At 66.4% G+C, this 56,365-nt stretch carries 50 protein-coding genes and 5 tRNA genes (2 of these 55 cut by a window edge); 40 read left to right on the plus strand and 15 right to left on the minus strand.

Annotation, left to right across the window (positions count from 1 at the left end; all coding sequences use genetic code 11):
• The 3 genes in view from BC358_RS09320 to BC358_RS09330 are tightly spaced (at most 32 nt apart) and all read left to right on the plus strand, a layout consistent with a single transcriptional unit that may run on beyond the window.
• Window positions 1-844, plus strand: the final stretch of a protein-coding gene (locus BC358_RS09320; RefSeq protein ID WP_079365619.1) for an iron ABC transporter permease. The gene continues 1,349 nt to the left of window position 1, outside the view; only the last 844 of its 2,193 coding nucleotides appear in the window; the start codon falls outside the window, past its left edge; its stop codon occupies window positions 842-844.
• 16 nt (window positions 845-860) lie between these two features.
• Entirely contained in the window at window positions 861-1,907 is a 1,047-nt protein-coding gene (locus BC358_RS09325; RefSeq protein WP_079365886.1) for an ABC transporter ATP-binding protein, read from the plus strand.
• 32 nt (window positions 1,908-1,939) lie between these two features.
• On the plus strand, window positions 1,940-2,572 hold the full coding sequence (locus tag BC358_RS09330; RefSeq protein ID WP_179130045.1) for an HAD family phosphatase: 633 nt from the start codon (window positions 1,940-1,942) through the stop codon (window positions 2,570-2,572).
• Between the two features lie 34 nt (window positions 2,573-2,606).
• Here the strand turns inward: BC358_RS09330 and BC358_RS09335 are convergent, their stop codons facing one another.
• On the minus strand, window positions 2,607-3,566 hold the full coding sequence (locus BC358_RS09335) for a LysR family transcriptional regulator (RefSeq protein ID WP_079365621.1): 960 nt from the start codon (window positions 3,564-3,566) through the stop codon (window positions 2,607-2,609).
• A gap of 93 nt (window positions 3,567-3,659) precedes the next feature.
• Between BC358_RS09335 and BC358_RS09340 the strand changes: the two genes are divergently transcribed.
• From BC358_RS09340 to BC358_RS09375, 8 genes are all read left to right on the plus strand, one after another.
• Entirely contained in the window at window positions 3,660-4,913 is a 1,254-nt protein-coding gene (locus BC358_RS09340; protein ID WP_079365622.1) for an MFS transporter, read from the plus strand.
• Complete coding sequence (locus tag BC358_RS09345; RefSeq protein ID WP_079365623.1) at window positions 4,910-6,385, plus strand: sigma-54-dependent Fis family transcriptional regulator; 1,476 nt, start codon at window positions 4,910-4,912, stop codon at window positions 6,383-6,385. The genes BC358_RS09340 and BC358_RS09345 overlap by 4 nt, the downstream gene beginning before the upstream one ends.
• Before the next feature lie 163 nt (window positions 6,386-6,548).
• On the plus strand, window positions 6,549-7,736 hold the full coding sequence (locus tag BC358_RS09350) for a substrate-binding domain-containing protein (protein ID WP_079365624.1): 1,188 nt from the start codon (window positions 6,549-6,551) through the stop codon (window positions 7,734-7,736).
• A gap of 136 nt (window positions 7,737-7,872) precedes the next feature.
• Window positions 7,873-8,640 (plus strand): ABC transporter ATP-binding protein, encoded by a 768-nt coding sequence (locus BC358_RS09355; RefSeq protein WP_079365625.1) that lies wholly within the window; start codon window positions 7,873-7,875, stop codon window positions 8,638-8,640.
• The gene (locus BC358_RS09360; RefSeq protein WP_079365626.1) at window positions 8,637-9,455 is read left to right on the plus strand and encodes an ABC transporter ATP-binding protein; all 819 of its coding nucleotides are present in this window, start codon (window positions 8,637-8,639) and stop codon (window positions 9,453-9,455) included. The genes BC358_RS09355 and BC358_RS09360 overlap by 4 nt, the downstream gene beginning before the upstream one ends.
• Window positions 9,452-10,438, plus strand: a complete 987-nt coding sequence (locus BC358_RS09365) for a branched-chain amino acid ABC transporter permease (RefSeq protein WP_066258914.1) — start codon at window positions 9,452-9,454, stop codon at window positions 10,436-10,438. The genes BC358_RS09360 and BC358_RS09365 overlap by 4 nt, the downstream gene beginning before the upstream one ends.
• Before the next feature lie 10 nt (window positions 10,439-10,448).
• A complete protein-coding gene (locus tag BC358_RS09370; RefSeq protein ID WP_079365627.1) occupies window positions 10,449-11,549 on the plus strand; it encodes a branched-chain amino acid ABC transporter permease in 1,101 nt (366 codons plus the stop codon).
• Window positions 11,546-12,415, plus strand: coding sequence for an alpha/beta fold hydrolase (locus BC358_RS09375; protein ID WP_079365628.1), 870 nt, complete (start codon window positions 11,546-11,548; stop codon window positions 12,413-12,415). Before BC358_RS09370 ends, BC358_RS09375 begins: the two co-directional genes overlap by 4 nt.
• Window positions 12,416-12,600: 185 nt before the next feature.
• Here BC358_RS09375 and BC358_RS09380 read toward each other — a convergent pair whose 3' ends face one another.
• From BC358_RS09380 to hemH, 4 genes are all read right to left on the minus strand, one after another.
• On the minus strand, window positions 12,601-13,077 hold the full coding sequence (locus BC358_RS09380) for a hypothetical protein (RefSeq protein WP_066151576.1): 477 nt from the start codon (window positions 13,075-13,077) through the stop codon (window positions 12,601-12,603).
• Window positions 13,078-13,094: 17 nt separating this feature from the next.
• The gene (locus tag BC358_RS09385; protein ID WP_079365629.1) at window positions 13,095-13,547 is read right to left on the minus strand and encodes a hypothetical protein; all 453 of its coding nucleotides are present in this window, start codon (window positions 13,545-13,547) and stop codon (window positions 13,095-13,097) included.
• Window positions 13,548-13,633: 86 nt separating this feature from the next.
• Window positions 13,634-14,065, minus strand: a complete 432-nt coding sequence (locus tag BC358_RS09390) for a hypothetical protein (RefSeq protein WP_079365630.1) — start codon at window positions 14,063-14,065, stop codon at window positions 13,634-13,636.
• 188 nt (window positions 14,066-14,253) lie between these two features.
• On the minus strand, window positions 14,254-15,345 hold the full coding sequence (gene hemH / locus BC358_RS09395) for a ferrochelatase (protein ID WP_079365631.1): 1,092 nt from the start codon (window positions 15,343-15,345) through the stop codon (window positions 14,254-14,256).
• Between the two features lie 19 nt (window positions 15,346-15,364).
• Between hemH and BC358_RS09400 the strand changes: the two genes are divergently transcribed.
• Complete coding sequence (locus tag BC358_RS09400) at window positions 15,365-16,105, plus strand: HAD family hydrolase (protein WP_179130058.1); 741 nt, start codon at window positions 15,365-15,367, stop codon at window positions 16,103-16,105.
• Between the two features lie 3 nt (window positions 16,106-16,108).
• Entirely contained in the window at window positions 16,109-16,759 is a 651-nt protein-coding gene (locus BC358_RS09405; RefSeq protein WP_079365633.1) for a glutathione S-transferase family protein, read from the plus strand.
• A gap of 49 nt (window positions 16,760-16,808) precedes the next feature.
• Here BC358_RS09405 and BC358_RS09410 read toward each other — a convergent pair whose 3' ends face one another.
• The 3 genes from BC358_RS09410 to hpnD form a co-directional block, all read right to left on the minus strand.
• On the minus strand, window positions 16,809-19,238 hold the full coding sequence (locus BC358_RS09410; RefSeq protein ID WP_079365634.1) for a Lon protease family protein: 2,430 nt from the start codon (window positions 19,236-19,238) through the stop codon (window positions 16,809-16,811).
• A gap of 78 nt (window positions 19,239-19,316) precedes the next feature.
• Window positions 19,317-20,639, minus strand: coding sequence for a hydroxysqualene dehydroxylase HpnE (hpnE, locus tag BC358_RS09415; RefSeq protein ID WP_079365635.1), 1,323 nt, complete (start codon window positions 20,637-20,639; stop codon window positions 19,317-19,319).
• On the minus strand, window positions 20,636-21,502 hold the full coding sequence (hpnD, locus tag BC358_RS09420; protein ID WP_079365887.1) for a presqualene diphosphate synthase HpnD: 867 nt from the start codon (window positions 21,500-21,502) through the stop codon (window positions 20,636-20,638). The genes hpnE and hpnD overlap by 4 nt, the downstream gene beginning before the upstream one ends.
• Window positions 21,503-21,617: 115 nt before the next feature.
• Between hpnD and BC358_RS09425 the strand changes: the two genes are divergently transcribed.
• The gene (locus BC358_RS09425; protein ID WP_079365636.1) at window positions 21,618-21,932 is read left to right on the plus strand and encodes a high-potential iron-sulfur protein; all 315 of its coding nucleotides are present in this window, start codon (window positions 21,618-21,620) and stop codon (window positions 21,930-21,932) included.
• Between the two features lie 10 nt (window positions 21,933-21,942).
• Here the strand turns inward: BC358_RS09425 and BC358_RS09430 are convergent, their stop codons facing one another.
• Window positions 21,943-22,644: a Crp/Fnr family transcriptional regulator gene (locus BC358_RS09430; protein ID WP_079365637.1), complete on the minus strand. Its 702-nt coding sequence runs from the start codon at window positions 22,642-22,644 to the stop codon at window positions 21,943-21,945.
• 304 nt (window positions 22,645-22,948) lie between these two features.
• Between BC358_RS09430 and BC358_RS09435 the strand changes: the two genes are divergently transcribed.
• Entirely contained in the window at window positions 22,949-23,740 is a 792-nt protein-coding gene (locus tag BC358_RS09435) for an ATP-binding protein (protein ID WP_079365638.1), read from the plus strand.
• On the opposite strand, the gene hpnC is transcribed toward BC358_RS09435, so the two are convergent.
• Window positions 23,715-24,620 carry a squalene synthase HpnC gene (gene hpnC / locus BC358_RS09440; protein ID WP_143434251.1) on the minus strand — a complete coding sequence of 302 codons (906 nt, stop codon included), beginning with the start codon at window positions 24,618-24,620 and terminating at the stop codon, window positions 23,715-23,717. The genes BC358_RS09435 and hpnC overlap by 26 nt on opposite strands.
• Window positions 24,621-24,800: 180 nt before the next feature.
• On the opposite strand from hpnC, the gene BC358_RS09445 reads away from it, so the two are divergent.
• The 13 genes from BC358_RS09445 (at window position 24,801) to BC358_RS09505 (ending at window position 37,960) form a co-directional block, all read left to right on the plus strand.
• The gene (locus tag BC358_RS09445) at window positions 24,801-25,913 is read left to right on the plus strand and encodes an efflux RND transporter periplasmic adaptor subunit (protein ID WP_079365640.1); all 1,113 of its coding nucleotides are present in this window, start codon (window positions 24,801-24,803) and stop codon (window positions 25,911-25,913) included.
• An 8-nt stretch (window positions 25,914-25,921) separates the two neighbouring features.
• Window positions 25,922-29,077, plus strand: a complete 3,156-nt coding sequence (locus BC358_RS09450) for an efflux RND transporter permease subunit (protein ID WP_079365641.1) — start codon at window positions 25,922-25,924, stop codon at window positions 29,075-29,077.
• 86 nt (window positions 29,078-29,163) lie between these two features.
• Window positions 29,164-29,250: transfer RNA gene (locus tag BC358_RS09455), tRNA-Leu, on the plus strand.
• Between the two features lie 68 nt (window positions 29,251-29,318).
• On the plus strand, window positions 29,319-30,629 hold the full coding sequence (tig, locus tag BC358_RS09460) for a trigger factor (protein ID WP_066151554.1): 1,311 nt from the start codon (window positions 29,319-29,321) through the stop codon (window positions 30,627-30,629).
• Between the two features lie 196 nt (window positions 30,630-30,825).
• Window positions 30,826-31,443: an ATP-dependent Clp endopeptidase proteolytic subunit ClpP gene (gene clpP, locus BC358_RS09465; protein WP_066151552.1), complete on the plus strand. Its 618-nt coding sequence runs from the start codon at window positions 30,826-30,828 to the stop codon at window positions 31,441-31,443.
• Between the two features lie 148 nt (window positions 31,444-31,591).
• Complete coding sequence (gene clpX / locus BC358_RS09470) at window positions 31,592-32,857, plus strand: ATP-dependent Clp protease ATP-binding subunit ClpX (protein ID WP_066151550.1); 1,266 nt, start codon at window positions 31,592-31,594, stop codon at window positions 32,855-32,857.
• 75 nt (window positions 32,858-32,932) lie between these two features.
• Window positions 32,933-35,365 (plus strand): endopeptidase La, encoded by a 2,433-nt coding sequence (gene lon / locus BC358_RS09475; protein WP_066151547.1) that lies wholly within the window; start codon window positions 32,933-32,935, stop codon window positions 35,363-35,365.
• A gap of 86 nt (window positions 35,366-35,451) precedes the next feature.
• A tRNA-Gly gene (locus BC358_RS09480) sits at window positions 35,452-35,527 on the plus strand.
• Between the two features lie 71 nt (window positions 35,528-35,598).
• Window positions 35,599-35,672 (plus strand) — tRNA-Cys (locus tag BC358_RS09485).
• Between the two features lie 17 nt (window positions 35,673-35,689).
• Window positions 35,690-35,765: transfer RNA gene (locus tag BC358_RS09490), tRNA-Gly, on the plus strand.
• A gap of 134 nt (window positions 35,766-35,899) precedes the next feature.
• Window positions 35,900-35,988: transfer RNA gene (locus BC358_RS09495), tRNA-Leu, on the plus strand.
• 52 nt (window positions 35,989-36,040) lie between these two features.
• Entirely contained in the window at window positions 36,041-36,664 is a 624-nt protein-coding gene (locus tag BC358_RS09500) for a DUF6806 family protein (protein ID WP_066151545.1), read from the plus strand.
• A 3-nt stretch (window positions 36,665-36,667) separates the two neighbouring features.
• Window positions 36,668-37,960, plus strand: a complete 1,293-nt coding sequence (locus BC358_RS09505; RefSeq protein ID WP_079365642.1) for an MFS transporter — start codon at window positions 36,668-36,670, stop codon at window positions 37,958-37,960.
• Window positions 37,961-37,973: 13 nt separating this feature from the next.
• Here BC358_RS09505 and murI read toward each other — a convergent pair whose 3' ends face one another.
• The 3 genes from murI to BC358_RS09520 are packed head-to-tail and all read right to left on the minus strand — an operon-like array spanning window position 37,974 to window position 40,964.
• Complete coding sequence (gene murI / locus BC358_RS09510; protein ID WP_066151540.1) at window positions 37,974-38,789, minus strand: glutamate racemase; 816 nt, start codon at window positions 38,787-38,789, stop codon at window positions 37,974-37,976.
• Complete coding sequence (locus BC358_RS09515) at window positions 38,786-40,324, minus strand: fumarate hydratase (protein WP_079365643.1); 1,539 nt, start codon at window positions 40,322-40,324, stop codon at window positions 38,786-38,788. The genes murI and BC358_RS09515 overlap by 4 nt, the downstream gene beginning before the upstream one ends.
• A 37-nt stretch (window positions 40,325-40,361) precedes the next feature.
• Window positions 40,362-40,964 (minus strand): TIGR00645 family protein, encoded by a 603-nt coding sequence (locus tag BC358_RS09520; RefSeq protein ID WP_066151536.1) that lies wholly within the window; start codon window positions 40,962-40,964, stop codon window positions 40,362-40,364.
• A 184-nt stretch (window positions 40,965-41,148) separates the two neighbouring features.
• On the opposite strand from BC358_RS09520, the gene acs reads away from it, so the two are divergent.
• Window positions 41,149-43,143, plus strand: a complete 1,995-nt coding sequence (acs, locus tag BC358_RS09525; RefSeq protein ID WP_079365644.1) for an acetate--CoA ligase — start codon at window positions 41,149-41,151, stop codon at window positions 43,141-43,143.
• 102 nt (window positions 43,144-43,245) lie between these two features.
• Here acs and BC358_RS09530 read toward each other — a convergent pair whose 3' ends face one another.
• A complete protein-coding gene (locus BC358_RS09530) occupies window positions 43,246-43,551 on the minus strand; it encodes a c-type cytochrome (RefSeq protein ID WP_066151532.1) in 306 nt (101 codons plus the stop codon).
• A gap of 125 nt (window positions 43,552-43,676) precedes the next feature.
• Between BC358_RS09530 and BC358_RS09535 the strand changes: the two genes are divergently transcribed.
• The 8 genes from BC358_RS09535 to BC358_RS09570 all read left to right on the plus strand — a co-directional run bounded on the left by BC358_RS09535 (window position 43,677) and on the right by BC358_RS09570 (window position 52,223).
• The gene (locus BC358_RS09535; RefSeq protein WP_066151530.1) at window positions 43,677-43,916 is read left to right on the plus strand and encodes a TIGR04438 family Trp-rich protein; all 240 of its coding nucleotides are present in this window, start codon (window positions 43,677-43,679) and stop codon (window positions 43,914-43,916) included.
• Between the two features lie 116 nt (window positions 43,917-44,032).
• Window positions 44,033-45,889: a dihydroxy-acid dehydratase gene (gene ilvD, locus BC358_RS09540; RefSeq protein WP_066151803.1), complete on the plus strand. Its 1,857-nt coding sequence runs from the start codon at window positions 44,033-44,035 to the stop codon at window positions 45,887-45,889.
• Window positions 45,890-45,927: 38 nt separating this feature from the next.
• Window positions 45,928-46,731: a prolipoprotein diacylglyceryl transferase gene (gene lgt, locus BC358_RS09545; RefSeq protein WP_066151529.1), complete on the plus strand. Its 804-nt coding sequence runs from the start codon at window positions 45,928-45,930 to the stop codon at window positions 46,729-46,731.
• Between the two features lie 108 nt (window positions 46,732-46,839).
• Window positions 46,840-47,508: a GntR family transcriptional regulator gene (locus BC358_RS09550; protein WP_066151527.1), complete on the plus strand. Its 669-nt coding sequence runs from the start codon at window positions 46,840-46,842 to the stop codon at window positions 47,506-47,508.
• A complete protein-coding gene (locus BC358_RS09555; RefSeq protein WP_079365645.1) occupies window positions 47,505-48,845 on the plus strand; it encodes a malonyl-CoA decarboxylase domain-containing protein in 1,341 nt (446 codons plus the stop codon). The genes BC358_RS09550 and BC358_RS09555 overlap by 4 nt, the downstream gene beginning before the upstream one ends.
• A 40-nt stretch (window positions 48,846-48,885) precedes the next feature.
• A complete protein-coding gene (locus BC358_RS09560; protein WP_079365646.1) occupies window positions 48,886-49,875 on the plus strand; it encodes a tripartite tricarboxylate transporter substrate binding protein in 990 nt (329 codons plus the stop codon).
• A 21-nt stretch (window positions 49,876-49,896) separates the two neighbouring features.
• Window positions 49,897-50,664: an enoyl-CoA hydratase/isomerase family protein gene (locus tag BC358_RS09565; RefSeq protein ID WP_079365647.1), complete on the plus strand. Its 768-nt coding sequence runs from the start codon at window positions 49,897-49,899 to the stop codon at window positions 50,662-50,664.
• Between the two features lie 17 nt (window positions 50,665-50,681).
• The gene (locus tag BC358_RS09570; protein WP_079365648.1) at window positions 50,682-52,223 is read left to right on the plus strand and encodes a malonyl-CoA synthase; all 1,542 of its coding nucleotides are present in this window, start codon (window positions 50,682-50,684) and stop codon (window positions 52,221-52,223) included.
• 58 nt (window positions 52,224-52,281) lie between these two features.
• Here the strand turns inward: BC358_RS09570 and BC358_RS09575 are convergent, their stop codons facing one another.
• Entirely contained in the window at window positions 52,282-52,725 is a 444-nt protein-coding gene (locus tag BC358_RS09575; protein WP_079365649.1) for a universal stress protein, read from the minus strand.
• 84 nt (window positions 52,726-52,809) lie between these two features.
• Here BC358_RS09575 and BC358_RS09580 point away from each other — a divergent pair, with 84 nt between their 5' ends.
• The 3 genes from BC358_RS09580 to ccoN form a co-directional block, all read left to right on the plus strand.
• Window positions 52,810-55,206 carry a cation-translocating P-type ATPase gene (locus BC358_RS09580; RefSeq protein ID WP_256861459.1) on the plus strand — a complete coding sequence of 799 codons (2,397 nt, stop codon included), beginning with the start codon at window positions 52,810-52,812 and terminating at the stop codon, window positions 55,204-55,206.
• Window positions 55,207-55,251: 45 nt separating this feature from the next.
• Complete coding sequence (gene ccoS, locus BC358_RS09585) at window positions 55,252-55,389, plus strand: cbb3-type cytochrome oxidase assembly protein CcoS (protein WP_079365651.1); 138 nt, start codon at window positions 55,252-55,254, stop codon at window positions 55,387-55,389.
• A gap of 67 nt (window positions 55,390-55,456) precedes the next feature.
• On the plus strand, window positions 55,457-56,365 hold the 5' portion of the coding sequence (gene ccoN / locus BC358_RS09590) for a cytochrome-c oxidase, cbb3-type subunit I (RefSeq protein WP_079365652.1). It continues 537 nt past the right edge of the window; the window shows 909 of its 1,446 coding nt (coding positions 1-909); the start codon lies at window positions 55,457-55,459; its stop codon lies off the right edge, out of view.

A 56,365-nucleotide genomic window follows, 5' to 3' on the forward strand; every position in this document is an offset into this window, starting at 1 on the left:
CCTGCCGATGCCGCTGCCCGATGCGGTGCGGCGCCTCTGCTTCGGCGTGGCCGGGCCCTGGCTGCTGTTCACCGTGGTGGTCTACCTGTTCGCGTTCGCGGGCGGCTTCGTGAAGACCTGGGGCCGCGACTACACGCTCACGCTGGACCACTTCCGAGGCGCCTTCGACCTGCAGTGGGGTGAGCACGGCCTGGTGTGGGCCGGCACGGCCTGGAACTCGCTGTTCACCACCGCCTCGCTGGCGGCGATGGCGGCGCCGGTCTGCGCCTTCCTGGGCCTGCTGATCGCCTGGCTGCTGGCGCGCACCGAGTTCCGCGGCAAGTCGGCCTTCGAGTTCGCGGCGCTGCTGACCTTCGCCATTCCCGGCACCGTGCTGGGCGTGAGCTACATCCTGGCCTTCAACGTGCCGCCGGTGGAGCTGACCGGCACCGGGCTGATCATCGTGCTGTGCTACGTGTTCCGCAATCTTCCCGTGGGCGTGCGCGCGGGCACGGCGGCGTTCAAGCAGCTCGACCGCTCGCTCGACGAGGCCTCGTTCATGCTGCGCGCCGGCACGCTGACCACGCTGCGGCGCGTGGTGCTGCCGCTGCTCAAGCCGGCGCTGACGGCGGCGCTGATCTACAGCTTCGTTCGCTCGATGACCACGGTCTCGGCCGTGATCTTCCTGGTCTCGGCCAAGTACGAGCTGTCCACCACCTACATCATCGGCCGTGTGGGCAACGGCGAGTACGGGCTCGCGCTCGCCTACTGCACGGTGCTCATCGTCTTCATGTCCGTCATCACCGCGCTGGTGCAGCGCCTGGTCGGTGAACGGCAACTCGGCCGCCGCGCGGGCGGCCACTGATTCCAGGGAAACCGACATGACCACACACGGCATCCAGTTCCGCCAGGTGACCAAGCGCTACGGCGGCGCGAACGCGCCCCTGATCGTCAAGGGCATCGACTTCACGGTGCCCAAGGGCACGCTGACCACCATCCTCGGCCCCTCGGGCTGCGGCAAGACCACCACGCTGCGCATGATCGCGGGGCTGGAGTCGCCCTCCGGCGGCCAGATCCTGATCGACGGCCGCGACGTGACGGCGCTCGGCCCCAGCGAGCGCAACGTCAGCATGGTGTTCCAGAGCTATGCGCTGTTTCCGCACATGAGCGTGCTCGACAACGTGGGCTACGGCCTGAGCGTGAGCGGCCTGCCCAAGGCGGAAATCGCCGAGCGGGCGAGGGCGGCGATGGCGACCGTGGGCCTGGTCGGCATGGACGCGCGCCTGCCCAGCGAACTCTCGGGCGGCCAGCAGCAGCGCGTGGCGCTGGCGCGCGCGCTGGTGATCGAGCCGGCGGTGCTGCTGTTCGACGAGCCGCTGTCCAACCTCGACGCGCGCCTGCGCCGCAGCATGCGAGAGGAGATCCGCAGCCTGCAGCAGCGCCTGGGCCTCACGGTGGCCTACGTGACGCACGACCAGAGCGAGGCGCTGGCCGTGAGCGACCAGATCATCGTGATGGACGCGGGCCAGATCGCCCAGGCCGGCGCGCCGCAGGACCTGTACGAGCGCCCGGCCAGCGCCTTCGTGGCCGGCTTCATGGGCGAGGCCATGTTGTTCGATGGCGTGAGCGAGGCCGACGGTTCGGTGCGCTTCGGTCCCATCCGGCTGCAGCCGCGCCACCGCCTGCCGCCCGGCCCGGTGAAGGCCGCGATCCGGCCCGAGGCCTGGTCCATCGGCCCGCGCGAGGCGGGCGGCCTGGGCGGCGAGCTGCTCAAGCAGGCCTACCTGGGCTCGTTCCAGGAACTCACGGTGCAGACCGAACTGGGCCCGATCTTCGTGGTCAGCCCGCAGGTGGACCGCGAATGGCGGCTGGGCGAAGAACTCGGGCTGTCCCTCAAGGACCACGGCGTGACGGTGGTCGCTGCATGAGTGTTCACACGACAGAGAAACGGAAATCAGGCATGACGACAGAGACGGTGGTGTTCGATCTCGGCGGGGTGGTGTTCAACTGGCAGCCGACCGTGCTGCTGCGCCAGGTGCTGCCCGGGCGGGCGCGCGACGAGGCCGAGGCGGCGCACTGGGTGCGCGAGATCTTCCAGACCTTCGACCCCGACGGCGACTGGGCGCAGTTCGACCTCGGCAACGTGGAGCCCGAGGGGCTGGCGCAGCGCATCGCCCGGCGCACCGGGCTGGCGGTGGAGGAGGTGATGGCGGTGATCGACGGACTGGCGCCGCACATGCGCGTGAAGGACGACACCGTCGCGCTGATCCACGACCTCAAGGCGCGCGGCCACCGGCTGGTCTACCTCTCGAACATGCCACACGGGCTGGCGCGCTGGATCGAGGACGACCACCCGTTCGCCGACTGGTTCGAGGACGGCATCTTCTCGGCCCGCGTGGCGCTGATGAAACCCGACCCCGCGATCTTCCATGCGGTGACCGAGCAGCTGGCGGTGAGCGACCCCTCGCCGGTGTTCATCGACGACGCGCCGCGCAACATCGACGCAGCCCATGCCATCGGCTGGCGCGGCGTGCGCTTCGAGACTGCGGCACAGGTGCGGGCGGATCTCGGGGCGCTCGGGCTGCTGGGCTGAGCGACCCGGGCCCTCAACCCGCCACAGCCGCCGCTCAGGGGGCCACGCCGCCGGCCACCGGCATGGCCGCGCGCATGGCGTCGATGAAGCGCCGCAGGCGCAGCGGATAGAACCGGGCGTGCGGATAGACCAGGTAGACCGGCAGGGCCGGCGCCTGCCACTGGGGTACCAGATGCACCAGCCGCCCCGCGGCCAGATCGTCAGCCGCCATCCAGGCCGACACGATGCCCGCACCCAGCCCCAGCACGGCGGCATTGCGCAGCACATAGAGGTTGTCGGTGCTCAGGCGGGGGCGGATAGCAAAGCGCCGGGTCTGCTGCGTCTGCTGGTGGGTGAGGCTCACCTCGTCTCGGTAGTAGGTGCGCAGGGCCAGCCAGGGCAGGTTGGCGAGTGCGTCCACCGTCGCGGGCGGCTCGCCGCTTTCCAGCAGTGCTGGCGCCGCGATCACGATGCGCGGCACGTCCATCAGCCGGATCGCCACCACCGAGGGGTCGCGCACCTCGCCGACCTGAATCGCGCAGTCGATGCCGGCGCCGATGAAGTTGTGCACATCGTCGCGCAGCAGCCACTCGACCTGGATGTCCGGATGCGCCTGCAGGAACCGGGTCAGGGGCCGCACCAGCTGTTCCTGTCCGAACGCATGCGGCACCACCACGCGCAGCTGGCCGCGGGGCGCCTGCTGCTCGCCGTGCGCGTCCGCGGTGAGCGCCTCCCAGTCCTCCATCAGCAGCTTGGCGCGCTCATAGCAGCGCTCGCCGTCCGGCGTCAGGTGCATGGCCCGGGTGGAGCGTTGCAGCAGGCGCACGCCGAGCAGGCGTTCCAGCGCCAGCAGGCGCCGGCTGATGGTGGGCTGGGTGGTCTGCATCTGCGCCGCCGCGCGCGAGAGGCTGCCGGCTTCGACGATGCGCACGAAGGTCTGCATCAGGGCCAGCCGGTCGCCGCTGCCGATGGGGAGCGTGTCGGCCGGTGCTGCGGGTGATGGAGGCTTATTCATTCGCATATCGTATATCTGTGGTGTGTGACAGCCGTCTTCCGCCGAAATTCACCGAGAAGGACACTGCGTCCATCGAGTTTTCTGGAGTTTGTCATGTCATCCATTCACTTGTCGAATGTATTGGGGGCGGCGTCATCCCATCAGGGTGTGGCGCTTTCGCCCGCCCTGGTGCGCCTGCTGGCTGTCGGCGCTGGCCTGACTGTGGCCGCGCTGTACTACGCCCAGCCCATGCTGGGAGTGCTGGGCGCACAGCTGGGGGTGGGTCCGCAGACCCTGGGCTTCGTGCCCATGCTCACGCAGCTGGGCTACGCGCTGGGCATCCTGTTGACCGCGCCCCTGGGCGACCGTTGCGACCGCCGGACGCTGGTGCTCGTCAAGTGCGGCTGGCTGGTGGCGGCCCTGGCGGGCGCGGCGCTGGCACCGTCCATTGGCTGGCTGCTGCTGGCGAGCTTCGCCATCGGGCTGGCGGCCACGGCCGCGCAGGACATCGTGCCCGCTGCGGCCACGCTGGCGCCTGAAGCCCGCCGCGGGCAGGCTGTGGGTGCGGTGATGACCGGCTTGCTGCTGGGCATCCTGCTGTCGCGCGTGGTCAGCGGTTTCGCCGCCGAACACCTGGGCTGGCGCTCGACCTTCGGCCTGGCGGCCGTGTCGGTGGCTCTGGTGGCCCTGGCGCTGGCGCGCGGGCTGCCGCATGTGCTGCCCACAACCAACCTGGGCTACGGCGCGCTGCTGGCGTCGCTCGGATCGCTGTGGCGCCGCCATCCCTCGGTGCGGCAGGCCGCGCTGGCCCAGGGCGCGCTGGCGGTGGGGTTCAGCGCCATCTGGTCCACGCTGGCGATGTGGCTGCACGGCGCACCGTTCCACATGGGCAGCGCGGCGGCCGGTGCCTTCGGCATTGCCGGGGCGGCCGGCGCACTCGCCGCACCCTGGTTCGGGCGCCTGGCGGACCGCCATGGCCCGCACCGCAGCGCCCTGGCGGGTGCCTGTCTGGCGCTGGCGGGCTATGCGGTGACGGGGCTGGTGGGTGGCTTGCCGCAGGGCGTTCAGGTGGCGGCGCTGGCGCTGGCGGTGATCGTGTTCGACCTCGGGTTCCAGGGCGCGCTGGTGTCGCACCAGTCGCTTGTCTACAGCGCCGATCCGTCGGCACGCAGCCGGCTCAATGCCCTGCTGTTTGTGGTGATGTTCGGGGGCATGGCTTCCGGCTCCGTGCTGGCCGGCATGCTGTTCGCCCGCTGGGGCTGGAACGCGGTGGCCGGTCTGGCGGTGGCCTCGGCGCTGGTGGCCGTGGGCCTTCGGCTCGGCAGGGGCGGATCGGCCGGTACCGCGGGTACCATGCAGCGACCATGAGCCCCGACACCCGCCTCCCGCGCGACGCCCAGAGCATCCTGGAGCTGGCCGCGCGCTCGATGTTCGACCTGTTCGCCAACGCCAGCGAGGGCATGCTGCTGGTGGACCGCAAGGGGCGGGTGGTGTGGATCAACGACCAGTACCGCCGCTTCCTGCCGGCGCTGGGCTACGAGCGCGAGGAAGACTTCGTCGGCCACCCGGTGTCAAACGTGGTGCAGAACACGCAGATGCACCAGGTGCTGGAAACCGGCAAGCCGATCCTGATCGACCTGCTGACCAACAAGGCCGGCACCTTCGTGGTCAGCCGCATCCCGCTGCGGGACGAGGCGGGCGAGGTGATCGGGGTGCTGGGCATCGTGCTGTTCGACCACCCCGAGACCACGCTGCAGCCGCTGATCGCCAAGTTCGCGCGGCTGGAGCAGGACCTGAACGAGGCGCGGCGCGAACTCGCCAGCCAGCGCCGCGCCAAGTACACCTTTGCCAGCTTCGTCGGCAGCAGCGCCGCCGCGCAGGAGGTCAAGCGCCAGGCGCGCCGTGCGGCGCAGTCGGCCAGCCCGGTGCTGCTGCTGGGCGAGACCGGCACCGGCAAGGAGCTGCTGGCGCACGCCATCCACGCCGCCTCGCCGCGCGCCGGCCGGCCATTCGTGGGTGTGAACATGGCGGCCGTGCCCGAGGCGCTGATGGAGGCGGAGTTCTTCGGCGTCGCGCCCGGGGCCTACACCGGCGCCGACAAGAAGGGGCGCGACGGCAAGTTCAAGCTGGCCGATGGCGGCACGCTGTTCCTCGACGAGCTGGGCGACATGCCGATGGCCGTGCAGGTCAAGCTGCTGCGCGCGCTGCAGGACGGGGAGATCGAGCCGCTGGGCTCCAACAAGCTGATCCGCTGCGACGTGCGCGTGGTGGCCGCCACCTCGCGCGACCTGGCGCAGCTGGTGCGCGCGGGCCAGTTCCGCGAAGACCTGTTCTACCGGCTCAACGTGCTGCCCATCCGTGTGCCGCCGCTGCGCGAGCGCCAGGGCGACATCCCGCTGCTGGTCGAGACGCTGTGCGAGGACATCGCCGCGCGCGGCGCCAACATTCACCTGGAGCTGCTGCCGCCCGCGCTCGATTTGCTGGCCGCGCAGCCCTGGCGTGGCAACACGCGCGAGCTGCGCAACGTGCTGGAGCAGCTGGCGCTGCGCAGCGACTCGCCGCAGATCGGTGCCGCGCAGGTGGAACAGGTGCTGCGCGACTCGGGGCTCGACCGCATCGAGCCCGCGCTGTCGCGGCGGGCCGATCCCGTGTCGGCGACGGACGCGGAAGGCGACCTGCGGCCGCTGCCGGTGCAGATTGCCGAGCTGGAGCGCCGCGCCATTGCCGCCGCGCTGGCCCGCACCGGCGGCAACCGGGTGGCCGCAGCGAAGCTGCTGGGCATCTCGCGCGCCAGCCTGTACGATCGGCTGCACCTGTCTGAAAATCAGACATATGTCTGAAAACCAGACAGATTAATCTGAGGCGATGTGTCTTAATTTCAGACATTTGCACGCCGGAATAGCTGCAGTTCATTGATTCAAAAGAGATTTTTTTCCTGGCACGGACTGTGCAAAGTGGTCTGACGTTCACCGGCCCGGTGATCCCACAACCAGGAGACAAGACATGTTCCAGACCACGCGCCGCGTTGCGGTGATGGCCCTTGCCTGCGGCGCCGCCGCTGCCTTTGCCCAGTCGGGCGGCGAAATCCGCATCGCCCACGTCTACAGCAAGACCGGTCCGCTGGAGGCCTACGGCAAACAGACCCAGGTGGGTCTGATGATGGGTCTGAACTACGCCACCGGCGGCACCATGATGGTGGCGGGCAAGAAGATCGTGGTGATCGAGAAGGACGACCAGGGCAAGCCCGACCTGGGCAAGAGCCTGCTGGCCGCGGCCTACGCCGACGACAAGGCCGACCTGGCCATCGGCCCGACCAGCTCGGGCGTGGCGCTGGCCATGCTGCCGGTGGCCGAGGAATACCAGAAGATCCTGCTGGTCGAGCCCGCGGTGGCCGACTCCATCACCGGCGACAAGTGGAACAAGTACATCTTCCGCACCGGCCGCAATTCCTCGCAGGACGCGATCTCCAACGCCGTGGCGCTGGACAAGGCCGGCACCACCATCGCCACCCTGGCGCAGGACTACGCCTTCGGCCGCGACGGCGTGAAGGCCTTCAAGGACGCGGTCAAGACCGCCAAGATCGTTCACGAGGAATACCTGCCGACCAGCACCACCGACTTCACCGCCGGTGCGCAGCGCCTGATCGACAAGCTCAAGGACCAGCCGGGCCGCAAGGTGATCTTCATCATCTGGGCCGGCGCGGGCAACCCGTTCAAGATCGCCGACCTCGACCTCAAGCGCTACGGCATCGAGATCGCCACCGGCGGCAACATCCTGCCGGCCATGGCCTCGTACAAGAACTTCCCCGGCATGGAAGGCGCCACCTACTACTACTTCGGCATCCCCAAGAACCCGGTGAACGAGGCCATGGTGGCCCAGCACTACACCCAGTTCAAGAGCCCGCCGGACTTCTTCACAGCCGGTGGTTTCAGCTCGGCCATGGCCGTGGTCACCGCGCTCAAGAAGACCAACGGCGATGCCAAGGCCGCCACGCTGATCAAGACCATGGAAGGCATGAGCTTCGAGACGCCCAAGGGCACGATGACCTTCCGCAAGGAAGACCACCAGGCCATGCAGAGCATGTACCACTTCAAGATCAAGGTGGACCCGGCCTTTGCCTGGGGCGTGCCTGAGCTGGTGCGCGAGATCAAGCCTTCGGAAATGAACGTTCCCATCCGCAATAAGAAGTAACCCCCCTGCGCCGCTTCGCGGCTTCCCCCAGGGGACAACGCCTGCGGCCCGGCAAAGCCGGTTCCGCGGCGTTTCTGGAAGGTTGCGGCACTCGCCGCAACTGCTCGCGCACTCGCGCTGCGCGTGGAGGAACTTGATGCTTGAAACCACTGACCTCACGGTCCGCTTCGGCGGGCACGTGGCGGTGAATGCTGTCTCCTGCGCGTTCGCGCCGGGCACGCTCACCGCCATCGTCGGCCCCAACGGCGCCGGCAAGACCACCTACTTCAACCTGATCTCGGGCCAGATCAAGGCCACCGCCGGGCGCGTGAAGCTCAACGGTGTGGACATCTCGGCCCAGGGCGCCCCGGCGCGCGCGCAGGCCGGGTTGGGGCGGGCCTTCCAGCTCACCAACCTGTTCCCCAACCTCACGGTGCGCGAGAACGTGCGGCTGGCGGTGCAGGCGAGGGCAGGGGCCGGGCTCAACCTCTGGAAGATCTGGAGCGATCGCAAGGACCTGGTGGTGCGGGCCGACGAGGTGCTGGAGACCGTGGCGCTGGCCGACAAGGGCGACCAGCTCGCGGCCAGCCTGCCGCACGGCGACCAGCGCAAGCTGGAGGTGGGCATCCTGATGGCGCTGGAGCCGCAGGTGTTCATGTTCGACGAACCCACGGCCGGCATGAGCGTGGACGAGGTGCCGGTGATCCTGAACCTGATCCGCCAGCTCAAGGCCGACAAGACCAAGACCATCCTGCTGGTTGAACACAAGATGGACGTGGTGCGCGAACTTTCGGACCGCATCATCGTGCTGCACAACGGCGAACTCGTGGCCGACGGCGAACCTGCGAGCGTGATCGCCTCGCCGGTGGTGCAGCAGGCCTACCTCGGCATCAACCCGGAAGAAAAAGAAGAGGTGACAGCATGAGCCCCCACGCTCCACCGCTGCGCGGGTCGCTGCCCCCCGAGGGGGCTGATCCGGCTTGGGGCGGCCCGGCGCCGGATCGCGCTTCGCCGCTGCTGAAACTCGAAGGCGTGCACACGCACATCGGCGCGTACCACATCCTCCACGGCGTCGACCTGGTGGTGCCCAAGGGCGAACTCACCATGCTGCTGGGCCGCAACGGTGCCGGCAAAACCACCACGCTGCGGACCATCATGGGCCTGTGGCACGCCAGCCAGGGCAAGGTCACGCTGGCGGGGCAGGACATCACCGCGCGCCAGACGCCCGAGATCGCCACCAGCGGCGTGGCCTACGTGCCCGAGAGCATGGGCATCTTTTCCGACCTGTCGGTGCGCGAGAACATGCTGCTGGCCGCGCGCGGCGCGCGCACGCTGGACGACATCGACACCACGCGGCTCGAATGGATCTTCGGCCTGTTCCCGGCCATGAAGAAGTTCTGGAACCACCCGGCCGGCAAGCTCAGCGGCGGGCAGAAACAGATGCTGGCCGTCTCGCGCGCCATCGTCGAGCCGCGCCAGCTGCTGCTGATCGACGAACCCAGCAAGGGCCTCGCGCCCGCCATCATCCAGAACATGATCGCGGCCTTCCGCGAACTCAAGGCCGCGCAGACCACCATCCTGCTGGTCGAGCAGAACTTCAACTTCGCGAAACAGCTGGGCGACAGCGTGGCCGTCATGGACGACGGGCGTGTGGTGCACAGCGGTTCCATGGCCGAACTCGCGGCGGACGAATCGCTGCAAAGCAAACTGCTCGGTCTGAGCCTGGGAGCGCACCAATGAACTTCCTGAAAGACATGGACTGGAAGCCCATGGCCCTGGTGCCGCTGCTCGCGCTGGCCGCGCTGCCGGCTATCGGCAGCCCCTCGACCTGGCTCACGCTGACCGTGGCCGGCCTGGCCATGGGCATGATCGTCTTCATCATCGCCTCGGGCCTGACGCTGGTGTTCGGCCTGATGGACGTGCTGAACTTCGGCCATGGCGTGTTCATCGCGCTGGGCGCCTTCGTGGCCACCACGGTGCTGGGCAGCATGAACGCCTTCACCACCGCCGACAGCCTGTGGACCAACCTGCTGGCGTTGCTGCCCGCCATGCTGGTGGCGATGGCGGTGGCCGGCGCGCTGGGCCTGGTGTTCGAGCGCTTCATCATCCGCCCGGTCTACGGCATGCACCTCAAGCAGATCCTGATCACCATGGGCGGCATGATCATCGGCGAGGAAATGATCAAGGTCATCTGGGGGCCGGAGCAGATTCCGCTGCCGCTGCCCGAGGGCCTGCGCGGCTCGCTGCTGATCGGCGACGCCGCCGTGGAGAAGTACCGCATCGTCGCGGTGCTGGTCGGCGCTGCGGTGTTCGCCGCCATGGTCTGGACGCTCAACCGCACCAAGGTCGGCCTGCTGATCCGCGCCGGCGTGCAGGACCGCGAGATGGTCGAGTCGCTGGGTTACCGCATCAAGCGCCTGTTCGTGGGCGTGTTCGTCGCCGGCAGCGCGCTGGCCGGTCTGGGCGGCGTGATGTGGGGCCTGTACCAACAGAACGTGGTGCCGCAGATGGGCGCGCAGGTCAACGTGCTGATCTTCATCGTCATCATCATCGGTGGCCTCGGCTCCACGCTGGGCGCGCTGATCGGGGCGCTGCTGGTGGGCCTGATGGCCAACTACACCGGCTTCCTGGTGCCCAAGGTGGCGCTGTTCTCCAACATCGCGCTCATGGTCGCCATCCTCTTGTGGCGCCCGCAGGGTGTCTATCCGGTGACCAGCCGTTGAAAGCCTGACCATGCTGCACCGACTCCTCTCCAAAGACCTGCCGCGCAGCCCCTGGCTGGCGGCTCTTCTGGTCATCCTGTTCCTCGGCCTGGCGTTCGCGCCCTTCCTGTTCCCGGGCGTGAAGGCGCTCAACGTGGCGGCCAAGATCCTGATCTTCGTCGCGCTGGTCGCCAGCTTCGACCTGCTGCTGGGCTACACCGGCATCGTCAGCTTTGCGCACACCATGTTCTTCGGCATCGGCGCCTACGGTGTGGCCATCGCGCTCAGTTCGGTGGAAGATGCCTCGTTCGGCACCATCGGGCTCGGCGTGGTGTGCGCGCTGCTGGTGTCCACGCTGCTGTCGCTGCTGATCGGCCTGTTCTCGCTGCGGGTGCGGGCGATCTTCTTCGCCATGATCACGCTGGCCGTGGCCTCGGCCTTCCTCACACTGGCCTCGCAGCTGTCAGACTTCACCGGCGGCGAAGACGGCCTGACTTTCAGCGTGCCCGAGCTGCTCTCGCCCGGCTTCGAACTGAGCGAGGAACCACTGGCGCTGCCCTGGGGCGAGGTCAACCTCAACGGCAAGCTGCTCACCTACTACCTCATCTTCGCCAGCGTCTGCGCCATCTTCCTCACGCTGCTGCGCATCGTGAACTCGCCCTTCGGCCGCGTGCTGCAGGCGATTCGCGAAAACGACTTCCGCGCCGAAGCGCTGGGCTACCGCACCGTCGTCTACCGCACGCTGTCCAACGTGCTGTCGGCTCTGTTCGCCACGCTGGCCGGCTGCCTGCTCGCGCTCTGGCTGCGCTACAACGGGCCGGACACCTCGCTGTCCTTCGAGATCATGCTGGACATCCTGCTCATCGTCGTCATCGGCGGCATGGGCACGCTCTACGGCGCGCTCATCGGCAGCGTGCTCTTCGTGCTGGCGCAGAGCTACCTGCAGGACCTGCTGCGTGCGGCCGGCGAGGCCGCGGCCGGCGTGCCGCTGCTGCCCGCGCTGCTCACGCCCGACCGCTGGCTGCTCTGGCTGGGCCTGCTGTTCGTGCTCTCGGTCTACTACTTCCCCACCGGCATCGTCGGCAAGCTGCGCGAACGCGCCGTGCTCGCACGGCTGAAAGGCATGAAATGAACGAATCCGTTGTGGTGCCCCTGTCGCGCTACCTCTCCTGCGAAGGCCGCGAAATCCACTTCATGGACTGGGCGCGCGCGCCCGGCACCACCGACCACGGCACCGTCATCGCCTGGCACGGCCTGGCCCGCACCGGCCGCGACATGGACCCGCTGGCCGCGCACCTGAGCGCGCTGGGCTACCGCGTGGTCTGCCCCGACACGATTGGCCGCGGCCTCTCGCAATGGAGCCCCGAGCCCAAGGCCGAGTACTGCCTGGCCTTCTACGCCAGGCTCGCGCGCGCGCTGGTCGACCAGCTGGGGCTGACCCAATTCCACTGGGTCGGCACCTCCATGGGCGGCGCCATCGGCATGGTCGCCGCCGACGGTCTGCTGCGCGGCCGCATCCTGCGCCTGGTGCTCAACGACAACGGCCCCAAGCTCGCCGACGCCGCCATCGAACGCATCCGCAGCTACGCCGGCAACCCGGCCAGCTTCGCGACGGTGAGCGAGCTGGAGCAGTACTTCCGCACCGTCTACAAACCCTACGGCTGGCTCAACGACGCGCAGTGGACGCTGCTGACCGAAAGCTCGGTGCGCCGCCTGCCCGACGGCCGCGTCACGCCGCACTACGACCCGGCCATGGTGATGCAGTTCACCGAACACCCGGGCGACTACGACCGCTGGCCCGAATACGACCGCATCGACATCCCGGTGCTGTGCCTGCGCGGCGCCGAGTCCGACCTGCTGCTGGCCGACACCGCCGAACAGATGCGCGACCGCGGGCCGCGGGCGCTGGTGGTGACGATTGCGGGCTGTGGGCATGCGCCGGCGCTGAATGTGCCGGAGCAGTTGCAGTTGGTCAGCCGGTTTTTGGCGGGGCAGTGAGGCTTGGACGAAGTGAGTCGGCCAAGAGGGACATGGAAGGTGGCAATACCGCTCGCGACAGTTCGTGTCGAGTGTCCCGATTAGCGAAAAGATGACCGACGCGCAGTGGCATGGGCTTCACGGCACCACGTGAGCTCGTGCGCCACGCGGCTCCATGCTGCCGAGTGTCCGTGTTGATCGACCAGTTAAAGGCCATGCTTCCGCCTCTCGATTCTCGCTTCATCACTTCCGTCGCGCTCTGCTACCCCATACCAATATGCGGCTTTGGTTCGGTCGGGCTGGATTCCCAGAGACCCTGCCAACCAGATGCGCGCAGCAGCGAGCGCTACGTGTGCACCCGCACCGTGCATGGCTGCTTGTTCTATGTGATGCAGGCGCCGCATGGGTGCCTCGTCATAAGGCAATGAGCACACCTTCATGTCGTAAGCAAATGCCAGTTGGAGGTGGGCATCTACGTCTCCCTGCTTCATCTCCTTTTCCACTCTGTCCACGAGCCGCACAGCTTCGACGTGCGACAGTTCCTCGCCTGCGGCTCGCCACGCATAGGAGGCAAGCGCGGCGAGGTTTCCACGTTCGATTTCGGCTTTGAGAATCTCCATCGCCTCGGCCTTGCGGCCTGCGACGCGAAGTTCCGCAACGGCGAGTTGCCAGGGTTTCTGCATAGGTGTTCCTGTTTAGGTTAGTCCGCGCTGCTCTCGTACACGCGGTAGTGGCCGTCAGAAAAGACCCAATGGGCTTGCTCACGGAGCAATTCGATGGCCTTTGATGTTGCTCGTGCGACGGCAGCCTCGCTACCACCAATGCTGTCCCAGCGAAAGCCGATGAGCCGGACATGACAACCGCGATATGGATTCGTGTTGGGTGAGGCAATCAGTCCGTCGACCACCGCTTCCGCGACAGTGTGTTGAATGCGCAGGGCGTACTCTGCGTTGAACTCCTCCGGCCACTCGACCGCCACCGAGAAGTTGAGTTCCGCCGCCGGCTCTGCGCGAAGTTTCACGAACGCATAGCTTGAAGGATGACCGTACCGACCTTTGAACTCGAACTCAACTTCATGCGCCGTAGAAAGCACGTAGTGGTTGTGGGACGTCTTCTGAAGCGTCCAGTTCGCAAGGAGTTGGTCTTGATTCATTGTGGGAGCTCCATTGGAGGATGCCCTGTATGGCCTGAAATAGGGCGACCCTTCCTTGCCGTTGAGCCTCGCATCGACCGAGGGGACTAGGCTTCACTTGCCACAAGCTTGAGGATGGTTTCGGTGGCTTCGATCAATGCGGGTAATGGCATAGGTGCCTCGCCTTCATACGAAACGACAGCGCCGAAGGCCTTGGCTAGAGCGCAGCTGACGATCAGCACGCACGCTAGGTCCTTCATGCTTCCACCCCAGATCATGCTGATGCAGTAGTCTTTTCCGCCTGCTAGTGTTTTGAGTGCAGCATCTGCGCCGGAAATTTCTGCCGCATCTTCATAGAAGATCTCGAAGCCTGGCCCGGTTTCGCCCTTGAGGGTGAAGGGAACGAAGCCGGAGTCTTTGAAGGGGGCGAACTTGGGACTCACTCTCAGGTCGAATCCGAGTTCATCAATAGCTGATTGGAGCGCCTCTTGTCCGGGAACTTCTGATTTTTCGATGAAGGCGAACTGAGTGTTTGACATACGCGGTTGTGGTTAGGTCTATCTTTGATCTGAACGGAAAAACGCCGGATGCCCACAACCGCTACCGCTCAGCAAAATCTCATCGGATTCAGGAAAACCCTTTGAGATCAAGCGATCAAGCACCTCCGCCGCAGGCAGAAGCAGGTATGTCAGATGCGACAAATCCGGTAACGAGGCTCCGAGCTGTCTCAATCCTTCGCCCCCCGTCCCAACGCCCGCTCCCGGCTCGCCGCCAGCTGCATCGGGTCATCCGCCTGCTTCGTCGGCCAGCCCTGCAGATGCCGTTCGGCCAGATCGGCCAGCGCGCGAATCCAGTCCGGGCTGTCGTTGAGACACTCGATGTACTCAAAGCGCTGGCCGCCCGCGTGTTTGAAGGCTTCCTGTGCCTCCATTCGGATTTCTTCCAGCGTTTCCAGGCAGTCGCTGGTGAAGCCGGGGCAGACCACGTCGACGCTCTTGAGGCCTTTCTGCGCCAGCGCGACCAGGGTCGGCTCGGTGTAGGGCTCCAGCCACTTGGCCTTGCCGAAGCGCGACTGGAAGGTGACGGTGTAGTCGTCCTTGGCGAGGCCCAGCTTCTCGGCCAGCATGCGCGCGGTCTTCAGGCATTCGCAGTGGTAGGGGTCGCCCAGGTGCAGGGTGCGTTCGGGCACGCCGTGGAAGCTCATCACGAGGTGGTCGCCTTGGCCGTGGTGCATCCAGTGCGCGCGGACCTTGCGGTGCAGCGCGTCGATGTAGCCCAGGTCGTCGTGGTAGCGGTTGACGAAGCGCAGCTCGGGGATGTGGCGGATCTTCTGGCTCCAGGTGGAGACGGCGTCGATCACGCTGGCGGTGGTGGTGCCGCTGTATTGCGGGTAGGCCGAGAGCACGAGCACGCGGGTCACGCCCTGGGCCTTGAGTTCGTCGAGCACGGACGGGATGGACGGGTTGCCATAGCGCATGGCGTAGCGCACCGTGACCTGGTGGCCGCGTTCGCCCAGGTAGCCGCGCAGCAGCGTGGCCTGCTTCTCGGTCCAGACCTTGAGCGGCGAGCCCTCGGGCGTCCAGATGCTGGCGTACTTGGCGGCCGACTTCTTGGGCCGCACACGCAGGATGATGCCGTGCAGGATCAGCATCCAGACGGCACGCGGAATCTCGACCACGCGCGGGTCGCCCAGGAACTCGGCGAGGTAGCGGCGCAGGGCGGGTGCCGTGGGTTCGTCGGGGGTGCCGAGGTTGCACAGCACGATGGCCGTGCGGGGCGCCTGGCCATGTTTGAAAGCGGGTTCGGTCTGAAAGGGCATGCGCTATTCTCCCGCAGCCATGAAGACCCCTGAGCCCCTGCGCACCCATGTTCCCGACCAGGGCCTGCACCTGTCCCGCATCCGCGCCATCACGCTGGATCTGGACGACACGCTCTGGCCCATCTGGCCCACCATCGAACGCGCCGAGCGGGTGCTGCAGGACTGGCTGGACACACACGCGCCGGCCACCGCCGCGCTGGGCCGTGACCGCAACACCCTGCGCGAGGCCCGCAACCAGATGGTGACGATGCGGCCCGACCTTGCACTAGACATGAGCGGCCTTCGGCGGGAGTCGATCCGCTGGCTGCTGCAGCGCGCGGGCGAGGACCCGGCGCTGGCCGAGCCGGCCTTCGAGGTCTTTTTTGCCGAGCGGCACCGGGTGGAGCTGTTTGAAGACGCGCTGCCTGCGCTCGAATACCTGGCCAGCCGGTTCCCGGTGGTGGCGCTGTCCAACGGCAACGCCGACGTGCACCGCGTCGGCATTGGCGCGCATTTCCACGCTTCGTTGCACGCGGGCGGTTTCGGCGTCGGCAAGCCCGACGTTCGCATCTTTCACGCCGCAGCCGAGGCCGCGGGCGTGGCGCCGCACGAGGTGCTGCACATCGGCGACGACGCGCACCTGGACGGTGTGGGCGCGCTGAACGCCGGCATGCAGCTGGCCTGGCTGAACCGCGCCGGCCACCCCTGGGAACACGCGCCGCTGGTGCCGCACCTCACGGTGGGCGACCTGCACGCGCTGTGCCGCGCGCTGGAGGGCTGACGAATGACGCTGAGCATCCACGGCATTGCGGCCTCGCGGGCGCTGCGCCCGCTGTGGGCCGCCACCGAGCTGGGCCTCAGTTTCAATCACGTGCCCACGCCCTACCAGGGCGGCGCGACCCGCATGCCCGAATTCCTGGCGCTCAACCCCAACGGCCACATCCCGGTGGTGGTGGACGCGCGGCCGGAGGGCGAGGTGGTGCTGTGGGAGAGCATGGCCTGCGCGCTCTACATCGCGCGCCACCACGGCGTGGGTGACGGGGCGTCGATCACACCGGCCACGCCGCGCGAAGACGCCGAGGCGCTGCGCTGGAGCTTCTGGGCCGTGAACGAAGCCGAGGCCGACGCACTCACGGTGCTCATGCACCGCATGGTGATGCCCGCCGAGCGACGCAAACCCGAGCTGGCGCTGGTGGCCGCGAAGCGGCTGGCCGTGCCACTGCGTGTGATCGAGCAACACCTGCAGCAGCAGCACGCGCGCGGCGAGCGCCATCTGGCGGCGGACCGTTTCACGGTGGCCGACCTGTGCGCGGCCAGCGTGCTGAACTGGGCCAGACCGGCGCGCGAGCTCATGGCCGCGCACCCGCTCACGCACGACTGGATCCGGCGCTGCATCGAGCGCCCGGCGCACCTGGCCGCGAAGGGGCTGGGCTGAACGAAACACCCCTGTCGCGCTGCGCGCGACCCAAAGGCGAAGCTTCCCGTCAGGTCCGGAGCCGCCTCGTGCGCCCCGCCGATCCGGCGCGCTGGCAGGCGCGGCGGTAGGCCTGCAGGGTCTGCTGCGCGCGCCCGAGCACGCTCTCGGCCGGGTAGTCCACCTCCACCGCAGGCGCCACCGGCAGGCCCGAGGGCAGGCCGGTCAGCAGCTCCAGCCCTTCGCTGAGGTGGGCGGCGGTGTGGATGTGGAAGCGGCCTTGCTCAACGGCCTCGACCACAGGGCGCTCCAGCATCAGGTGGCGCAGGTTGCGCGCGGGCATCAGCACGCCCTGGCGGCCGTCCAGGCCCGAGGCTTCGCAGACGCGGAACCAGCCCTCGATCTTCTCGTTGATGCCGCCCACGGGCAGCACCTCGCCGTGCTGGTTGAGCGCGCCCGTGACCGCAATACCCTGGTTGAGCGGCACACCCGAGAGCGCCGAGAGTACGGCGAAGAGTTCGGCGCACGAGGCCGAGTCGCCCTCCACGCCGTGGTACTCCTGCTCGAACACGATGGAGGCGTTGAGCGCCAGCGGCGCCAGGTGCGCGAACAGGGCCGTGAGGTAGCTGTGCAGGATCAGCACGCCCTTGTCGTGGATGGGGCCCGACATCTCGACCTCGCGTTCGATGTTGAGCAGGCCCTGCGTGCCCGCGTGGGTGCGCGCGCTCACACGCACCGGTAGGCCAAAGCGCCAGTCGCCCAGGTCGATCTGGGTCAGACCGTTGATCTGGCCCACCTGCTCGCCGTGCAGCGTGATCAGGCGCTCGCCCTCGGCGATGGATTCGCGCAGGCGCTGCTCGGGGTAGTTGTGGCGCTGGCGCCGCGCGTCCAGCGCCGCGTCCACGTCTTGCAGTTCGACCCGGCTGGCGCCGCGCGCGCGGCACATGCCGGCGCTCTCGGCCACCAGGGCCTCAGTGCGCGCGAAGATGGCGCTCTGGCGCGTCTGGTCGTCCACCTGGCGGTGGGCGTCCTCGATCAGGCGGGCCACGGCCGGCGCCGAGAGGTGGGGCAGGCCCAGTTTGCGGCAGGTGTGGGCCACGAACAGTGCGCTGGCCGCTCGGGTCTCGTCGCTGGCCGGAAAGCTCTCGGCGAAATCCACCTTGACCATGAAGTGGCGCGCGAACTCGGGGTCGGCCTCCTGCACCGCGTAGTACTCGTCCACCGAGCCGATCAGCACGATCTTGGCCTCCACGTCCACCGCCTCGGGTTGCAGCGAGACGGCCGCCATGGGCATCAGCGAGCTGCCGGGCTCCTCGATCTGCACCCGGCCCGAGCGCATGAAGCGGCGCAGCTTTTCCCACACGAGTTCGTCGGCCAGCAGGTCGCGCAGGTGCAGCAGCAGGAAGCCGCCGTGGGCGCGGATCAGGCTGCCCGCGCGCACGCGGAAGAAGTCGGTCATCATCACGTCCTCTTCGGCCTGGTACTCGATGCGGCCAAAGAGCGTGTGGAACACCGGGTTGTCTTCCGCGATCACCGGCGCGCCCGACAGGTCGGCGTTGTCCACCACCAGGTTGACGCGGTAACCCAGCAGCAGCTGGGCCAGCGCTTCCTGGCGCGCTTCGTCGTCGCTGTCCTGCGCGATGAAGAGCTCGATGTGTTCGAGCACGTCGTGCTGCACCTGGTCGAGGTAGCTCCCGAGCTTGACGGAGTCCTTGATCTGCTTCTTCAGGCTCACGCGGATGGTCTGCAACTCGTGGTCGAGCAGCGGCTTGACGGTCTGGCGGCGCAGCGCGGCCAGGCCTTCGTTCATCACCCGCAGCATGGGGCGGGTCTTTTCCAGGAAGCGTGCGATCTCATCGCGCAGCTCCTGCTCGGCCTTGTCGATCTCGGCGCGCCGGTCTTTGGAGAGCGTGCGGGCCTCGGCCTCGGTCAGCGCGGCACCCTTTTCACCGATGAGGGTGAACACCAGATGGCCCGATTCGCGAAACAGATTGAAGCTGCGCGCCTCGGCGAAAGCGACGAGCTCGCCATAGGCCTTGGCCTCCTCGGCCTGGTAGGCGTTCTGGATGCGCTCGCTCTCGGCCTTGAAGTCTTCGCTGCTCAGGCGCAGCGGGATCTCGCTCTGCAGGAAACGTGAGAGTTTGCCCATGAGCTGGCGCAGCTCGCGCCCCTGGCCGGCGGGCATGCGCAGGGCGCGCGGGCGCTCGGGGGCGTCGAAGTTGTGCAGGTAACACAGGTCGGGCGGCACCGGGCGTTCGGCGGCCACCGCCCGCGTCAGCTGCCGCAGCAGCGTGGCGCGCCCGCTGCCCACCTCGCCCAGCACGAACAGGTTGTAGTCGGGCTGGTCCATCGCCAGGCCAAAGCGCGCGGCCGTTTCGGCGCGCTCCTGGCCGATCCAGGGCAGGGCGCCGGTGGGCAGCGTGGACGTGTCGTCGAAGCCCAGCGAGGCGGGGTCGATGCGCAGGCTCAGTTGCTCGGGGGCGAGGCGGGTGGTGGTCATGGGCAGGTCTCTCGGGTTCGGAGTGGCCATGATGCGCGGATTGCGGGGGGCGCGCCAAGCCGGGGCGTCAAACCGGCGTCAACCGACCAGCGCCACCGCCGCCAGACCGCTGCGCACCGCACCTTCGATCGTGGCCGGGTAGGGGCCGTCGATGTAGTCGCCCGCCGCCCAGAGCCCCGGCGCGATGGCGGTGGCCGGGCGCTTCAGCGCGGGCGTGCAGGCGAAGGTGGCGCGTTTCTCCACCACCGTCCGGATGGCTTGCAGATTCGGCAGTGCCAGCTGTTGGCCAGCCTGTGCCAGCACCCGCTGCTGCAATTCGTCGCGTTCGCCCTCGCTGGCGCTGACCACAAAGGCCAGCACCCCCTGGGCGGACGGGTCGTCCGGGCGCAACTGGCCGCGGTCGAACGCGAACTGCGCCGGCGCGTCGGGGCTGTTGCGCAGCGCGAGCATGGGCGCCGGCAGGCGGGCATCAGGCGCCCAGGCATAGACCGTGGTGATGGCGGTGAAGTCCAGCCGGCGGGTTTGAGCCGCCCAGTCGCGCCGCGCGGCGCTGCTGGCGCTCTCGCCGGTGGCGGCGCCGATGGTCGACGCGGCGTGGCTGGCCGCGGTGGCCCAGATCACCCGGTCGAAGTCTTCCGACCAGCCGTCGCCTGCCAGCGTCCAGCCTGATTCAGTGTCCTGCAGGGCCGTGACCCGCGTGCCCAGCCGCACCCGCGCGCCGAGATGGCGGCAGGCGGCGTCGGGCAGCAGCGCGCCGAGGTCGTCGCGCGGCAGCAGCAGGGCCGAGGCGGACCAGCGCCCGAAGCCCTGGCCGAACAGCGCATCGCGCATGACCGCCAGGAACACCTGCGCGCTGGCCTGGGCCGCGGGCAGGTTCAGCGCCGAGACGCACAGCGGCTCGATCAGCTCGTCCATCGCACGGGCGGGCAGGGCGCGGCACAGCTCGCCCACCGTGAGCGAAGGCGGGCAGACAAAACCCGAGCGCTGCCACGCCAGCGAGGCGCGCACCAGCGCAAGCCGCTCGCCCCACGACCAGCCGCTCGCGGTCAGGATCGCGGCCACGGCGTCCAGCGGCGCCGGCCAGCGCGCGGCCCAGGCGGGCGTCTGCAGGCCGCCGCCGTCGGGGTAGGGCAGGGACAACGGAGTGCCGAGCAGGACCTGTTCCGGCTCGATGCCCAGGCGCTGCATCAGGCCCAGCGTATAGCGGTAGGCACCGATCAGGATGTGCTGGCCGTTGTCCAGCCGCAGTGGTACGCCGTCGGGCCGCGTGGCGGGCAAGGCGCGGGCGCGGCCGCCGGGCGTGCGAGTGGCTTCGAACAGGGTGACGTCTGCGCCGAGGTCCATCGCCTCCACGGCGGCGGCCAGGCCTGCCCAGCCGGCACCAACAACCGCCAGCTTCACAACCGTCCCAAGGCTTGCACCTTCCACGCCAGCCAGAACTTGCGCAGTGGCGTCAGGCTCACGCGCTGCGTCAGCACCAGCACGGGGTCGGCGGCGATCTCCTGCAGCAGGGTGCGGTAGATGCTGGCCATCATCAGGCCCGGCTTCTGGGCGCGGCGGTCGGTTTCGGGCAGCAGGGCCAGCGCCTCGTCGTAGGTCTTGAGCGCGCGCTCGCACTGGAAGCGCATCAGCTCGCAAAAGCGCCGGTGGAAGTCGGCGGTGTCCATTCCGGGGGCGGCGCCGCGCTTGATCAGCTCGTGCGCCTTGACGTCGAAGCGCTGCAGCTCGTTGACCGGCAGGTAGATGCGGCCCCGCGCCGCGTCTTCGCCCACGTCACGGATGATGTTGGTCAGCTGGAAGGCCAGACCCAGCCGGTGGGCGTAGTCGGTGGTGCGCGGGTCGGTCTGGCCGAAGATGCGCGCCGCCACCTCGCCCACGATGCCAGCCACCAGGTGGCAGTACTGCTGCAGGTTGGCGAAGTCGAGGTAGCGGCTCTGGTCCAGGTCCATCTGGCAGCCGTCGATCACGGCCAGCAGGTGCCGCGCCTCGATGCCGAAGGTGGCTGTGTGCGGCATCAGCGCCTGCAGCGCCGGGTGGTCCGCCCGGCCCCCGAAGGCCTGGGCGACCTGCTGGCGCCACCAGCCCAGCTTGGCCTGAGCCACACCGAGGTCGCTGACCTCGTCGACGACGTCGTCGACCTCGCGGCAGAAGGCGTAGAAGGCCGTGATGGCGGCGCGGCGCTCGGGCGGCAGGAACAGGAAGGCGTAATAGAAGCTGCTGCCGGAGGCTGCGGCCTTCTGCTGGGCGTAGTCTTGCGGGTTCATGGGCATGGTGGTGGACGCCAAGTGTACGCAGCCGATGCGGCCCTGCTTAAGTGCTTCTTCAGTCCTCGTGTTTAGGCTGCGAACGCGATTTCGCACACAACCCCACGAGGTACCCATGAAGAATTCCAGTCGTCGCGTGTTCATGTTCCAGGTGGCCGCCGGTTCAGCCCTGCTGTCTGCTGTCGCGGCACAGGCACAGACCTTGCCCATGGTCAACGAGAAGGACGCCCAGCCCATGGCCCTGGGCTACGTTGCCGACACCAACAAGGCCGACGGCAAGAAGTTTCCCAAGCACGCCGCCACCCAGAAGTGCGGCAACTGCACGCTCTACACCGGCAAGCCCGATGCGCCCTCGGGCCCCTGCGGCATCTTTCCGGGCAAGGCGGTGGCCGCGGGCGGCTGGTGCAGCGCCTACGCCAAGAAGGCCTGAGCGGCGCCCGCTACCCCTCGGCAAACACGCGCTCGTGACCCGGCGCCAGGGTCACGTGCCAGCGGTCGTTGCGCTGCAGGTGGCCCTGGTCTTCCAGCTGCCGCAGCGTACGCGCCACCGACTCGCGTGTGGTCCGCAGCAGTTCGGATAAGGCCACGTGGCTGGGGATGCGGACCATGCGGGTGCCCTGTTCGTGTGCCAGCAGCATCAGCGAAGCCACCAGCTGGCGGTGCAGGCCCCGCAGCCGCATCGTCTGCCCCCAGTCGGCCAGGCGGGCGACCGTCCGGCAGATCTGCTCGTGCAGGGCGTCCTGGAGCACCGGGTCCTTGACCAAGGCGCCGAGCATGGCCGCGACCGGCACGTCGCAGATCCGTCCGGGCGACAGGGCCTGCGCCCCGACCTGCGTGGTCTGGCCGAGCAGGCCCATCAGCCCCATGAGATGCCCGCGCCCGACCAGCGCCACCGGACGCGCCACATGGTCTGGCCCCGAGCGGGTGAGCATCACCGTGCCCAGCTTGATGGTGCGCACCATTTCAACCTCCGCGCCTTCGGCCTGCAAGACCTCGCCTTTGCGGAACCGCTGTTCCCGGATCAGCGGGCCCAGGCGGTCCTGCTGCGGGCGCGGCATCTGGCCGATCAGGCAGCTGATGCGCGCCGCGCAGTCCAGGCAGGGCAGCGGCGGATCGGTGAAAGGTGGTTCTGAGGGCGACATGATCGTGCGGTTCGCCGCAGCCGGCGGGGAGCTTGGTTGTGACGGACCGTTCCTGATCCATCGGCGCGTCCCTCCCGGGCTTGAGGTCTGCTGCATTTCGCGCCCGGGAGAACCCCCGGGTTTGCCACAGAGGCCCGGATGGCGGCATCACAAACTGCGCGTGCCGTCACATTCGTAATGAATAAATGCATCCGAGTTGGGTCCTGGCTGCAAGGACGCAAAGGTTTGCACGTCGACAGCGGTTAGTGTCGGGCGCTTGCCACATGCAGGGTATTCGCCTTCTTCCGGACGCCGCCTTCCTGTCATGACTTCGCCCAGAGATTCCCACCACCCGCTCGCGCTGCGTTCGGACCCGGCGTCGCCGTCGGGAACCGGCACCGTGGGTGATCCGGCCATCGCCGCACGGCTGGCATCGGCCGAGCAGACCCTGCGGGACATTTCCCATGCGCTGGCCCACGACCTGCGGACCTCGCTGCGACACGTGGCGAGCTATGCCCAGCTGCTGGGCGACCCGTCATACGCAGGGCAGCCGGGCCAGGTGACCCGGCTGTCACACAAGGTGATGGACTCCACTCGGCGGCTGCAGCACCTGATGGAATCGGTTTCTGCGCTGGCGCGGCTGCAGGCGGCGGATCTCCGCCCGATCCGTGTGGACGTGGACCAAATGGTGCAGGTGGTCCTCAGGGACCTTCAGCTGGGCCAGCGCAGCCATCCCGTGTCGTGTGTGCTGGCGCCGGGGCTGCCGCCCGCATTTGCCGACGCGGCGCTGCTGCGCCGGGTCTGGGAAGAGCTGCTGGACAACGCACTGCGCCACGCTCTCAGCCATGATCGGCCCCGCATCGAGGTGAGCTGCGAGGCGGTGCCGGGAGGCCATGCCTATTTCGTGCACGACAACGGTCTGGGGTTCGAGCCCGAGAAAGCGGCCGAGCTGTTCGGGCTGTTCCAGCGCGCGCAGGGCGCACCGGCCCCCAGCCTGGGGGTGGGGCTGGCCCTGGTGCGGCGCATCGTCGAATGCCACGGGGGCCGGGTCTGGGCCACGGCCCGTCCCGGCGAAGGCGCCCGCTTCGGTTTCAGCCTGCCGGTTGGCGGGGGTTGAGGTTCGCTCCGGACACCGCCCGCCAGAGCATCAGCGGCAGGTCGGCCTTGCCGACGGTCGGTCGCTGCAGCCAGCTTCGGTGGTCGATGGCGGCGATCTTGTCCAGGATGCGCAGGCCGCCCTGGACCACCAGGCGCAGCTCCCAGCCGGCCCGTCCGGGAATGCGGCGCGCCAGCGGCGCCCCTTCGAGCATCAGCGCCCGGGCCTCTTCGCACAAACGGCGCACCACCTGTCGGCAGCGCTCCTGCACCTCGGGCGGCGCGCCGGCCGAGAACTCCTCCAGCCGCAGACCCTGGCCCTGCAGCGCATCGGCGGGCAGGTAGTGCCGCCCCCGGGCGTGGTCCACCGAGATGTCCTGCCAGAAGTTGATCAGTTGCAGCGCGCTGCACACCGCGTCGCTCTGGAGCAGTGATTCATCGTCGTGGATGCCATAGAGATGCAGGAGCAGCCGTCCGACTGGATTGGCCGAGAGGCGGCAGTAGGCCAGCAGTTCGGCAGTGTCGGCATACACATGGCCGCTGTCGGTGTGGCGGATGTCCTGTTCGAATGCGCTGAGCAGGTCGTGCAGCAGATCGCCCGGCAGCCGGTGACGCTCGGCCGCCCGGGCCAGCGGACCGAACACCTGGGGCCACTGCGCCGCATCCGGGGGCTGAGCGGGCGACGCCAGGCAGCGCGCCAGCGCTGCGCGGTAGGCCGAGAGCTGGTCCAGCCGCTCAGACGCGGTGGCCGGGCCCTCGTCGGCGATGTCGTCGGCGGTTCGCGCAAAGTGGTAGATCGCCACCACCGCCGGACGGATCGCCGCCGGGCAGAGCCAGGACGCCACCGGAAAATTTTCATAGTGACCGACCTCGGTGGTCATTGGGCTGGCGGACGGTGGCATGGGCGGCGGGCGCTGCAGGGGTTGACGGGGGACCGGGTGGGGGCCGGGCTGTGCCGCAGGCACAGTCGCCGGATTGTGCGTCGACACTGGAACGCCGATGACGCTAGAATTGATTACTAACCGGTCAGTCATTAATATGGCGCCGGTTTCTCGCATCTCCCAACGCACTCCGCCTTTGCCATGAAGACACCGCTGCATGTCCCTGTCCTGATGCTTGCCCTGCTGTTGGGCGCGTGTTCCCGTCCCGAAGCGCCCCAGGAACCGGTGCGGGCGGTGAAGCTGATGACGGTGTCCCGCGCGGCGGTGCAGTCCCAGAGCGGCTACGCGGGCGAGATCCGGGCACGCACAGAATCGCGCCTGGGCTTCCGCGTCGGCGGCAAGCTCGTGCAGCGGCCGGTGGAAGTGGGGCAGCGTGTGGTGCCGGGGCAGTTGCTGGCCCAGCTGGACGCGCAGGACCTGGCGCTCGTGGCCCAGGCCGCACAGGCCCAGATCGTCGCGGCGCAGACCCAGCGCGACCTGGCCGCCGCGGACCTCAAGCGCTTCTCCGACCTCAAGGCGCAGGGGTTCGTGAGCGGTGCCGAAATCGAACGCCGCCAGGCCGCCCTCGACGCGGCGGAGGCGGCGCTGCGCCAGGCCCGCGCCCAGGGCGCGGTGCAGGGTAACCAGGCCGGCTACGCCCGGCTGCTCGCCGATGGCCCTGGCGTGGTGCTGTCGGTGGAGGCCGAGGTGGGACAGGTGGTGGCCGCCGGATCGCCGGTGGTCCGGCTGGCGCGCGATGGCGCGCGCGACGCCGTGATCGCGGTGCCGGAAGACCGGGTGGCGCGGCTGAAGGTCGGCCAGGCGGCCCAGGTGCGGCCGTGGACCTCGGGCCAGGTGTCGCCAGAGCCGCTGGCCGCCCAGGTGCGCGAGATCGCCGCCAGCGCCGACCCGCTGACGCGGACCTTCCAGGTCAAGCTCGGCCTGACCGCCGATGCGAGCGTGGCGCTGGGCAGCACCGTGTCGGTGGTGTTCGCCGACGACGCCACCGCCGCACCGGCCGTGTCCGCACCGGTGCGCCTGCCCACCAGCGCCCTGATCCAGGCGAACGGAGGGGGCAGGGACACGGCGGTCTGGGTATTCGACCCCGCCAGCAGCCGGGTGAACATGCGCCCTGTGGTGGTGTCGGGCGCCGAGGGCAACGAGATGCTGGTGGTGTCGGGCCTCAAGGAGGGCGAAGAAATCGTCGCGGCCGGTGTGCACGTGCTCTCGCCCGGCCAGCAGGTCACCCGCTTTGCCGCGGCCCAGAAACCCTGAGGTGGACGATGAGCCTGAGCCATCCCAACCCCTCCGACGCGCAGGACTCCTGGATCTCGCGCCTGAACCTGTCCCAGTGGGCGCTGGACCATCAGGCCTTCACCCGCTACCTCATGATCGTGCTGATGCTGCTGGGCATCGCGGCCTACTTCCAGCTCGGGCAGGACGAAGACCCGCCGTTCACCTTCCGTGCCATGGTGGTGCGCGCCTACTGGCCGGGCGCCACCGCGCAGGAAGTGTCTGAACAGGTCGCCGACCGCATCGAAAAGACGCTGCAGGAGGTGCCCTATGCCGACAAGATCCGCAGCTACTCCAAGCCGGGTGAGACCCTGATCCTGTTCCAGGTGCGCGACAACTCACCGGCGGCCGAGATTCAGCAGATCTGGTACACGGTGCGCAAGAAGGTCGGCGACATGCGGCCGACCCTGCCGCAGGGCGTGGTCGGGCCCTTCTTCAACGACGAGTTCGGCGACGTGTTCGGCGTCATCTACGCGCTGCAGGGCGAGGGCTTTTCTCCGTCCGAACGCAAGAGCGTGGCCGACGAGGTGCGCCAGAAGCTGCTGCGCGTGAAGGACGTGAACAAGGTCGAGCTGTTCGGCGTGCAGGACGAGAAGCTCTTCATCGAGATCTCGCACCAGCGGCTGGCCACCCTGGGGCTGGACATGCAGCAGGTGCTGGCGGCGCTGGGCCAGCAGAACGCGGTCGAGCCCGCCGGCACCGTGCAGGCGCCGCACGATGTGGTGCAGGTGCGCGTGGCCGGGGCCTTTGGATCGGTCGAGCAACTGAGGGCCATGCCGATCCGCGCCACCAACGGCACGCAGCTGCGACTGGGCGACATCGCGCAGATCCGCCTGGGTTATGCCGATCCGCCGCAGGTCATGGTGCGCCACAACGGTGTGGACAGCATCGCCTTGGGCATTTCCATGACCAAGGGCGGCGACATCATCGCGCTGGGGAAGGCGCTGGAGACTGCGCTGGCCGACATCCGCGGGCATCTGCCGGCGGGCATGGAACTGGTGCAGGTGCAAGACCAGCCCAGTGCCGTCAGTCGCTCGGTCAACGAGTTCGTCAAGGTGCTGATCGAAGCGGTGCTGATCGTGCTGGCGGTCAGCTTCGTGAGTCTGGGTCTGCACCGCCGCGAGGGCGGCACCGGCCTGCGCCGCTATGTGCTGGACGTGCGGCCCGGTCTGGTGGTGCTGATCACCATCCCGCTGGTGCTGGCGATCACCTTCCTGGCCATGCGCTACTGGAACATCGGCCTGCACAAGATCTCGCTGGGTTCGCTGATCATCGCGCTGGGGCTGCTGGTGGACGACGCGATCATCGCGGTCGAGATGATGGTGCGCAAGCTGGAGGAGGGTTATTCCATGATGAAGGCGGCCACCTTCACCTGGGACGCGACCGCGATGCCCATGCTCACCGGCACGCTGATCACGGCGGCAGGCTTCCTGCCGATCGGGCTGGCCAACTCGACCGTTGGCGAATACACCTTCGCGATCTTCGCGGTCACCGTGATCGCGCTGGTCATTTCGTGGGTGGTTGCCGTGATGTTCGTGCCGTACCTGGGCGTTCGGCTGCTCAAGGTCAAGGTCCACACCGGGCCGGCGCACGAGGTGTTCGACGGCCCGTTCTACGTGAAATTCCGGGCACTGGTGAACTGGTGCGTCGAGCACCGCTGGATCACCATTGGCCTGACCATCGCCACCTTCGTGCTGGGCATGGCCGGCATGGGCAAGGTGCAGCAGCAGTTCTTCCCCGACTCGGCCCGGCCCGAGGTGCTGGTCGACATCTGGCTGCCCGAGGGTGCCAGCATGACCGCGATGGACGAGGTGGCGCGGCGTGTCGAGACCCGGCTGGCCCGCGAGCCCGGCGTGCTGAGCGTCAGCACCTGGGTGGGGTCGGGCGTACCGCGCTTCTACCTGCCACTGGACCAGATCTTCCCGCAGACCAACGTCTCCCAGATGATCCTGCTGCCGGAGGACCTCGCGGCCCGTGAGCGCATCCGCAAGGCGCTGCCCGAGCTGCTGGCCACCGAGTTTCCCGAGGTGCGCGGGCGGGTGAAGCTGCTGCCCAACGGCCCGCCGGTACCGTACCCGGTTCAATTCCGCGTGGTGGGTACCGACCCGGTGGTGCTGCGCGGGCTGGCCGACGAGATCAAGGGCCTGATGCGGGCCAGCCCCAGCATGCGTGGCGTCAACGACAACTGGAACGAGTCGGTGAAGGCGCTGCGTCTGGAGGTGGACCAGACCAAGGCGCGCGCGCTGGGCGTGTCCAGCCAGTCGATCGCCAATGCCACACGCACCATCCTGAGCGGCAGCACCGTCGGCCAGTACCGCGACGGCGACAAGCTGATCGACATCGTGCTGCGCCAGCCGCTGTCCGAGCGCGATGCGATCACCAGTCTGGAGAATGCCTACATCCCGACCGCCAGCGGCAGGAGCATCCCGCTGTCACAGATCGCGAAGCCGGTGTTCGGCTGGGAGCCGGGCGTGATGTGGCGCGAGAACCGCGACTACGCGATCACGGTGCAGGGCGACGTGGTCGAGGGTCTGCAGGGCGCCACCGTGACCGCCGAGCTGCTGCCGGCGCTGCGCCAGGCCGAGGCCGGCTGGCTGGCTAAAGGGCTGACTGGCTACCACGTGCAGGTGGCCGGTGCGGTGGAGGAGAGCAGCAAGGGCTCCTCGTCGATCGCCGCCGGCCTGCCCGTCATGCTGTTCATCACCTTCACATTGTTGATGCTGCAGCTGCAGAGCTTCAGCCGTTCGCTGCTGGTGTTCCTGACCGGGCCGCTGGGCTTGGCCGGGGTGGCGGGCGCGCTGCTGCTGCTCAACCGCCCGTTCGGCTTCGTCGCGCTGCTGGGCGTGATCGCCCTCATGGGCATGATCCAGCGCAACTCGGTGATCCTGATCGACCAGATCGAGCAGGACCGCGCCCGCGGCGTGCCGGCCTGGGACGCCATCGTCGAAGCCGCGGTGCGCCGCATGCGGCCCATCGTGCTCACCGCCGCGGCGGCGGTGCTGGCCATGATCCCGCTCTCGCGCAGTGTGTTCTGGGGGCCGATGGCGGTGGCCATCATGGGCGGACTGATCGTCGCGACCGTGCTCACGCTGCTGGCATTGCCGGCGATGTACGCCGCCTGGTTCCGGGTCCGGAAGGACGCCTGAGCACGGATACAATAGAAGGTTGCCGTCGGCGGCGCCCGTGCATCCAGGTGGTCGCCTGCGACGCCTGTGGGCGCCGCGTGTCAGGCGCGCGGGTGGCGAAATTGGTAGACGCACCAGGTTTAGGTCCTGACGCCAGCAATGGTGTGGGGGTTCGAGTCCCCCCCCGCGCACCACAGCACCGACAGACAGATCCTCACCGGCCGGCCCCGCTGGTCGACCGCCTTCCTGATTGGAGATAACCATGACCGTGACCGTTGAAACCCTGGAGAAGCTGGAGCGCAAGATCACCCTGACGCTGCCGGCCGACGTGATCCAGAACGAAGTGGCCAAGCGCCTCAAGCGCCTGGCCCGCGATGTGAAGATGGACGGTTTCCGTCCGGGCAAGGTGCCCATGAACGTCGTGGCCCAGCGCTACGGCTATTCGGTGCACTACGAGGTCATGAACGACAAGGTCGGCGAGGCCTTCGCCAATGCCGCTGGCGAGGCCAAGCTGCGCGTGGCCGGCCAGCCCCAGATCACCGAGAAGGAAGGCGCGCCCGAAGGCCAGCTGACCTTCGACGCGGTGTTTGAGGTGTATCCCGACGTGAAGATCGGCGACCTGTCGACCGCCGAGATTGAAAAGGTCAGCACGGAAGTGAGCGACGCGGCCATCGACCGCACCCTGGACATCCTGCGCAAGCAGCGCCGCACCTTCGCCCAGCGCGCAGCCGACCAGGCGGCCGCCGACGGCGACCGCGTGACCATCGACTTCGCCGGCAAGATCGATGGCGAACCCTTCGAAGGTGGCAAGGCCGAAGGCTTCCAGTTCATCGTTGGCGACGGCCAGATGCTCAAGGAATTCGAAGACGCCGTGCGCGGCATGAAGTCGGGCGAGTCCAAGACCTTCCCGCTGCCGTTCCCGGCCGACTACCACGGCAAGGACGTGGCCGGCAAGACGGCGGACTTCCTCGTGACAGTCAACAAGATCGAAGCCGCTCACCTGCCCGAGGTGGACGAGGCACTGGCCAAGTCGCTGGGCATCGCCGACGGCACGGTCGAAGCCCTGCGCTCCGACATCAAGAAGAACCTGGAGCGCGAAGTCAAGTTCCGCGTCCAGGCCCGCAACAAGCAGGCCGTGATGGACGCCCTGGTGGCCAAGGCCGAGCTGGACCTGCCCAAGTCGGTGGTGCAATCCGAAGTCGACCGGCTGGTGGAAGGCGCCCGCGCCGACCTCAAGCAGCGTGGCATCAAGGACGCCGACAAGGCCCCGATCCCCGCCGAGCTGTTCCAGGAGCAGGCCGAGCGCCGCGTGCGCCTGGGTCTGGTGGTGGCCGAGCTGGTGCGTGCGCACGAGCTGCATGCCAAGCCTGAGCAGATCAAGGCCCATATCGAAGAACTGGCTTCTTCCTACGAAAAGCCGGCCGATGTGGTGCGCTGGTACACCAGCGACAACCGCCGCATGGCCGAGGTAGAGGCGGTGGTGATCGAGAACAACGTCACCGAGTTCGTGCTGTCCAAGGCCAAGGTCACCGACAAGACCGTGGGCTTTGACGAGCTGATGGGCCAGGCCTGAGGGTCTGCGCGGCGCTCGTCGCCGTGACAGCGCATCGGAAGGGCGGAGTGATCCGCCCTTCTTGTTTTGGGCCACACCTTGTGTTTTGACGCGGGCACGCCATATGCAAGCCTTGGGCAAAACCGACGCCCGGATCGCGGCTTTGCCGGGTTGGTTACAGTAGTGACATTCACGCACTCACACATTGGAGAAACGCATGAGCGCAATGGACATTCAGGGTCTGGGCATGGTGCCCATGGTGATCGAGCAGTCGGGCCGCGGCGAGCGCGCTTACGACATCTATTCGCGCCTGCTCAAGGAGCGCGTGATCTTCCTGGTGGGGCCGGTCAATGACCAGTCCGCCAACCTGGTGGTGGCGCAGCTGCTGTTCCTGGAGAGCGAGAACCCGGACAAGGACATTTCCTTCTACATCAACTCCCCGGGCGGCTCGGTCAGCGCCGGCATGGCGATCTTCGATACGATGAATTTCATCAAGCCCGATGTGTCGACGTTGTGTACCGGCATGGCCGCCAGCATGGGCGCCTTCCTGCTGGCCGCCGGCGCCAAGGGCAAGCGTTTCGCGTTGCCCAACTCCAAGATCATGATTCACCAGCCGCTGGGCGGTACCCAGGGCCAGGCCACCGAGATCGAGATCCACGCCCGCGAGATCCTCAAGACCCGCGAGCAGCTCAACAAGATCCTGGCCGAGCGCACCGGTCAGCCGCTGGACAAGATCGAGCGCGACACCGAGCGCGACTACTACCTGTCGGCCGCCGAGTCGGCCGAGTATGGACTGATCGACAAGGTGATCGACAAGCGCCCTGTGGCGGGTTGATTGGTTTCGCAGTCAAGACATCATGGAAAAGAGGCCTTCTGACGGCGGATTTCGCCCTGAATGGGGTCCTTTTCCTTGGTTTCGGGCCCGGCGGGCTTGATCTATCATTGTTTCCAACTTTCCCACTAGGTAGTCCCACCTCCAGACCATGGCCGACAAAAAAGCCGCTTCCGGCGAAAAGGCACTCTATTGCTCGTTCTGCGGCAAAAGCCAGCATGAGGTGAAGAAGCTCATTGCGGGACCGTCGGTGTTCATCTGCGACGAATGTATCGACCTTTGCAACGACATCATTCGTGATGAACTTCCCGGCCTGGAATCGGTCAAGGCCGCGTCCGACGACCTGCCCACGCCGGCAGACCTCAAAAACAATCTCGACAGCTACGTGATCGGTCAGGAAGCTGCCAAGCGTGCCCTGGCGGTGGCGGTCTACAACCACTACAAGCGCCTGCGGCACAAGCAGTCCGCACGCAAGGACGACGTCGAGCTGGCCAAGAGCAACATCCTGCTGATAGGGCCCACTGGCTCCGGCAAGACCTTGCTGGCCCAGACCATGGCGCGCATGCTCAATGTGCCGTTCGTGATGGCCGACGCCACCACGTTGACCGAGGCCGGCTATGTCGGCGAGGACGTCGAGAACATCGTTGCCAAACTGCTGCAGAGTTGCAACTACGACGTTGAGCGTGCGCAGCAAGGCATCGTCTACATCGACGAGATCGACAAGATCACGCGCAAATCGGACAACCCGTCGATCACCCGCGACGTGTCGGGTGAGGGGGTTCAGCAGGCACTGCTCAAGCTGGTCGAGGGCACCATGGCCAGCGTGCCGCCACAGGGTGGCCGCAAACACCCCAATCAGGATTTCCTGCAGGTCGACACCACCAACATCCTGTTCATCTGTGGCGGCGCGTTCGCAGGTCTCGAGAAGATCATCGAGAACCGCACCGAGGCGTCTGGCATGGGCTTTGGCGCGGTCGTCAGGAGCAAGCAGCAGCGCAGCCTGACAGAGGCCTTCAAGGACATCGAACCGGAAGACCTGATCAAGTTCGGATTGATTCCGGAGCTGGTGGGCCGGCTGCCGGTGATTGCCAGTCTGGCCGAGCTCAGCGAGGACGCGCTGGTCGAAATCCTCACCGAACCGAAGAACGCGGTGGTCAAGCAGTTTTCCCGGCTGTTAGCCATGGAAGGGGCCGATCTCGAAGTGCGACCCGCGGCGCTCAAGGCCATCGCCCGCAAGGCGCTGGCACGGAAGACGGGTGCCCGAGGCTTGCGTTCCATTCTGGAAAACGCGCTGATCGACACCATGTTCGAGTTGCCGGGGATGAGCAATGTGGAAAAGGTGGTGGTCGACGAGTCCACCATCGAAGAAAACAAGCCCCCCCTGCTGGTGTACCGCGAGGCGGCCAAGCAGGCCTGATTGCGTGCGTCGAGAGGGCGAGAGCAAGCGGAGTGCGACACCCGCTTTCGCCCGTCAAACATCTAGAGGTCTGAAATGTCCGGACAAATCCCCCTGCCCAGCACGCCCGTAGACCTGCCACTGTTGCCTTTGCGCGATGTGGTGGTCTTTCCCCACATGGTGATTCCGCTGTTCGTCGGTCGCCCCAAGAGCATCAAAGCGCTGGAGGCGGCGATGGAGGCCGAGCGCCGAATCATGCTGGTGGCACAGAAAGCCGCCGCCAAGGACGAGCCATCCACGGACGACATGTTCGAGATGGGGTGCGTCGCCACCATTCTGCAGATGCTCAAGCTGCCCGACGGCACCGTCAAGGTGCTGGTGGAGGGGGTCCAGCGCGCCAAGGTGCTGTCGATCGTGGACGGTGAGAGCCACTTCGTAGCCCACGTCACGCCTATCGATCCGGCGCAGGAGCGCTCGGTGACACAGACCAATGAACTCGAAGCGCTGCGCCGCGCCGTGATGCAGCAGTTTGACCAGTACGTCAAACTGAACAAGAAGATTCCATCCGAGATCCTGACCTCGATCTCCAGCATCGACGATCCGGGGCGCCTGGCTGACACCATCGCCGCGCACCTGCCTCTGAAGCTGGAGTCCAAGCAGGTGGTGCTGGATCTCGATCCGATCAACAAGCGGCTTGAAAATCTGTTCGAGCAGCTCGAGCGCGAGGTCGACATCCTGAATGTCGACAAGAAGATCCGTGGTCGCGTCAAGCGCCAGATGGAGAAGAACCAGCGCGACTTCTACCTCAACGAGCAGGTCAAGGCGATCCAGAAGGAGCTTGGCGAAGGCGAAGAGGGCGCGGACATCGAGGAAATCGAGAAGAAGATCAAGGCCGCCAAGATGCCTGCCGAAGCGCGCAAAAAGGCCGAGGCCGAGTTCAAGAAACTCAAGCTGATGTCGCCCATGTCGGCCGAGGCCACGGTGGTGCGCAACTACATCGACGCGCTGGTGGCGCTGCCCTGGAGCAAGAAGACCAAGATCAAGCACGATCTGGCGTTTGCCGAGGGGGTCCTGAACGAAGACCACTATGGTCTGGAGAAGGTCAAGGACCGGATTCTTGAGTACCTCGCGGTGCAGCAGCGCGTGGACAAGGTCAAGGCTCCTATTCTGTGTCTGGTCGGTCCTCCGGGCGTGGGCAAGACATCGCTCGGGCAGTCGGTGGCCAAGGCCACCGGGCGCAAGTACGTGCGCATGGCGCTGGGCGGCATGCGCGACGAGGCCGAGATCCGCGGGCATCGTCGCACCTACATCGGCGCCATGCCTGGCAAGGTGCTGCAGAGCCTGTCCAAGGTGGGTACCCGCAATCCGCTGTTCTTGCTGGACGAAATCGACAAGCTGGGAACCGACTTCCGGGGCGACCCGTCGTCGGCACTGCTGGAGGTGCTCGACCCCGAGCAGAACCACACCTTCGGTGACCATTACGTCGAGGTCGACTTCGATCTGTCGGACGTGATGTTCGTGGCGACGTCTAATTCGATGAACATCCCGCCGGCCCTGCTGGACCGCATGGAAGTGATCCGTCTTTCTGGCTACACGGAAGACGAAAAAACCAACATTGCCATGCGCTATCTGCTGCCCAAGCAGGTGAAGAACAACGGCATTCGCGATGGCGAACTGGAGGTCAAGGAAGAGGCGGTGCGGGACATCGTGCGCTACTACACCCGCGAGGCTGGTGTGCGTTCGCTGGAGCGGGAGCTCTCCAAGATCTGCCGCAAGGTGGTCAAGGGTTTGCTGCTCAAGAAATACACCCCCACGGTGGTGGTCGACGCCGACAACCTGAGCGACTTCCTGGGGGTGCGCAAGTACACGTATGGCCGGGTCGAGCAACAGAACCAGGTCGGGCAGGTGGTGGGCCTTGCGTGGACCGAAGTGGGCGGTGACCTGCTGACCATCGAGGTCGCCATCATGCCTGGCAAGGGCGGCACCATCCGCACCGGCTCTCTGGGTGATGTGATGAAGGAGTCTGTAGAGGCTGCGCGCACCGTGGTTCGAAGCCGTGCCCGACAGCTGGGCATCAAGGATGAGCAGTTCGACAAGCGCGACATTCACATCCATGTTCCGGATGGCGCCACGCCGAAGGACGGCCCGAGCGCGGGGGCGGCCATGACCACCGCCCTGGTATCTGCACTCACAGGCATACCGGTCCGGGCAGATGTCGCGATGACGGGTGAGATCACCCTTCGGGGCGAGGTCACGGCCATTGGTGGCCTGAAGGAGAAGATGCTGGCTGCGCTCCGCGGTGGGATCAAGACGGTCATCATTCCTGAAGAGAATGTCAAGGACCTTGCCGAGATACCCGACAACGTCAAGCAAGGGCTTGAGATCGTTCCGGTCAAATGGATCGACAAGGTGCTGTCCATCGCCCTGGAGCGCCAGCCGGTGCCCTTGACCGATGAAGAGGTGGCTGCTCAAGTGGCCGCTGCCGCGGGCAGTGCCCCTGCGCCGGCTCCTGGAGCCGTCAAGCACTGAGCAAAAAATGTGTGGGTCTTGAAAAAGACCGGTTTTTTGCGCTAGAATTCCAGCTTCTGACGAACTTCACCAAACGTCAGAAACATGCGGGAATAGCTCAGTTGGTAGAGCGCAACCTTGCCAAGGTTGAGGTCGCGAGTTCGAACCTCGTTTCCCGCTCCAGTTTGAAAAAGGGAAGCCCGGCTTCCCTTTTTTGTCGGTTGCATCAACGCGATCTTCGCGTCGGTGAATCGGGCGCGATAGCAAAGCGGTTATGCAACGGATTGCAAATCCGTCTAGTCCGGTTCGACTCCGGATCGCGCCTCCAGTCACACTGGGATTTTTGCGGGAATAGCTCAGTTGGTAGAGCGCAACCTTGCCAAGGTTGAGGTCGCGAGTTCGAACCTCGTTTCCCGCTCCATTCATCAAAAAACGGGAAGCAACGCTTCCCGTTTTTTCTTTGGTTCGATGCTGTCCGCCAGACGTGCGTAGGCGCTGCCTCTCGGCTCGCTGCAGTGGTCCCTGGGATGAACCTGCGACAATGCCTCGCAGTCCGCCTCGATGGTGAAATTGGTAGACACAGCGGACTTAAAATCCGCCGACCCTAACCGGTCGTACCGGTTCGATTCCGGTTCGAGGCACCACGCCCACCGCCCGACTATGCGTGGGGCGCTTTCGCCGCTACAGTGAGTTTCCATGACCCGATACAACGCGCCTTTTGAAATCCATGTGCATGGGGACGTTCCTCTGCGCGAGGATGTGGCCTACGCCCAGATTCAGGACGCGCTCAAGCCCCTTTGGCAGTATGCGGGTGCCCGTTCCCTGGCTGCTGCTGCCGAAAGTGCCTATGAGGACGAGCCGGGTATCCGATTTGACGCACAAGAGCATGTGCTGCAGATGTGCTGGACAGTCCCCGGTGATGACGACTTCCGGCAGGTGATCGAAGAGGCCTGCATGGGCCTGAATGAAATCGCCTCCGCCGGAGCCCCGATCGAGGTGTCTTTCTACGACACCGAGTTCGACGAAGAAGAGGCGCCCGAAGACGAAGAGGCGCGTGACGACTTCATGATGTGCTTTGTGGGGCCAACCCCGGCAGCGATCATGCAGGTCCAGCGCGATCTGCTGGTGCAGGACGTGGTCCATATCATGGAGCGGCATTTCGATGCATCGGAGCTCAACGATGTGGTGGCCTCGATTGACCGCCTGTTCAACCAGCGTTTTGATGCCCTGGTGAACTCGATGCAGCTGGGGCGTCCTCCCCGTGGCCACGGTGGATCATCGGGGCATGGGGGAGGGCGCAAGCCGCGCCATCTTCACTGACGCATGTCGCAGGCGGCCGCCGGAGCCCTGAACCCTTGCGTGCGAAAGCGCGAGGTGTTTGCATGGGCCATGTACGACTTCGCCAACTCCGGATACACAACGGTCGTTCTCACGGCCGTTTTTTCTGCCTATTTCGTGGGGGCCGTGGCCGGCAGTGCTCCTTGGGCTACATTCGCCTGGACGGCGAGCCTGAGCCTCTCCTACGCCATCGTGATGCTCACCATGCCCCTGGTGGGGGCTTGGGCCGACCGTCATGGTGCCAAGAAGCGTTTGCTGGCTGTCAGCACCGTGGGGTGCGTCGTGTCGACGATGGGGTTGTCACAAGTGGGGCCGGGGGATGTTGCCTTGGGTGTTGTCCTCATCGTGCTGTCCAATGTGTTCTTCTCGTGGGGAGAGTCGTTGAGCGCGGCCTTCCTCCCCGAACTGGCGCGTCCGGAGGCCTTGGGGCGGGTCAGTGGTTGGGGCTGGAGTTTTGGTTACCTCGGCGGCATGCTGGCGCTGGGATTGAGCCTGGTGGTGGTGATCCAGTCGCAGGCGGCAGGTGAGCCGGCGACGCAGTTCGTTCCCATGACCATGTGGATCACCGCGGGCGTGTTTTCGATTTCATCCTTGTGCACGTTTGCCTGGTTGCGAGAGCGCGCGCCCCGTCGTTCCGGCGGTGGACTGGGGCAGGCCTGGTCGCAGTTGCTGACCACTTACCGAAGATCCCGCCGGTACCGCGACTTCATGTGGCTGCTGGGCTGTGCGGTGGCCTACCAGGGCGGTGTGGCCGTCACGATCGCGCTGGCCGCCATCTATGCGGAGCAGGTCATCGGTTTCGTTCAGCAGGAAACCATGGTGCTGGTCTTCGTGCTGAACATTGCCGCCGCGGTGGGGGCGTTTGTCTTTGGTCATTGGCAGGACCGGATCGGCCACAAGCGCGCGCTGAGCGTGACGTTGCTGGGCTGGGTGACAACCTGCGTGATCGCTGCCCTCACGACGACCAAAGGGGGATTCTGGTACGCAGCGGCCATCGCCGGTCTGTGTATGGGGTCCAGCCAGTCGGCAGGGCGGGCGCTGGCGGGGTTGTTTGCGCCCGCGGCTCAGCTGGCGGAGTTCTACGGTCTGTGGACCTTTGCCACACGACTTGCCAGCATCATCGGGCCGTTGACCTATGGCCTCATCGCCTGGGGTACAGGCGGCAATCAGCGGCTGGCGATCGCCTCCACGGCAGTCCTGTTCGTGACCGGATGGCTGTTGTTGCAGCGGGTGGATGTCGAGCGCGGTCGACGGGCTGCGTTGGCGGCGGAAGCCTGAGTCCAGGCTCGGCTCAGCAGATGAACTGCCGACCTGGGACATTCAGTCCCAGCCACCGGAGGGCCGCGCGGGCCAGAGGTTCCGGGTCGCCGGTGGAGAGCAGCGTGACGCCAGGGTGCGAGCCAGAGGCGTGTGGGCGGTCTGGCAAATCTTTCAGCACCGCCTGTGTGCGTTTGGCCACCGGAACACCGGTCTCGACCAGCGCGACCTCCGGGCCTGTCAGCGCACGAATTACGTCGGCGGCGAAGAGGTAGTGGGTGCAGCCCAGCACCAGGGTGTCGATGGCCGGTAGATCCTCCCGGTCGGTTTTGAGCATCTCCCAGTAGCGCTTGCAGAGGCTTTGTATGGCGGCTTTGTCGTCGCGCTCAATGGCATCGGCCAGACCGTCACAGGCCTGGCTGCTGAAGTGGAGCGGTGAGTCCGAGCCGCTTTCCAGGCGCTGCCGCAGCCGGGAGTACCGTTCGCTTTCGACCGTTCCTCGTGTGGCCATCACGCCTACGTGACCGGTTCGTGTGAGGGCTGCGGCCGGTTTGAGCGCCGGCTCCACCCCCACGATGGGCCAGTCTGCATGCTCTGCGCGCAGGCCTTCGATGGCCAGCGCCGTGGCCGTGTTGCAGGCCACCACCAAGGCGTCGATGCCGAAGTGGTGGCGCAGGCCCTCCGTGATCCGGTGGGCGCGTTCGGCGATCTGTTGCGGGCTTCGTTCGCCATAGGGCGCATGGGCGCCGTCTGCGAGGTACACGAAGTGCGCCTGCGGGATCTCCGCCAGCAGCGCGCGCAGCACGCTCAGGCCCCCGACACCACTGTCGAAAACGCCGATCGTCTTCAAGCGGCGGCGACGGTGATGCCTTTGAACTCGCCGGTGGCGATGCGCTTTTCCCACTCGGCGGGGCCCGTGATGTGGGCGCTGGTGCCGCCGGCATCCACGGCCACCGTCACGGGCATGTCGACCACGTCGAACTCATAGATGGCTTCCATGCCCAGGTCGGCGAAGCCCACCACCTTGGCGGCCTTGATGGCCTTGGACACCAGGTAGGCGCTGCCACCCACTGCCATGAGGTAGGCACTCTTGGCATCCTTGATCGCCTCGATGGCGGTCGGGCCGCGCTCGGCCTTGCCGACCATGGCGATGAGACCCGTCTTCTCCAGCATCATGCGGGTGAACTTGTCCATGCGGGTCGCGGTGGTCGGGCCGGCTGGGCCGACCACTTCCTCGCGCACCGGATCGACCGGGCCCACGTAGTAGATGACGCGGTTGGTGAAGTCCACCGGGAGTTGCTCGCCCTTGGCCAGCATGTCCTGGATGCGTTTGTGTGCAGCATCGCGGCCGGTCAGCATCTTGCCGTTGAGCAGCAGGGTTTGTCCCGGCTTCCAGCTGGCCACTTCTTCCTTGGTCAGCGTGTTCAGGTCCACCCGCTTGGACTTGTTGTAGTCGGGCGCCCAGTGCACGTTGGGCCAGAGGTCCAGGCTGGGCGGGTCCATGTAGACCGGGCCGGAGCCGTCCATCACGAAGTGGGCGTGGCGCGTGGCCGCACAGTTCGGAATCATGGCGATGGGCTTGCTGGCCGCGTGCGTCGGGTAGGTCTTGATCTTGACGTCGAGCACCGTGGTCAGGCCGCCCAGGCCCTGGGCGCCGATGCCCAGCGCATTGACTTTCTCGTACAGCTCGATGCGCAGCTCTTCGAGCTTGTTCTGCGGGCCGCGCTGCAGCAGCTCGTACATGTCGATGTCGTCCATCAGAGCTTCCTTGGCCAGCAGCGCCGCCTTCTCGGCGGTGCCGCCAACGCCGATGCCCAGCATGCCCGGCGGGCACCAGCCGGCGCCCATGGTGGGCACGGTCTTGAGCACCCAGTCGACGATGTTGTCGCTGGGGTTGAGCATGTAGACCTTGGACTTGTTCTCGGAGCCACCACCCTTGGCTGCGACGATGACATCGACCTTGTCACCGGGCACGACCTCCATGAACACCACGGCCGGCGTGTTGTCCTTGGTGTTCTTGCGTTCGAAGATCGGGTCCGACAGCACGGAGGCTCGCAGCTTGTTGTCGGGGTTGTTGTAGCCGCGGCGCACGCCTTCGTCGATGGCGTCTTGGATGCTGCCGGTGAAGCCTTCCCATTTCACGTCCATGCCGATCTTGAGGAACACATTGACGATGCCGGTGTCCTGGCAGATCGGGCGTTTGCCTTCGGCACACATGCGGCTGTTGGTCAGGATCTGCGCGATGGCGTCCTTGGCGGCAGCGCTCTGCTCGCGCTCGTAGGCGCGGGCCAGGTGAGCGATGTAGTCGGCCGGGTGGTAGTAGCTGATGTACTGGAGGGCGGCGGCAATCGACTCGATGAGGTCGTTCTGGCGGATGGTGGTCATGGGGCGTTTCCGGGGATGGTTCTTGGAGGCAATCGGATCAGTGATCAGGCGTTTCGGCCACCGGGTGCATGATGCGGTCGGTGGCGGCTATTGCCATGGCGCTGAGCAGGAAGACCACATGGATGATGGTCTGCCACATCAGCACCTTCTGGTCGTAGTTGGCGGCGTTGATGAAGGTTTTGAGCAGGTGGATCGAGCTGATGCCGATGATGGCGGTGGCCAGCTTGACCTTGAGCACCGAGGCGTTGACGTGGCTCAGCCACTCCGGCTGGTCGGGGTGGTTTTCCAAGTGCATGCGGCTGACGAAGGTCTCGTAGCCGCCGACGATCACCATGATCAGCAGGTTGCTGATCATCACCACGTCGATCAGCGCCAGCACCACCAGCATGATGATGGTCTCGTTCAGGGCGGTGACCTCGAAGCCGTCCTTGTAGCCGATGCTCTTGACCAGGGCGGCGAGCGCGTTCTGATTGCCGAAGGCTGCTTCGATGAGGTGAACCAGCTCCACCCAGAAGTGGAATACATAGATGGCCTGTGCCGCGATCAGGCCGATGTACAGCGGCAGCTGCAGCCAGCGGCTGGCGAAAATCAGGTTGGGCAGGGCGCGCGTGGAACCGGGGGTTTTGACGGGGTCGCTCATGGGCAGGGTAGGGATTAGACTGGCGCTGGCTCAAGGCTTGCGCCCGTGCGGAATTGTAGAAGCCCCCGCCACCTGGGTTCCTGCAAATGGTCTCAGGATGCGCCAGTCCATGTAAGTGGCTCGTAAGAGCCCTTGCGCACATTCGCCGGGTTCTTTGTTCCCCCACCCCAGAGGAGACCTGTACATGTCCACGCCTTCGTCGTCGATTGAATCCACCCTGGTCGAAAACCGCGTCTTCGAACCGTCCGAGGCCATCCGCAAGGCCGCCCGGATTTCGGGGATGGACGCCTACAACGCCCTGTGTGCCGAGGCCGAAAAAGACTTCGAAGGCTTCTGGGCCCAGCGCGCCCGCGAGACCCTGACCTGGAGCAAGCCCTTCACCAAAGTGCTGGACGAGTCCAACAAGCCGTTCTACAAGTGGTTTGAGGACGGCGAACTGAACGCCTCGTTCAACTGCCTGGACCGCCACATGGGCACGCCGGTTGAGAACAAGACCGCGATCATTTTTGAAGCCGACGGCGGGGAGGTCACCAAGGTCACCTACAAGGAACTGCTGGCCAAGGTGTCGCAATTTGCGAATGCGCTGAAGGCGCGTGGCGTGAAGAAGGGCGACCGCGTGGTCATCTACATGCCCATGACCATTGAGGGCGTGGTGGCCATGCAGGCCTGTGCCCGCATCGGCGCCACCCACAGCGTGGTGTTCGGCGGCTTCTCCGCCAAGGCGCTGCAGGAGCGCATCCAGGACGCTGGCGCCGTGGCCGTGATCACCGCCAACTACCAGCTGCGGGGCGGCAAGGAGCTGCCGCTCAAGTCAATCGTGGACGAAGGAATCGCCATGGGCGGCTGCGACACGATCAAGGACGTGATCGTGTTCCAGCGCACACCCACCGCCTGCAACATGGTGGCGGGTCGTGACAGCTTCATGCACGACGTGATGGCGGGGCAGTCCACCGACTGTCCGGCCGAGATGGTCGGTGCCGAGCACCCGCTGTTCGTGCTCTACACCTCCGGTTCCACCGGCAAGCCCAAGGGTGTGCAGCACAGCACCGGGGGCTACCTGCTGTGGGCCAACCTGACCATGAACTGGACCTTCGACCTGAAGGACAACGACGTGTTCTGGTGCACGGCCGACATCGGCTGGATCACCGGCCACAGCTACGTCGCCTACGGCCCGCTGGCTGCCGGCGCCACCCAGATCGTGTTCGAAGGCGTTCCGACCTACCCGAACGCCGGCCGCTTCTGGCAGATGATCGAAAAGCACAAGTGCACGATCTTCTACACCGCACCGACGGCCATTCGCTCGCTGATCAAGGCTGCCGAAGGCGACGAGAAGGTGCATCCGAAGAACTGGGACTTGACCAGCCTGCGTCTGATGGGCTCGGTGGGCGAGCCCATCAACCCCGAAGCCTGGATGTGGTACTACAAGCACGTGGGTGGCGAGCGTTGCCCCATTGTGGACACGTTCTGGCAGACCGAGACCGGTGGCCACATGATCACCCCGCTGCCGGGCGCCACGCCGCTGGTGCCGGGTTCCTGCACGCTGCCGCTGCCGGGCATCACCACCGCCATCGTCGACGAGACGGGCAACGACGTGCCCAACGGCGCGGGTGGCATTCTGGTGGTGAAGAAGCCCTGGCCCTCAATGATCCGCACCATCTGGGGCGACCCCGAACGTTTCAAGAAGAGCTACTTTCCCGAAGAACTCAAGGGCTACTACCTGGCTGGCGATGGTGCCGTGCGCAGCGCCGACCGGGGTTATTTCCGCATCACAGGCCGTATCGACGACGTGCTGAACGTGTCGGGCCACCGCATGGGCACGATGGAAATTGAGTCGGCCCTGGTGGGCAAGACCGACCTGGTGGCCGAAGCCGCCGTGGTGGGCCGTCCGGACGACCTGACGGGTGAAGCCATCGTGGCCTTCGTGGTGCTCAAGCGCTCGCGCCCCACCGGCGACGAGGCCAAGGCCATCGCCAAGGAACTGCGCGACTGGGTGGGTAAGGAGATTGGCCCGATCGCCAAGCCCAAGGACATCCGCTTTGGCGACAACCTGCCCAAGACCCGTTCGGGCAAGATCATGCGCCGCCTGCTGCGCTCGATCGCCAAGGGCGAGGCCATCACCCAGGACACCTCCACGCTGGAAAACCCGGCGATCCTGGACCAACTGTCGGAAAACAACTGATCTTCTTGGAGCTGCCCTGGTGCCTGCACAACGGCACCGGGCGACAAAAAAGCCCGCTGGGTTCCAGCGGGCTTTTTGTTGGCGTGTACTGTGCGAAGTGGCTTACTTCTGGCTCAACACCCAGGCAGCCAGCTTCTTGGCTTCGGCATCGCTGACTTGCGTGTTGGCCGGCATGGGAATCGCACCCCAGACGCCGGAACCACCCTTGACGATCTTGCCGGCCAGCATGTCGACGGCCTTGGCATCGCCCGCGTACTTCTTGGCCACATCCTTGTAGGAGGGGCCGACCAGCTTCTTGTCGACCGCATGGCAGGCCATGCAGTTCTTGGCAGTGGCCAGAGCCTGATCAGCCATGGCGGAGGTGGAGATAGCGGCCATCGCAGCCATAATCATCAGAGCGCGTTTCATGGTGTTGTCCTCGTGGGAATAAGTGAGAAGCTCACGAGCCGCGATTCTAGCGAGTCGGTCGGGGACGCCCCATGCTTCTTTACAGAAGTTTGCCCGTCTTTATCGGACCTTTACCGGAGGGTGTGATGTATTTGTTGGCTGTCGGAATTGCCTTGTTGCTGATGAGATACCTGGAGATCGGTTTCATGGCCGGGGTGTCGTGGTGGTGGGTCGCGGTGCCTTTCGGTTTGACGGTTGCCTGGTGGACTTGGGCTGACACCACCGGCTACACCAAGCGCAAAGAAGTCGAGAAGATGGACAGGAAGAAGAAAGAGCGCATCGACAAGCAGCGCGCAGCGCTCGGCATCCGGACACGCAAGCGCTGAATCGCGCGGTAGCCGTCCCCCTTGCCCCGGCTGGGCTTTCAGATGCAAGGCGCATGGCCCTGCGGGATAATTTGAGGTTGACAGCCCGCATTCCGTTCATCAACATCATCCGCCCCATGCCTGCTTACCGCTCCAAGACTTCCACCGCCGGCCGCAACATGGCTGGTGCCCGCGCTCTCTGGCGCGCCACTGGCATGAAGGATGGCGACTTCGCCAAGCCCATCGTCGCCATTGCCAACAGCTTCACGCAGTTCGTGCCTGGTCATGTGCACCTCAAGGATCTGGGCCAGCTGGTGGCGCGCGAGATTGAGGCCGCTGGTGGCGTCGCCAAGGAATTCAACACCATTGCGGTGGACGACGGCATTGCCATGGGGCACGACGGCATGCTGTATTCGCTGCCCAGCCGTGAGCTGATCGCCGACTCGGTGGAATACATGGTCAATGCCCACTGCGCCGACGCGCTGGTGTGCATTTCCAACTGCGACAAGATCACACCCGGCATGCTGATGGCCGCCATGCGCCTGAACATTCCTGTGGTGTTTGTCTCCGGTGGCCCCATGGAGGCGGGCAAGGTGCGGCTGGCCAATCCGCAGACCCAGACCATCGAGATCAAGAAGCTCGACCTGGTGGACGCGATGGTGATGGCCGTGGACAGCAAGGTGAGCGAAGCCGATCTGGCCGAGGTCGAGCGTTCGGCCTGCCCGACCTGCGGATCCTGCTCAGGCATGTTCACCGCCAATTCCATGAACTGCCTGGCGGAAGCGCTGGGCTTGGCGCTGCCGGGCAACGGTACCGTGGTGGCCACGCACGCCGACCGCGAGCAGTTGTTCAAGCGCGCCGGTCGCACGGCTGTGGCGCTGTGCGAGCGCTATTACGAACAGGGCGATGAGTCGGTGTTGCCGCGCTCGGTGGGCTTCAAGGCCTTCGAGAACGCCATCACGCTGGACATCGCCATGGGCGGGTCCACCAACACCATCCTGCACCTGCTGGCCATCGCACAGGAGGCCGGGATCGACTTCACCATGGCCGACATCGACCGCCTCTCGCGTGTCGTGCCGCAGCTGTGCAAAGTCGCGCCCAACACCAACAAGTACCACATCGAAGACGTGCATCGTGCGGGCGGCATCATGGCCATCCTGGGTGAACTGGACCGTGCGGGCAGGTTGCACACCGACGTGCCCACCATCCACGCCAAGACCATGAAGGACGCGCTGGAACAGTGGGACATCGCGCGCAACCCGTCAGACGAGGTCAAGACCTTCTACATGGCCGGCCCGGCGGGCATTCCGACGCAGGTGGCATTCAGTCAGTCCACGCGCTGGCCCAGCCTCGACCTGGACCGTGCCGAAGGCTGCATCCGCTCCTTTGACCATGCATTCTCGAAAGAGGGCGGTCTGGCCGTGCTGCGCGGCAACATTGCGCTCGACGGTTGCGTGGTGAAGACGGCGGGTGTGGACGAGTCCATCCTGGTGTTCGAGGGTTCGGCCTATGTCACCGAGTCCCAGGACGAAGCGGTGGCCGAGATCCTGGCCGACAAGGTCAAGGCCGGCGACGTAGTGATCGTGCGCTACGAGGGTCCCAAGGGCGGCCCTGGCATGCAGGAGATGCTCTACCCCACGAGCTACATCAAGTCCAAGGGCTTGGGCAAGGCCTGTGCGCTGCTCACCGACGGCCGCTTCTCCGGTGGCACGTCCGGCCTGTCTATCGGCCACTGCTCGCCCGAGGCAGCGGCCGGCGGCGCCATCGGCCTGGTGCGCCAGGGCGACCGCATCCGCATCGACATTCCCAACCGCAGCATCAATGTGCTGGTGAGCGATGAGGAGTTGGCCAAGCGCCGCGCCGAGCAGGACGCTCTGGGCTGGAAGCCGGCCCAGCCGCGCCCGCGCAAGGTGACCGCCGCGCTCAAGGCCTACGCCTTGCTGGCCACCTCGGCCGACAAGGGTGCCGTGCGCAACCTGTCGATGCTCGACTGACCGGAGAGGGTCATGGCCTGCGTGCACAATCGCAGGCCATGTTGATTCATCCCCAGATTGATCCCATCGCCCTGCAGCTTGGCCCGCTGGCCATCCACTGGTACGGGCTGACCTACCTTGCGGCCTTCGGGCTTTTTATTTTGCTCGGGCGTGCTCGGCTGAAGCACGAGCCCTTTGCGTCGGTTCGAGCGCCCAGACCCTGGGAGGGCAAGGATGTCGAGGACATCCTGTTCCTGGGGGTTATGGGTGTGGTGCTGGGCGGGCGCATCGGCTATTGCCTGTTCTACAAGCCTGCGTACTACCTGAGCCACCCGCTGGAGATCTTTGCGGTCTGGGAGGGTGGCATGAGCTTCCACGGCGGCATGCTGGGCGTGCTGGTGGCGATGGTCTGGTACGCACGCAGCCGCCAGCGGCCGTGGCTGCAGGTGATGGACTTCGTGGCGCCCTGCGTCCCCACTGGTCTGGCCGCCGGTCGGGTGGGCAACTTCATCAACGGCGAACTCTGGGGGCGGGTGGCCGACCCGTCGCTGCCATGGGCCATGGTGTTCCGCGGCGCAGGTGACCTCCCGCGGCATCCCTCGCAGGTCTACCAGTTCCTGCTGGAAGGTCTGCTTCTGTTCGTCCTGTTGTGGTGGTACGCGCGCAAACCGCGCGCGACGGGGCAGGTGGGCGGCGCCTTCCTGTTCGGCTATGGCCTGTTCCGCTTTACCGCGGAGTTTTTCCGGGAGCCGGATGCCCACCTGGGCCTGTTGTCTTTGGGCATGAGCATGGGGCAGTGGCTGTGTGTGCCCATGGTCCTCGGCGGTGCTGCGTTGTGGGTCTGGGCGGGTCGACGCAGCTGAAGGCGTCCGACGTGTTCTGAGGGTTTGTACGGGCTTGCGCCCGGTGGGCCTCTCTCTAGAATTATCTGTAATTACAGGTAATCACGGAGCGGGTTCTCCCGATGCTTCATGCGACTGGTGCTCAACTCCCTTCACGATGAGGTGGCCGCCAAGTTGCGCGACCGCATCTTTGCGGGGGACCTGGCGCCAGGGCGATTCATCGACGAACCGGCACTCTGCGCCGAGCTGGCGATCTCCCGCACGCCCTTGCGCGAGGCGCTCAAGGTGCTGACGGCCGAAGGGCTGGTGAGGCACGAGCCGCGGCGCGGCTGCTTTGTGAGTGAAATCACCGAGCGCGATCTGGACGAGATCTTTCCGGTCATTGCTCTGCTGGAAGGGCGGTGCGCGTTCGAAGCTGCCACCAACGCGACCGACGCCGATCTGGCAGCGCTGGAACAGTTGCACGACCGCCTGCAGCGCAGCGCCAAGGCCAAGCGCATCACCGAGTACTACGAAACCAATTACGCGATTCACGAAGCCATCATCGTGCTGGCCAACAACCGCTGGCTGGCGCAGGTGATCGGCGACCTGCGCAAGATCGTCAAGCTCGCGCGCCTGCAGCAGCTGCATGCGCCCGGCCGGCTGGAACAGAGCCTGTCGGAGCACATGGCGGTGTACGCCGCACTCAAGGCCAGGGACGCCGAGGGGGCGGAGGCGGCGATGCGGACCCACCTGATCCGCCAGCGCGTGGCGCTGCGCGACCTGGCCCGTCTCCACACCTCGAGGATCTCCGCATGAACACCAGGGAATGGCTGAGCGAAAGGGTTTCCCGCCTGCGTGCGCAGGCCGCGAAGCCCCAGCCGGCACCTGTGCGCTCCACGCACGAGCGGCTCAAAGCCCGCCTGCGGCAGGGAGAGGAAGCGCTGTCGCCCCGGGCGCTGCGTCAGAAGCTGGACGAGCTCAAGGGCATCGTCGATCCGCTGGTCAGCGAAGTGGAAGGCGGCCGCCGCGCCGGGGAACTGATCGCCTGGTACGCCAGCGCCTCGCCGGCCCACCGGCGCGATCTGTGGCTGCTCATGAGCGAGCGCTTCGTGGCCGACCCCGAGCAGGTCAAGGCCGCGCAGCAGAAATACGCCGCCGCGGTGGGCACGCCCGACGAAGCCGCGGCCGAGGTGCTGTACCGCCGCGCCACCGTGTCGCCGCGCCGGCGCCTGCTGCAGCGCTTCAGCGCCCACCCGGACGGCATTCCTTTTCTGGTCAACCTGCGCGCCGAGATGCAGCCGCAGCTCAAGGCCGACAAGCGCCTGCTCGCGCTGGATGTGGAGATGGAGTACATGTTCTCCACCTGGTTCGATGTCGGCTTTCTGGAACTGCGCCGCATCAGCTGGGACTCGCCCGCGTCGCTGGTGGAGAAGCTCATCAAGTACGAGGCGGTGCACGACATCCGCAGCTGGGGCGACGTGAAGAACCGACTGGACAGCGACCGCCGCTGCTACGGTTTCTTCCACCCGCGCCTGCCGGGCGAGCCGCTGATCTTCGTGGAGGTGGCGCTGATCAACGAGATCGCTCCCAGCATCACGCCGCTGCTGGACGAAGCCGCCGCGCCGGCCGACCTGGACCGCGCGACCACGGCAATCTTCTATTCCATCAGCAACACCCAGGCCGGACTGCGCGGCGTGAGCTTTGGCGATTCGCTGATCAAGCGCGTGGTCGAGTGCCTGCACGAGGAGTTTCCGCGCCTCAAGACCTTTGCCACGCTCTCGCCGATTCCCGGGCTGCGGGCCTGGCTGGGCAAGCACGCGCCGGCCGAGTTGCTGCAGGCCTGGGAGGCGGCGCCAGATCTGGCCGAGAAGTCGCCTCCGCGCGTGGCCCTCAAGCAGTGGGCGGCGCGTTACCTCGCCCAGGAGCTGCAGGATGGCAAGCCGCTGGATGCGGTGGCGCGCTTCCACCTGGGTAACGGCGCCCGCGTCGAGCGCCTGAACTGGGCCGCCGACCCGTCGCCCAAAGGGTTCAAGCAGTCCTATGGCCTGATGGTCAACTACCTCTACGATCTCAAGAAGCTCGACAGGAACCGGTCCGCCCTGGCACAAGGCAAGATCCCGGTCGCCCCGGCGATCAAGGACCTGCTGGCCTGACGCGAAACACTTTCACCACAACCACAACGGAGACAAACCGATGCAAGCAACAGGATTCAAGCGGCGCGATGTGCTGCGCGCGGTCGCGGCAGGCGCCGCGGTGTACGGCACCGTGGGCCATGCCCAGGGCAGCTGGCCGACCAAGCCGGTCACGATGATCGTGCCGTTCCCGGCCGGCGGCGGCACCGACGCCTTCGCGCGCCCGATGGCGGCCCAGTTCACCAAGCTCTCGGGCAAGTCCCTGGTGATCGACAACCGCGGCGGCGCTGGCGGCACGCTGGGCGCAGGCATCGCGGCCAAGGCGGCGCCCGACGGCTACACCCTGTTCATGGGGGCGGTGCACCACACCATCGCTCCGTTCATGTACCCGAAGCTGGACTACGACCTTGAAAAAGACTTGGTGCCGCTGATCCTGGTGGCCAGCGTGCCGCAGGTGCTGGTGGTCAATGCCAAGAAGCATGGCGGCATGGACTTCAAGGTCTTCCTGGCCGAGATCAAGGCCAACCCCGGCAAGCTCAACTACGGCTCGGCCGGCAGCGGCACCTCGCACCACCTGGCCGGCGAGCTGTTCAAGCAGCAGAGCAAGACTTTCATCACCCACATCCCGTATCGCGGTGCGGGCCCTGCGCTCAACGACCTGATTGCCGGCAACGTCGACATGATGTTCGACGGCCTGGGCTCATCGGCCGGTCACATCAAGGGTGGCCGCATCAAGGCGCTGATGGTGTCGGGCACCAAACGCAACGCCGCGTTCCCCGACGTGCCGTGTGCCGCGGAGCTGGGCCTGCCCGAGTACACCGTGACCACCTGGTACGGCATCTGGGCACCCAAGGGCACGCCGGCCGACGCGCAGGCGCGGGCCATCGAAGAGATCCGCAAGGCTGCACAGGCCGACGAGGCCAAGACGGTCTGGGCGGCCCAGGGCGCCGAGTTCCCGAACCTCAGCGGCGCCCAGTTCGATGGCTTCGTCAAGGCCGAACTGAAGAAGTGGGCGCAGGTGGTCAAGGCCTCGGGCGCGAAACTCGACTGATCTGTCGCCATCGTCCCGCCCATGTCCGGTCACATCCGCCTGCACCTTGAAGACGCCATCGCCCGCGTCACCCTGAGCAACCCGTCCAAGTTCAACGCCATGTCGCGCGCGATGTGGCGCGAGCTGCGGCAGGTGTTCTCCGGGCTGCAGCAGCGCAGCGAGCTGCGTGCGGTGGTGGTGGCGGGTGAGGGCGGGCACTTCTGTGCGGGCGGTGACATCGCCGAGTACACCGACTTCCGCTTTCACCCCGACGGCTTGCGCGATTTCCACGAGAACGACGTCTGGGGCGGCCTCTCGGCCGTGGTGGACTGTGACCTGCCCGTGATCGCACAGATCGAGGGCAACTGCATGGGGGCTGGCGTGGAGATCGCCAGCTGCTGCGACATCCGCGTGGCAGGGCATGGTGCCCGCTTCGGTGCCCCGATTGCCAAGCTGGGCTTCCCGATGGCGCCGCGCGAGGCCGCGCTGGTGGCGCGCGAAGTGGGTCTGGCCACTGCGCGTCAGATGCTGCTGGAGGCCGCGGTGCTGGACGCGCCGACCCTGCTCGCGCGCGGCTTCCTGCACACCGTGCTGCACGACGCGGATGTGCCCGCCGAGGCCCAGCAACGCGCCCTGCGCATCGCCCGCCTGGCGCCGCAGGCCGCGCGCCTGAACAAGCAGACCTTGCGCGCGCTGGCGGGCGGGCAGGGCGCCGAAGCCCTGGTACCCACCGCCTACGACTACGCCGACAGCGCCGAACACCGCGAGGGTATTGCCGCCTTTCTGGCCAAGCGGCCGCCGAACTTCTGAACCTCCCACGCCACACCATGAGCAACCAGAACCTGTTCGTCGCACTGCGCGACGCCTTCCCCGCCGACCTCGACCGCGCGGCGGTGGAGACCGACAACGGTCTGTCCTATTCCTGGCGCGATCTGGACCGCGCCACGGCCATGATGGCCAACCTGCTGGACTCGCTGGACCTTCCTCCGGCTTCGCGCATTGCCGTGCAGGTGGAAAAGTCGGTCGAGGCCATGGTGCTGTATCTGGCCACGCTGCGTGCGGGTCATGTGTTCCTGCCGCTGAACACGGCCTACCAGAGTGCCGAGATCGAGTACTTCATCGGCAACGCCGAGCCTGCCGTGGTTGTCTGCAGCCCGAGGAACCACGGCTGGGTGAGCAAGATCGCCTTCACCGCCGGCACCCAATACGTCTTCACACTGGGCGACGACCGCACAGGCAGCCTGCTGGAGCGCGCCGCCCACCACAGCGACCGCCACACGCCCGCCGTGCGGCACGACGACGACCTGGCCGCCATCCTCTACACCAGTGGCACCACCGGCCGCAGCAAGGGTGCGATGCTCACACACGGCAACATGCGCAGCAACGCGCTGATGCTGCGCGACTACTGGCAGTGGCAACCGGACGACGTGCTGATCCACGCGCTGCCCATCTTCCACGTGCACGGTCTGTTCGTGGCCATCCACGGCGCGCTCATCAACGGCAGCAAGATGATCTGGCTGTCGAAGTTCGATCCGAAGCTGGCCATCAGCAAGTTCCCGGAAGCCACCGTCTTCATGGGCGTGCCCACGCTGTACGTGCGCATGCTGGCCGAGCCGTCGCTGACGAAGGCGCAGGCCGCGCATATGCGACTGTTCATCTCCGGCTCGGCGCCGCTGCTGATCGAGACCTTCACCGAATGGCAGCGATGCACGGGTCACACCATCCTGGAACGCTACGGCATGAGCGAGACGGTGATGCTGACCTCCAACCCCTGCGGCCCGGACGCGCGCTACGGCGGCGCCACCGAGCGCCGCGGCGGCACCGTGGGCTTCCCCCTGCCCGGCGTGACGCTGCGGGTGATGGAGGAGGACGGCAAGCTGGTGGCGCCGGGCGAGATCGGCGGCATCCAGGTGAAAGGCCCGAACGTGTTCAAGGGCTACTGGCGCATGCCCGAAAAGACAGCGGAGGAATTCACCGCCGACGGCTTTTTCAGGACCGGTGACGTGGGCAAGGTGGACGAACGAGGCTACGTCACCATCGTCGGCCGCAGCAAGGACCTGATCATCTCCGGCGGCTACAACGTCTACCCAGCCGAGATCGAGGGCTACATCAACGACATGCCAGGCGTGGCCGAGAGCGCGGTGATCGGCGTGCCACACCCGGATTTCGGTGAGGTGGGCGTGGCGGTGATCATCGCCAAGCCCGGCGCCACGGTGGACCCGGACCGGGTGATCGCCGAACTCAAGGCAAAACTCGCCAACTTCAAGGTTCCCAAGCGCTGCGTGGTCGTGGCCGAACTGCCGCGCAACACCATGGGCAAGGTGCAGAAGAACCTGCTGCGCGACCAGTACAAAGGCTCATTCGACTGAGTCAGCTGGCACAAAGCAAAAGGCCCGCAGTCGCGGGCCTTTTGCTTGAGGTGCTCGCTCAGCGCAGGACGAGTACAGGGATGTGCGAGTGCGTCAGCACCTGCTGAGTCTCACTGCCCAGCAACAGCCGCTTGATGCCCTTGCGACCGTGCGAGGCCATCACGATCAGGTCCACCTTGTTGCGCTTGGCGGCAGCGATGATGGCTTCGGCGATCAGGTCGGACTTGACGGTGATCGGCTTGACCTTCACCTCCCGCTTCTGGCCGGCGGCCTTGACCGCGTTGACCGCCTCCATGGCTTCCTCGTTCCATTGCTTCTCGATGCGGGCCACTTCCGCAGCCGCCAGGGCCACGCCGCCTTCGAAGTAGGTCTGGGGGTAGCGCGGCACCACCTTCAGGGCCACGACCTCGGCGCCGGTGATGTCGGCCAGGCCAATGGCGTGTTCCACGGCCATGTTGGACAGTTTGGAGCCATCGGTGGCCACGAGGATGCGCTTGTACATGCTGATCTCCGGTTGTGTTGTGGTTGAGAGGACAATATAGGCTACGCATTGACCGCCCGGTAGCGGTTGACTTAAATCAACTGCATGAAAAGCGACTTGAACTACCCTCGCGGCATGAACGAGGCCGCCACCGCGCCCCCGGTGGGGCTTTTGCTGGGCAACGAACCGTCTGCCCAGTCGCAGCGCGGGGAAGAGCCGTTCGGATCGCATCGCGGGCCGCTGACCGTCACCGATGACTTTTCGGTGCTCGACGACCCGGTCGAGCTGAACGACTTCACCGAATTCAAGGAAATCGACGGCCAAACGGTGGCCGAATCGGTGCTGATGGTGCAGGGCATGTACTGCGCCGCCTGTGCCGACACGGTGGAATGCGCCTTGCAGGACCTGCCCGGCGTGCGCAGTGCGCGGGTCCATGCCGCGACGCGCCGCCTGATGCTGCAGTGGGAGCCCGGTGCCACCCGCATGTCGTCGCTGGCCGACGCCGTGGGCCAGGCCGGGTACCGTCTGTTGCCGTTGCAGCAGGCGCTGTCGATTTCCGAGCGCCTGAAGGAAACCCGGCTCGCGCTCTGGCGCCTGTTCGTGGCCGGCTTCTGCGCCATGCAGGTGATGATGTACGCGTGGCCGGCCTACGTGGCCGAGCCCGGCGAGATGCCGGCCGACATCGACCAGCTGCTGCGCTGGGCCAGCTGGGTGCTCAGCGTGCCGGTGGTCACCTTTGCCAGCGGACCGTTCTTCAGGGGCGCGTGGCGCGATCTCAAGCTCGGTCGTGTCGGCATGGACACACCGGTGTCCATCGGCATCCTCGTGGCCTTCCTGGCCAGTTCGGCGGCCACCTTCGATCCGTCAGGGCCCTGGGGCCATGAGGTCTGGTTCGACTCGTTGACCATGTTCGTGTTCTTCCTGCTGGGGGGGCGCTACCTCGAACTCAAGGCGCGGGACCGCACCGCCGGCGCGCTGGATGCGCTGATGAACCGCCTGCCGGAGGTCTGCGAGCGGCAGACCGCTGACGGGCGTTTCGAATCGCTGTCGGTGCGCCGTCTGTCGGTGGGCGATGTGGTGCGGGTGCAGGCGGGCCAGGCTTTCCCGGGAGACGGGCGGCTGCTCAGCGACACCGCGACCGTGGACGAGGCGCTGCTCACCGGCGAGTCCGATCCTGTAACCCGCCGACAGGGCGATGGGGTGGTGGCCGGCAGCTACAACCTGGCCGGTCCGGTGCTGGTCGAGGTGCTGCGCCTGGGGCGCGACACCCGGTTTGCACAGATCGTGGCACTGATGGAAAAGGCCTCCACCGAGAAGCCGCGCCTGGCCATTCTGGCCGACCGCATTGCGGCGCCATTCCTCGTGCTCGTGCTGGCGGCGGCCGCGCTCGCGTTTGCATACTGGTGGCAGATCGACCACTCGAAGGCGCTGGCCGTTGCTGTCGCCGTGCTGATCGTCACCTGTCCCTGTGCCTTGTCGCTGGCCACGCCGGCGGCCATGCTGAGTTCCGCCGGGGCTCTGGCCCGGCGCGGCATTCTGGTGCGCCGTCTGCAGGCGTTCGAGACGCTGGCGGAGGTGGGGGCGGTGGTGTTCGACAAGACCGGAACGCTCACCCACGACCGTCTGGCGCTGACGGGTCAGCGGGTCCGTGAGGGGGCTGACCACCGGCAGGTGCTGGCGCTGGCTGCCGCCATGGCGGAAGGCTCGCTGCACCCGGTGTCCCGCGCCATCGCCGCATCTGCGCGAGATGCAGGCGTGTCCACCGAGCGGGCAGATTTGAACGAGGTGACCGAGGTGGCAGGGCAGGGGTTGTCTGCCCGGAGCGCGCACGGCGACCTGCTCCGTATGGGGTCAGCGTCCTTCTGTGGCCTAGCCGGTGACGGCATGGAAGCGCCTGCAGGCCGTGTGCACCTGTCGGACGCGCAGGGGTGGCTGGCGAGTTTTGACCTGAGCGAAGGGGTGCGCGAGGACGCGGCCCCGGCCGTGGCGGCCCTGCACCAGTCCGGGCTGCGCACCTGGCTGCTGTCGGGCGACCGGGAAGCGGCCGCCCGGGCGGTGGGGCAGACGGTGGGGGTGCAGAACGTGGTGGCCGGTGCCTCGCCCGAACAGAAGCTGGCGCAGATCGAGTCCATGCAGGCGCAAGGGCTCCGGGTGGCCATGGTGGGCGATGGCCTCAACGATGGTCCGGTGCTCGCCCGGGCCGACACCTCGTTTGCACTGGGCCATGCGGCGCCGCTGGCACAGGCGCAATCCGACTTCATCCTTCAAGGCGGCAAGGTTCAGGACGTGGTGTTGACCTTGCAGCAAGCCCAGTTCACGATGCGCATCGTGCGTCAGAACCTCGTATGGGCCGCGCTGTACAACCTGGTGTGCGTCCCATTGGCCCTGGTGGGATGGATGCCGCCATGGCTCGCTGGTCTGGGCATGGCAGGCAGTTCGCTGCTGGTGATCCTCAACGCGCTGCGGCTGGCCGCAGAACCGCGTGAGCCGGCCGCCGCCTGAGCCGGCTCCTGGCGTTTCAGATTGAGATTTTTTCAAGGAGCCGACATGGACATCCTGTATCTGTTGATACCCGTCTCTATCGTGCTGGTCTTCGCAATCATCGGCGTGTTCTGGTGGGCCCTTCACTCGGGGCAGTTCGACAGTGTCGAGCGCGAGGGCGAGCGCATTCTGAGAGGCGATTGACGTAAGTCAAGGCGACCACGGGGTTACATGTGGACACTTCGCCGGTGGCATTAATGAGGAGTTCTTTATGTCCGTGACAACAAAGACCGGCCAACCGGCGGTCTACAACGACAGCGTCGTCCGCTGGTTTGCGATTTCGTCCGTGATCTACGGCGTGATCGGCATGCTGGTGGGCGTGATCATCGCGGCCCAGCTGACCTGGCCAGAGCTAAACATGGGGATCGAATGGATCACCTACGGCCGCCTGCGGCCGCTGCACACCAACGCCGTGATCTTTGCTTTCGGCGGCAGCGTGCTGTTTGCGACCAGCTACTACGTCGTGCAGCGGACGTGCCACACCCCCTTGTTCTCCAACAAGCTGGCTTGGTTCACCTTCTTCGGCTGGAATGTGGTCATCCTGTCCGCGGTGGTCACCCTGCCAATGGGCCTGACCCAGAGCAAGGAGTACGCCGAACTGATCTGGCCGATCGACTTGCTCATCGCCGTCACCTGGGTGGCCTACGCGATCGTGTTCTTCGGCACCGTCGGCATCCGCAAGGTGAAGCACATCTATGTGGCCAACTGGTTCTTTGGTGCCTACATCATCACCATTGCCCTGCTGCACATTTTCAACAACCTGTCGATCCCGACCAGCCTCACGCATTCCTACTCCGCCTATGCCGGCGTGCAGGATGCGATGGTGCAATGGTGGTACGGCCACAACGCCGTGGGCTTCTTCCTGACCGCCGCCTTCCTGGGCATGATGTATTACTTCATCCCCAAGCAGGCCGAACGTCCGGTGTACTCGTACCGCCTGTCGATCGTTCACTTCTGGGCCCTGATCTTCACCTACATGTGGGCGGGCCCCCACCACCTGCACTACACCGCGCTGCCCGACTGGGCGCAGTCGGTCGGCATGGTGTTCTCTCTCATCCTGCTGGCCCCCAGCTGGGGCGGCATGATCAACGGCATCATGACCCTCTCGGGTGCATGGCAC

The sequence above is a fragment of the Hydrogenophaga sp. H7 genome (assembly GCF_002025745.1).
GTDB lineage: Bacteria > Pseudomonadota > Gammaproteobacteria > Burkholderiales > Burkholderiaceae_C > Hydrogenophaga > Hydrogenophaga pseudoflava.

Bases quoted from the DNA above. Each gene is read 5' to 3' on its own strand.
- lon (WP_066151547.1), top strand. From the start codon at position 32,933: ATGTCCGGACAAATCCCCCTGCCCAGCACGCCCGTAGACCTGCCACTG.
- BC358_RS09325 (WP_079365886.1), top strand. From the start codon at position 861: ATGACCACACACGGCATCCAGTTCCGCCAGGTGACCAAGCGCTACGGC.
- acs (WP_079365644.1), top strand. From the start codon at position 41,149: ATGTCCACGCCTTCGTCGTCGATTGAATCCACCCTGGTCGAAAACCGC.
- BC358_RS09335 (WP_079365621.1), bottom strand. From the start codon at position 3,566: ATGAATAAGCCTCCATCACCCGCAGCACCGGCCGACACGCTCCCCATC.
- BC358_RS09560 (WP_079365646.1), top strand. From the start codon at position 48,886: ATGCAAGCAACAGGATTCAAGCGGCGCGATGTGCTGCGCGCGGTCGCG.
- clpX (WP_066151550.1), top strand. From the start codon at position 31,592: ATGGCCGACAAAAAAGCCGCTTCCGGCGAAAAGGCACTCTATTGCTCG.
- BC358_RS09575 (WP_079365649.1), bottom strand. From the start codon at position 52,725: ATGTACAAGCGCATCCTCGTGGCCACCGATGGCTCCAAACTGTCCAAC.
- BC358_RS09445 (WP_079365640.1), top strand. From the start codon at position 24,801: ATGAAGACACCGCTGCATGTCCCTGTCCTGATGCTTGCCCTGCTGTTG.
- BC358_RS09500 (WP_066151545.1), top strand. From the start codon at position 36,041: ATGACCCGATACAACGCGCCTTTTGAAATCCATGTGCATGGGGACGTT.
- BC358_RS09580 (WP_256861459.1), top strand. From the start codon at position 52,810: ATGAAAAGCGACTTGAACTACCCTCGCGGCATGAACGAGGCCGCCACC.
- BC358_RS09375 (WP_079365628.1), top strand. From the start codon at position 11,546: ATGAACGAATCCGTTGTGGTGCCCCTGTCGCGCTACCTCTCCTGCGAA.
- BC358_RS09550 (WP_066151527.1), top strand. From the start codon at position 46,840: ATGCGACTGGTGCTCAACTCCCTTCACGATGAGGTGGCCGCCAAGTTG.
- BC358_RS09555 (WP_079365645.1), top strand. From the start codon at position 47,505: ATGAACACCAGGGAATGGCTGAGCGAAAGGGTTTCCCGCCTGCGTGCG.
- hpnD (WP_079365887.1), bottom strand. From the start codon at position 21,502: ATGAACCCGCAAGACTACGCCCAGCAGAAGGCCGCAGCCTCCGGCAGC.
- BC358_RS09330 (WP_179130045.1), top strand. From the start codon at position 1,940: ATGACGACAGAGACGGTGGTGTTCGATCTCGGCGGGGTGGTGTTCAAC.
- BC358_RS09435 (WP_079365638.1), top strand. From the start codon at position 22,949: ATGACTTCGCCCAGAGATTCCCACCACCCGCTCGCGCTGCGTTCGGAC.
- BC358_RS09520 (WP_066151536.1), bottom strand. From the start codon at position 40,964: ATGAGCGACCCCGTCAAAACCCCCGGTTCCACGCGCGCCCTGCCCAAC.
- BC358_RS09515 (WP_079365643.1), bottom strand. From the start codon at position 40,324: ATGACCACCATCCGCCAGAACGACCTCATCGAGTCGATTGCCGCCGCC.
- BC358_RS09360 (WP_079365626.1), top strand. From the start codon at position 8,637: ATGAGCCCCCACGCTCCACCGCTGCGCGGGTCGCTGCCCCCCGAGGGG.
- BC358_RS09570 (WP_079365648.1), top strand. From the start codon at position 50,682: ATGAGCAACCAGAACCTGTTCGTCGCACTGCGCGACGCCTTCCCCGCC.
- BC358_RS09425 (WP_079365636.1), top strand. From the start codon at position 21,618: ATGAAGAATTCCAGTCGTCGCGTGTTCATGTTCCAGGTGGCCGCCGGT.
- BC358_RS09410 (WP_079365634.1), bottom strand. From the start codon at position 19,238: ATGACCACCACCCGCCTCGCCCCCGAGCAACTGAGCCTGCGCATCGAC.
- BC358_RS09380 (WP_066151576.1), bottom strand. From the start codon at position 13,077: ATGCAGAAACCCTGGCAACTCGCCGTTGCGGAACTTCGCGTCGCAGGC.
- hemH (WP_079365631.1), bottom strand. From the start codon at position 15,345: ATGCCCTTTCAGACCGAACCCGCTTTCAAACATGGCCAGGCGCCCCGC.
- clpP (WP_066151552.1), top strand. From the start codon at position 30,826: ATGAGCGCAATGGACATTCAGGGTCTGGGCATGGTGCCCATGGTGATC.
- lgt (WP_066151529.1), top strand. From the start codon at position 45,928: ATGTTGATTCATCCCCAGATTGATCCCATCGCCCTGCAGCTTGGCCCG.
- BC358_RS09565 (WP_079365647.1), top strand. From the start codon at position 49,897: ATGTCCGGTCACATCCGCCTGCACCTTGAAGACGCCATCGCCCGCGTC.
- BC358_RS09505 (WP_079365642.1), top strand. From the start codon at position 36,668: ATGTCGCAGGCGGCCGCCGGAGCCCTGAACCCTTGCGTGCGAAAGCGC.
- BC358_RS09385 (WP_079365629.1), bottom strand. From the start codon at position 13,547: ATGAATCAAGACCAACTCCTTGCGAACTGGACGCTTCAGAAGACGTCC.
- BC358_RS09370 (WP_079365627.1), top strand. From the start codon at position 10,449: ATGCTGCACCGACTCCTCTCCAAAGACCTGCCGCGCAGCCCCTGGCTG.
- BC358_RS09340 (WP_079365622.1), top strand. From the start codon at position 3,660: ATGTCATCCATTCACTTGTCGAATGTATTGGGGGCGGCGTCATCCCAT.
- ccoS (WP_079365651.1), top strand. From the start codon at position 55,252: ATGGACATCCTGTATCTGTTGATACCCGTCTCTATCGTGCTGGTCTTC.
- BC358_RS09390 (WP_079365630.1), bottom strand. From the start codon at position 14,065: ATGTCAAACACTCAGTTCGCCTTCATCGAAAAATCAGAAGTTCCCGGA.
- BC358_RS09355 (WP_079365625.1), top strand. From the start codon at position 7,873: ATGCTTGAAACCACTGACCTCACGGTCCGCTTCGGCGGGCACGTGGCG.
- BC358_RS09350 (WP_079365624.1), top strand. From the start codon at position 6,549: ATGTTCCAGACCACGCGCCGCGTTGCGGTGATGGCCCTTGCCTGCGGC.
- hpnC (WP_143434251.1), bottom strand. From the start codon at position 24,620: ATGCCACCGTCCGCCAGCCCAATGACCACCGAGGTCGGTCACTATGAA.
- BC358_RS09405 (WP_079365633.1), top strand. From the start codon at position 16,109: ATGACGCTGAGCATCCACGGCATTGCGGCCTCGCGGGCGCTGCGCCCG.
- BC358_RS09450 (WP_079365641.1), top strand. From the start codon at position 25,922: ATGAGCCTGAGCCATCCCAACCCCTCCGACGCGCAGGACTCCTGGATC.
- BC358_RS09530 (WP_066151532.1), bottom strand. From the start codon at position 43,551: ATGAAACGCGCTCTGATGATTATGGCTGCGATGGCCGCTATCTCCACC.
- tig (WP_066151554.1), top strand. From the start codon at position 29,319: ATGACCGTGACCGTTGAAACCCTGGAGAAGCTGGAGCGCAAGATCACC.
- BC358_RS09400 (WP_179130058.1), top strand. From the start codon at position 15,365: ATGAAGACCCCTGAGCCCCTGCGCACCCATGTTCCCGACCAGGGCCTG.
- BC358_RS09345 (WP_079365623.1), top strand. From the start codon at position 4,910: ATGAGCCCCGACACCCGCCTCCCGCGCGACGCCCAGAGCATCCTGGAG.
- BC358_RS09365 (WP_066258914.1), top strand. From the start codon at position 9,452: ATGAACTTCCTGAAAGACATGGACTGGAAGCCCATGGCCCTGGTGCCG.
- BC358_RS09430 (WP_079365637.1), bottom strand. From the start codon at position 22,644: ATGTCGCCCTCAGAACCACCTTTCACCGATCCGCCGCTGCCCTGCCTG.
- BC358_RS09535 (WP_066151530.1), top strand. From the start codon at position 43,677: ATGTATTTGTTGGCTGTCGGAATTGCCTTGTTGCTGATGAGATACCTG.
- ilvD (WP_066151803.1), top strand. From the start codon at position 44,033: ATGCCTGCTTACCGCTCCAAGACTTCCACCGCCGGCCGCAACATGGCT.